At 73.3% G+C, this 56,142-nt stretch carries 54 protein-coding genes and 1 riboswitch; of the genes, 10 read left to right on the forward strand and 44 right to left on the reverse strand.

Annotation, left to right across the window (positions count from 1 at the left end):
• Positions 1-116: 116 nt before the first annotated feature.
• The 4 genes from gcvH to ACIP82_RS30780 all read right to left on the reverse strand — a co-directional run bounded on the left by gcvH (position 117) and on the right by ACIP82_RS30780 (position 1,921).
• Complete coding sequence (gcvH, locus tag ACIP82_RS30765) at positions 117-515, reverse strand: glycine cleavage system protein GcvH (protein WP_400658208.1); 399 nt, start codon at positions 513-515, stop codon at positions 117-119.
• A 102-nt stretch (positions 516-617) separates the two neighbouring features.
• Positions 618-968 (reverse strand): alpha/beta hydrolase fold domain-containing protein, encoded by a 351-nt coding sequence (locus ACIP82_RS30770; protein WP_400658267.1) that lies wholly within the window; start codon positions 966-968, stop codon positions 618-620.
• The gene (locus ACIP82_RS30775) at positions 965-1,453 is read right to left on the reverse strand and encodes a MarR family winged helix-turn-helix transcriptional regulator (protein ID WP_400658210.1); all 489 of its coding nucleotides are present in this window, start codon (positions 1,451-1,453) and stop codon (positions 965-967) included. Before ACIP82_RS30775 ends, ACIP82_RS30770 begins: the two co-directional genes overlap by 4 nt.
• A 105-nt stretch (positions 1,454-1,558) precedes the next feature.
• Entirely contained in the window at positions 1,559-1,921 is a 363-nt protein-coding gene (locus ACIP82_RS30780; protein ID WP_363610422.1) for a DUF6204 family protein, read from the reverse strand.
• A 256-nt stretch (positions 1,922-2,177) separates the two neighbouring features.
• Here ACIP82_RS30780 and ACIP82_RS30785 point away from each other — a divergent pair, with 256 nt between their 5' ends.
• Positions 2,178-2,441: a co-chaperone GroES gene (locus ACIP82_RS30785; protein WP_363610424.1), complete on the forward strand. Its 264-nt coding sequence runs from the start codon at positions 2,178-2,180 to the stop codon at positions 2,439-2,441.
• 185 nt (positions 2,442-2,626) lie between these two features.
• Positions 2,627-4,072, forward strand: coding sequence for an NADP-dependent phosphogluconate dehydrogenase (gndA, locus tag ACIP82_RS30790; RefSeq protein ID WP_363610426.1), 1,446 nt, complete (start codon positions 2,627-2,629; stop codon positions 4,070-4,072).
• A gap of 52 nt (positions 4,073-4,124) precedes the next feature.
• Here the strand turns inward: gndA and ACIP82_RS30795 are convergent, their stop codons facing one another.
• From ACIP82_RS30795 to def, 3 genes are all read right to left on the reverse strand, one after another.
• Positions 4,125-5,558: a transcription antitermination factor NusB gene (locus tag ACIP82_RS30795; RefSeq protein ID WP_363610428.1), complete on the reverse strand. Its 1,434-nt coding sequence runs from the start codon at positions 5,556-5,558 to the stop codon at positions 4,125-4,127.
• A gap of 91 nt (positions 5,559-5,649) precedes the next feature.
• Entirely contained in the window at positions 5,650-6,585 is a 936-nt protein-coding gene (gene fmt / locus ACIP82_RS30800) for a methionyl-tRNA formyltransferase (RefSeq protein ID WP_400658213.1), read from the reverse strand.
• Positions 6,586-6,630: 45 nt separating this feature from the next.
• Positions 6,631-7,176: a peptide deformylase gene (def, locus tag ACIP82_RS30805; protein WP_363610432.1), complete on the reverse strand. Its 546-nt coding sequence runs from the start codon at positions 7,174-7,176 to the stop codon at positions 6,631-6,633.
• Between the two features lie 266 nt (positions 7,177-7,442).
• Between def and ACIP82_RS30810 the strand changes: the two genes are divergently transcribed.
• The gene (locus tag ACIP82_RS30810) at positions 7,443-8,051 is read left to right on the forward strand and encodes a hypothetical protein (protein WP_363610434.1); all 609 of its coding nucleotides are present in this window, start codon (positions 7,443-7,445) and stop codon (positions 8,049-8,051) included.
• A gap of 111 nt (positions 8,052-8,162) precedes the next feature.
• Here ACIP82_RS30810 and ACIP82_RS30815 read toward each other — a convergent pair whose 3' ends face one another.
• From ACIP82_RS30815 to pyrR, 14 genes are all read right to left on the reverse strand, one after another.
• The gene (locus ACIP82_RS30815) at positions 8,163-10,256 is read right to left on the reverse strand and encodes a primosomal protein N' (RefSeq protein ID WP_400658216.1); all 2,094 of its coding nucleotides are present in this window, start codon (positions 10,254-10,256) and stop codon (positions 8,163-8,165) included.
• 111 nt (positions 10,257-10,367) lie between these two features.
• The gene (gene metK / locus ACIP82_RS30820) at positions 10,368-11,591 is read right to left on the reverse strand and encodes a methionine adenosyltransferase (protein ID WP_363610438.1); all 1,224 of its coding nucleotides are present in this window, start codon (positions 11,589-11,591) and stop codon (positions 10,368-10,370) included.
• Between the two features lie 150 nt (positions 11,592-11,741).
• Positions 11,742-12,995 (reverse strand): bifunctional phosphopantothenoylcysteine decarboxylase/phosphopantothenate--cysteine ligase CoaBC, encoded by a 1,254-nt coding sequence (coaBC, locus tag ACIP82_RS30825; RefSeq protein ID WP_400658218.1) that lies wholly within the window; start codon positions 12,993-12,995, stop codon positions 11,742-11,744.
• 191 nt (positions 12,996-13,186) lie between these two features.
• Positions 13,187-13,459, reverse strand: coding sequence for a DNA-directed RNA polymerase subunit omega (gene rpoZ / locus ACIP82_RS30830; RefSeq protein WP_363610442.1), 273 nt, complete (start codon positions 13,457-13,459; stop codon positions 13,187-13,189).
• 36 nt (positions 13,460-13,495) lie between these two features.
• Positions 13,496-14,053 carry a guanylate kinase gene (gmk, locus tag ACIP82_RS30835; RefSeq protein ID WP_363610444.1) on the reverse strand — a complete coding sequence of 186 codons (558 nt, stop codon included), beginning with the start codon at positions 14,051-14,053 and terminating at the stop codon, positions 13,496-13,498.
• 48 nt (positions 14,054-14,101) lie between these two features.
• Positions 14,102-14,428, reverse strand: coding sequence for an integration host factor, actinobacterial type (gene mihF / locus ACIP82_RS30840; protein WP_030056187.1), 327 nt, complete (start codon positions 14,426-14,428; stop codon positions 14,102-14,104).
• Positions 14,429-14,832: 404 nt separating this feature from the next.
• Positions 14,833-15,666 (reverse strand): orotidine-5'-phosphate decarboxylase, encoded by an 834-nt coding sequence (pyrF, locus tag ACIP82_RS30845; protein WP_363610446.1) that lies wholly within the window; start codon positions 15,664-15,666, stop codon positions 14,833-14,835.
• Positions 15,667-15,706: 40 nt separating this feature from the next.
• Entirely contained in the window at positions 15,707-16,807 is a 1,101-nt protein-coding gene (locus tag ACIP82_RS30850) for a quinone-dependent dihydroorotate dehydrogenase (protein ID WP_400658222.1), read from the reverse strand.
• 124 nt (positions 16,808-16,931) lie between these two features.
• Positions 16,932-20,243: a carbamoyl-phosphate synthase large subunit gene (carB, locus tag ACIP82_RS30855; protein ID WP_400658224.1), complete on the reverse strand. Its 3,312-nt coding sequence runs from the start codon at positions 20,241-20,243 to the stop codon at positions 16,932-16,934.
• Complete coding sequence (carA, locus tag ACIP82_RS30860; protein ID WP_363610452.1) at positions 20,236-21,423, reverse strand: glutamine-hydrolyzing carbamoyl-phosphate synthase small subunit; 1,188 nt, start codon at positions 21,421-21,423, stop codon at positions 20,236-20,238. The genes carB and carA overlap by 8 nt, the downstream gene beginning before the upstream one ends.
• A complete protein-coding gene (locus tag ACIP82_RS30865) occupies positions 21,420-21,986 on the reverse strand; it encodes a hypothetical protein (protein ID WP_363610454.1) in 567 nt (188 codons plus the stop codon). The genes carA and ACIP82_RS30865 overlap by 4 nt, the downstream gene beginning before the upstream one ends.
• On the reverse strand, positions 21,983-23,287 hold the full coding sequence (locus tag ACIP82_RS30870; RefSeq protein ID WP_400658269.1) for a dihydroorotase: 1,305 nt from the start codon (positions 23,285-23,287) through the stop codon (positions 21,983-21,985). Before ACIP82_RS30870 ends, ACIP82_RS30865 begins: the two co-directional genes overlap by 4 nt.
• A 26-nt stretch (positions 23,288-23,313) precedes the next feature.
• Positions 23,314-24,291 (reverse strand): aspartate carbamoyltransferase catalytic subunit, encoded by a 978-nt coding sequence (locus tag ACIP82_RS30875; protein WP_400658227.1) that lies wholly within the window; start codon positions 24,289-24,291, stop codon positions 23,314-23,316.
• 4 nt (positions 24,292-24,295) lie between these two features.
• A complete protein-coding gene (pyrR, locus tag ACIP82_RS30880; protein ID WP_363610458.1) occupies positions 24,296-24,919 on the reverse strand; it encodes a bifunctional pyr operon transcriptional regulator/uracil phosphoribosyltransferase PyrR in 624 nt (207 codons plus the stop codon).
• A gap of 329 nt (positions 24,920-25,248) precedes the next feature.
• Here pyrR and ACIP82_RS30885 point away from each other — a divergent pair, with 329 nt between their 5' ends.
• A complete protein-coding gene (locus ACIP82_RS30885) occupies positions 25,249-25,752 on the forward strand; it encodes a transcriptional regulator (RefSeq protein WP_045692870.1) in 504 nt (167 codons plus the stop codon).
• Between the two features lie 108 nt (positions 25,753-25,860).
• On the opposite strand, the gene ACIP82_RS30890 is transcribed toward ACIP82_RS30885, so the two are convergent.
• The 6 genes from ACIP82_RS30890 to ACIP82_RS30915 form a co-directional block, all read right to left on the reverse strand.
• Complete coding sequence (locus ACIP82_RS30890; protein ID WP_363610460.1) at positions 25,861-26,763, reverse strand: hypothetical protein; 903 nt, start codon at positions 26,761-26,763, stop codon at positions 25,861-25,863.
• A 152-nt stretch (positions 26,764-26,915) separates the two neighbouring features.
• Entirely contained in the window at positions 26,916-27,743 is an 828-nt protein-coding gene (locus ACIP82_RS30895) for a thioesterase family protein (RefSeq protein WP_363610462.1), read from the reverse strand.
• A 142-nt stretch (positions 27,744-27,885) separates the two neighbouring features.
• The gene (nusB, locus tag ACIP82_RS30900; protein ID WP_063346766.1) at positions 27,886-28,323 is read right to left on the reverse strand and encodes a transcription antitermination factor NusB; all 438 of its coding nucleotides are present in this window, start codon (positions 28,321-28,323) and stop codon (positions 27,886-27,888) included.
• 4 nt (positions 28,324-28,327) lie between these two features.
• Entirely contained in the window at positions 28,328-28,891 is a 564-nt protein-coding gene (gene efp / locus ACIP82_RS30905; protein WP_363610464.1) for an elongation factor P, read from the reverse strand.
• An 83-nt stretch (positions 28,892-28,974) separates the two neighbouring features.
• Entirely contained in the window at positions 28,975-30,081 is a 1,107-nt protein-coding gene (locus tag ACIP82_RS30910) for an aminopeptidase P family protein (protein WP_363610466.1), read from the reverse strand.
• Between the two features lie 83 nt (positions 30,082-30,164).
• Positions 30,165-31,340 (reverse strand): HoxN/HupN/NixA family nickel/cobalt transporter, encoded by a 1,176-nt coding sequence (locus ACIP82_RS30915; protein WP_363610468.1) that lies wholly within the window; start codon positions 31,338-31,340, stop codon positions 30,165-30,167.
• Positions 31,341-31,371: 31 nt separating this feature from the next.
• Positions 31,372-31,565, reverse strand: a riboswitch (cobalamin riboswitch).
• 81 nt (positions 31,566-31,646) lie between these two features.
• Between ACIP82_RS30915 and ACIP82_RS30920 the strand changes: the two genes are divergently transcribed.
• Together ACIP82_RS30920 and ACIP82_RS30925 are read left to right on the forward strand one after the other, a co-directional pair.
• Positions 31,647-32,030: a metalloregulator ArsR/SmtB family transcription factor gene (locus tag ACIP82_RS30920; RefSeq protein ID WP_363610470.1), complete on the forward strand. Its 384-nt coding sequence runs from the start codon at positions 31,647-31,649 to the stop codon at positions 32,028-32,030.
• Between the two features lie 62 nt (positions 32,031-32,092).
• On the forward strand, positions 32,093-33,790 hold the full coding sequence (locus ACIP82_RS30925; RefSeq protein WP_400658232.1) for a hypothetical protein: 1,698 nt from the start codon (positions 32,093-32,095) through the stop codon (positions 33,788-33,790).
• On the opposite strand, the gene ACIP82_RS30930 is transcribed toward ACIP82_RS30925, so the two are convergent.
• Positions 33,787-34,320, reverse strand: coding sequence for a YcxB family protein (locus tag ACIP82_RS30930; RefSeq protein WP_400658234.1), 534 nt, complete (start codon positions 34,318-34,320; stop codon positions 33,787-33,789). The two genes, ACIP82_RS30925 and ACIP82_RS30930, sit on opposite strands and share 4 nt — an antisense overlap.
• Positions 34,321-34,385: 65 nt before the next feature.
• Positions 34,386-35,984 carry an AMP-binding protein gene (locus tag ACIP82_RS30935; RefSeq protein WP_400658236.1) on the reverse strand — a complete coding sequence of 533 codons (1,599 nt, stop codon included), beginning with the start codon at positions 35,982-35,984 and terminating at the stop codon, positions 34,386-34,388.
• A 231-nt stretch (positions 35,985-36,215) separates the two neighbouring features.
• Here ACIP82_RS30935 and ACIP82_RS30940 point away from each other — a divergent pair, with 231 nt between their 5' ends.
• Complete coding sequence (locus tag ACIP82_RS30940) at positions 36,216-37,196, forward strand: LysR family transcriptional regulator (RefSeq protein ID WP_400658238.1); 981 nt, start codon at positions 36,216-36,218, stop codon at positions 37,194-37,196.
• A 7-nt stretch (positions 37,197-37,203) separates the two neighbouring features.
• Here the strand turns inward: ACIP82_RS30940 and ACIP82_RS30945 are convergent, their stop codons facing one another.
• The 9 genes from ACIP82_RS30945 to mltG (ACIP82_RS30985) form a co-directional block, all read right to left on the reverse strand.
• Positions 37,204-39,231 (reverse strand): regulator, encoded by a 2,028-nt coding sequence (locus ACIP82_RS30945; RefSeq protein WP_400658240.1) that lies wholly within the window; start codon positions 39,229-39,231, stop codon positions 37,204-37,206.
• 97 nt (positions 39,232-39,328) lie between these two features.
• Positions 39,329-40,138, reverse strand: a complete 810-nt coding sequence (locus ACIP82_RS30950) for an Fpg/Nei family DNA glycosylase (RefSeq protein ID WP_400658242.1) — start codon at positions 40,136-40,138, stop codon at positions 39,329-39,331.
• Between the two features lie 105 nt (positions 40,139-40,243).
• On the reverse strand, positions 40,244-41,173 hold the full coding sequence (locus ACIP82_RS30955) for an AAA family ATPase (protein WP_400658271.1): 930 nt from the start codon (positions 41,171-41,173) through the stop codon (positions 40,244-40,246).
• A gap of 85 nt (positions 41,174-41,258) precedes the next feature.
• Positions 41,259-41,699 carry a type II 3-dehydroquinate dehydratase gene (gene aroQ, locus ACIP82_RS30960; RefSeq protein WP_363610486.1) on the reverse strand — a complete coding sequence of 147 codons (441 nt, stop codon included), beginning with the start codon at positions 41,697-41,699 and terminating at the stop codon, positions 41,259-41,261.
• Positions 41,696-42,784: a 3-dehydroquinate synthase gene (aroB, locus tag ACIP82_RS30965; protein ID WP_363610488.1), complete on the reverse strand. Its 1,089-nt coding sequence runs from the start codon at positions 42,782-42,784 to the stop codon at positions 41,696-41,698. The genes aroQ and aroB overlap by 4 nt, the downstream gene beginning before the upstream one ends.
• Positions 42,777-43,316 carry a shikimate kinase gene (locus tag ACIP82_RS30970; RefSeq protein WP_363610490.1) on the reverse strand — a complete coding sequence of 180 codons (540 nt, stop codon included), beginning with the start codon at positions 43,314-43,316 and terminating at the stop codon, positions 42,777-42,779. Before ACIP82_RS30970 ends, aroB begins: the two co-directional genes overlap by 8 nt.
• On the reverse strand, positions 43,313-44,497 hold the full coding sequence (gene aroC / locus ACIP82_RS30975; protein ID WP_363610492.1) for a chorismate synthase: 1,185 nt from the start codon (positions 44,495-44,497) through the stop codon (positions 43,313-43,315). The genes ACIP82_RS30970 and aroC overlap by 4 nt, the downstream gene beginning before the upstream one ends.
• A gap of 324 nt (positions 44,498-44,821) precedes the next feature.
• Complete coding sequence (locus tag ACIP82_RS30980) at positions 44,822-45,652, reverse strand: shikimate dehydrogenase (RefSeq protein ID WP_400658246.1); 831 nt, start codon at positions 45,650-45,652, stop codon at positions 44,822-44,824.
• Positions 45,653-45,689: 37 nt separating this feature from the next.
• Positions 45,690-46,991, reverse strand: coding sequence for an endolytic transglycosylase MltG (mltG, locus tag ACIP82_RS30985; protein WP_363610496.1), 1,302 nt, complete (start codon positions 46,989-46,991; stop codon positions 45,690-45,692).
• On the opposite strand from mltG (ACIP82_RS30985), the gene ACIP82_RS30990 reads away from it, so the two are divergent.
• A complete protein-coding gene (locus ACIP82_RS30990) occupies positions 46,875-47,681 on the forward strand; it encodes a hypothetical protein (RefSeq protein ID WP_400658249.1) in 807 nt (268 codons plus the stop codon). The two genes, mltG (ACIP82_RS30985) and ACIP82_RS30990, sit on opposite strands and share 117 nt — an antisense overlap.
• Positions 47,682-47,828: 147 nt before the next feature.
• Here the strand turns inward: ACIP82_RS30990 and mltG (ACIP82_RS30995) are convergent, their stop codons facing one another.
• From mltG (ACIP82_RS30995) to ACIP82_RS31015, 5 genes are all read right to left on the reverse strand, one after another.
• Entirely contained in the window at positions 47,829-49,109 is a 1,281-nt protein-coding gene (mltG, locus tag ACIP82_RS30995; protein ID WP_400658251.1) for an endolytic transglycosylase MltG, read from the reverse strand.
• Positions 49,110-49,196: 87 nt separating this feature from the next.
• Positions 49,197-49,682, reverse strand: coding sequence for a Holliday junction resolvase RuvX (ruvX, locus tag ACIP82_RS31000; protein WP_400658253.1), 486 nt, complete (start codon positions 49,680-49,682; stop codon positions 49,197-49,199).
• Entirely contained in the window at positions 49,682-52,351 is a 2,670-nt protein-coding gene (gene alaS / locus ACIP82_RS31005; protein ID WP_400658255.1) for an alanine--tRNA ligase, read from the reverse strand. The genes ruvX and alaS overlap by 1 nt, the downstream gene beginning before the upstream one ends.
• The gene (locus ACIP82_RS31010) at positions 52,351-52,791 is read right to left on the reverse strand and encodes a DUF6167 family protein (protein ID WP_400658257.1); all 441 of its coding nucleotides are present in this window, start codon (positions 52,789-52,791) and stop codon (positions 52,351-52,353) included. Before ACIP82_RS31010 ends, alaS begins: the two co-directional genes overlap by 1 nt.
• Before the next feature lie 4 nt (positions 52,792-52,795).
• Positions 52,796-53,272 carry a DUF948 domain-containing protein gene (locus ACIP82_RS31015; RefSeq protein ID WP_363610508.1) on the reverse strand — a complete coding sequence of 159 codons (477 nt, stop codon included), beginning with the start codon at positions 53,270-53,272 and terminating at the stop codon, positions 52,796-52,798.
• A gap of 328 nt (positions 53,273-53,600) precedes the next feature.
• Between ACIP82_RS31015 and ACIP82_RS31020 the strand changes: the two genes are divergently transcribed.
• The gene (locus ACIP82_RS31020) at positions 53,601-54,956 is read left to right on the forward strand and encodes an ATP-binding protein (protein ID WP_400658260.1); all 1,356 of its coding nucleotides are present in this window, start codon (positions 53,601-53,603) and stop codon (positions 54,954-54,956) included.
• Positions 54,957-55,096: 140 nt separating this feature from the next.
• On the forward strand, positions 55,097-55,390 hold the full coding sequence (locus ACIP82_RS31025) for a tetratricopeptide repeat protein (protein ID WP_400658273.1): 294 nt from the start codon (positions 55,097-55,099) through the stop codon (positions 55,388-55,390).
• 88 nt (positions 55,391-55,478) lie between these two features.
• Here ACIP82_RS31025 and rpsD read toward each other — a convergent pair whose 3' ends face one another.
• Positions 55,479-56,093: a 30S ribosomal protein S4 gene (rpsD, locus tag ACIP82_RS31030; protein WP_063346792.1), complete on the reverse strand. Its 615-nt coding sequence runs from the start codon at positions 56,091-56,093 to the stop codon at positions 55,479-55,481.
• Positions 56,094-56,142 lie beyond the last annotated feature (49 nt).

Genomic DNA, 56,142 nt, shown 5'->3' on the forward strand with positions numbered 1-56,142 from the left:
GGGCGCGCCCCCGCGCCCCCCCCCCCCCCCCCCCCCCCCCCCCCCCCCCCCCCCCCCCCCGCCCCGCCCCCCGGGCCCCCCCCCCCCCCCCCCCCCGGTGCCGGGACCGCCGTCTGCTACCCGTCCGACTCCGCCTTGATGTAGTCGCCGTACTGCGCGGCCGTGAGAAGGTCGTCGAGCTGCTTGGGGGCGGACAGGGTGACGTCGACGATCCAGCCCTGGTCGTAGGGCTCCTCGTTGATCAGTTCCGGCGAGTCGTTGAGGCTCTCGTTGACGGCGGCGATCGTGCCGGACACCGGCGTGTAGACCTCGGAGACCGCCTTGACCGACTCGACGGTGCCGACCGGCTCCCCGGCATCGAGGGCGGCGCCCGATTCGGGCAGTTCGACGAAGACGACATCACCGAGCTGGCGCTGCGCGAAGGCCGTGAGGCCGACCCTGACCTTCCCGTTACCGGTGGACCGCACCCACTCGTGATCCCTGCTGTACTTGAGGTCCTTCGGAATGTCCGTCATGCCCGCCTCGCTTTCCTGGAAGCACTCTTGAGCCGCCGTCACCTCACGTGACCGCGCACCCACGGAGAGCCTGCTACAGATCCGCCGCCGCGTCCGGGAGGCTCACCCGACCCGCGACGTGCCACCCGCGCCCCGGCCGGCCGGTACGGCCTGCGGGTTCAGGGCCCGGTCGAGGGCCACCGTGCGGCAGGCGGTGATGCGGGCGCTGAGGTCCGCGTCGGGGGCCGGGAGTTCACTGGCGTGGATGCCGCCGGGGTAGACGTGCAGTTCGACCGGGACGCCGGCCCGTACGAGGCGGCCGGCGTAGGCGATGTCCTCGGTACGGAAGAGGTCGAGGTCGCCGACGTCCAGGTAGGTGGGCGGCAGCCCGCCGAGGTCCTCGGCGCCGGCCGGGGACGCGGCCGAGGGACGCGACCGCCCCGGGCCGGACTCGACCCCTCGGGCTGAACTCAGTTCCCGGGAAGCCGAGTCGGCGCGGCCGACCGGGCTCCCTCGCCCCGGCCGGGGAGGCCGAGGCCGCCGAGGCGGGTCGTCAGCTCGGACAGCACGGCCATGTCCGCCTCACCCCACGGGGGTGCGGCGAAGATCTCCTCGGCGACCTTCTCGGCCGTGGCGCGCATCTCCGCGAGCCGTTCACGACCGGTGTCGGTGAGCGCCGCGTACGCCACCCGGGCGTCGCGGGCGTCCGGCTCGCGCGTGACCAGCCCGATGCGCTCCAGCGGCGCCAGCCCCCGGGTCACGCCCGAGGCGGTCAGGCCGAGCGCCTCGGCGAGGTCCACCCGGCGCAGCCGGCCGCCGGGCGACCGGCCCAGGCGCAGCAGCAGCGTGAAGTCGGCCAGGCTCACCCCGTGCAGGCCCCCGAGGCTCGCGTCGAAGCGCTTCACCAGGGCGGTCTGCGCCCGCAGGAGCCGTAGGGCCGCGTCCAGCGCATCACTCATGTGCCACCTCCTTGACCGCTCGACCATAACAGCTGGTTGAGCAGTCAAGGAGTAGTGCAGTATCCGGTCATACGAGTCCGGCCGAATCCCCGCGAGCGCCCGGGGTCAGGCGTCCTTCCGCGCGGCGGCGCGGCGCTGCCGCTTGCCGAGGGGGGCCAGGGAGAGGTCCTCGGCCTGTGACCTGAGGTTCTTGAAGGCGTAGCCCCGTTCATCCAGCCAGGCCTTCGCTGCGGCCTCGGCGCGTTCGGTCGCCTCCAGGATGTCCTCCTCGGCCTCGCCGGAGTCCTGGAAGCGGAAGGTGAACGCGGGCCGCGCCGCGATGTCGTAGCTGAGGTGCCCCTCGGTGGTGCAGGCCGCGTGCAGCACGTCGTGCTCGGACGCGCGGGCCAGCAGCTCGGCGCGCTGCTCGGCGTCGAGCCCGTCGAAGGCACCGCGAACGGTGATCCGGAAGGTGCGAGTAGTGGTCATCCCCCGAGCCTGATCAGCGGGAGCGGTCCGCTTCCACCGCCTTTCACGCGGCACCGGGGCGCCCTCGACGGTCTGCCCGGCCGGCCTCCGGGGAACGCGTCCGCGCCCGCTCGCCGTCCGGGCCGACACCCGAAGGGCGCGCGGCGTACCGCCATGAGGCCGAAGCAGCCGGGGCGAAGCACGCGGGAACCGTGGACCATCGACCTGTGGGGCGCGCTGGGCCGCGCCGCCGTCTCCTATCCGAGAGGACCCTCCGATGCCAGACTTCCGGCCGAAGGACGATCACCTGATCGTCAAGCCGATCAGCGCGCCCGCCCTGCCCGACGCGGACACCCGCAAGGGCGAGGTGGTGGCGGTGGGACCGGGCAGGACCCTGGCGGGCGGCCGGCCGCACCCGGTGGACGTGAAGACCGGCGAAAAGATCATCTTCTCCCGGTTCTCCGGCTCGGAGGTCGAGGTGGACGGGGTGGTCTACGTGGAGCTTCCCGAGGACGAGATCCTCTCGGTGGCCGCCGAGTAGGCGGGCGCGACGGCCGTGCGGCACCGCTCCCGGCCCCGCCCGCACGGCAGCACCCCGAACCGCAGCGTCCCCGACGGCAGCACCCCGGATGCGGAATCCCGGAGCCGACGGCAGAGTGCCGCTTGGCACGCCCCGGGCGCGACCGCCGCCGCCCCACGGGCCCCTCACCCCCTTGGAGACCCCCTATGACCGAGCAGCCGCAGGCCCAGATCGGCGTCACCGGACTGGCCGTGATGGGGCGCAACCTCGCGCGGAACCTCGCCCGCCACGGCTACCGCGTCGCCGTCCACAACCGCACCCGGGCAAGGACCACCGCACTGGTGGAGCAGTACGGACACGAGGGCACGTTCGTCCCGGCCGACAGCACGGCCGGGTTCGTCGCGGCACTCGAACGCCCCCGCCGGATCGTGATCATGGTCAAGGCCGGCGAACCCACCGACGCCGTCATCGACGAGCTCCTCCCCCTGCTCGACGAAGGCGACGTGCTGGTGGACGGCGGCAACGCCCACTTCCTCGACACCCGCAGACGGGAGGCGGCCCTGCGGCAGCGCGGGCTCCACTTCGTCGGCACCGGGATCTCCGGCGGCGAGCAGGGCGCCCTGGAAGGACCGAGCATCATGCCCGGCGGCACCCCGGAGGCCTACCAGGTCCTGGGCCCGCTGCTGGAGGACATCGCCGCCGAGGTCGACGGAACCCCCTGCTGCACCCACGTCGGACCGGACGGCGCCGGCCACTTCGTCAAGATGGTCCACAACGGCATCGAGTACGCCGACATGCAGCTGATCGCCGAGGCCTACGACCTGCTGCGCCACGGCGGCGGCCTGCAGCCCGCCGAGATCGCCGAGGTCTTCCGGGCCTGGAACGGCGGCCGCCTGGAGTCGTACCTGATCGGGATCACCGCCGAGATCCTCGCCCACACCGACGCGGCGACCGGCCGGCCCTTCGTGGACATCGTGCTGGACCAGGCCGAGCAGAAGGGCACCGGCCGGTGGACGGTGCAGAGCGCGCTGGACCTGGGCGTCCCCGTGAACGGGATCGCCGAGGCGGTCTTCGCCCGGTCGCTGTCCGGCGGCGTGCCGCTCCGGCGGGCGGCGCACGACCTGCCCGGCCCGTCCGAGAGCTGGCTCGACAGCGCGGCGGCGGACCGCTTCGCCGACGACGTCGAACAGGCCCTGTACGCCTCCAAGATGGTGGCCTACGCCCAGGGCTTCCAGCAGATCCAGGCCGGCAGCGCCGAGTACGGCTGGCGGATCGACCCCGGCGCGATGGCCACCATCTGGCGCGGCGGGTGCATCATCAGGGCCCGCTTCCTGGACCGGATCAAGGCCGCCTACGACGAGGACAGGGAGCGCCCCACGCTCCTGACCGACGCCCACTTCCGGGAGTCGCTCGGCTCCGCGCAGTCCGCGTGGCGCCGGGTCGTCTCGACGTCGGCCCAACTGGGCGTTCCGGCACCCGGCTTCGCGACCGCGCTCGCCTACTACGACAGTCTGCGGGCCGAACGCCTCCCGGCCGCCCTCGTCCAGGGACAGCGGGACTTCTTCGGCGCGCACACCTACCGGCGGACCGACCGCGACGGTACGTTCCACACCCGCTGGGAGCAGGACGGACGTCCGGAGGAACAGCGCTGACCGAACGGCGTGAGCCCCCGGCGGCCGCCGGGGGCTCACGCCGCCGTCCGGGTCAGGCCGTGCGCCGCAGCAGGGCCAGGTACATCGCGTCGGTGCCGTGCAGGTGCGGCCAGAGCTGGATGTCCGGGCCGTCGCCCAGCGCCGGGACGCCGGGGAGCAGCGGGCGGGCGTCGATCCACTCGACCCGGCCGCCCTCGTCCCGGAGCACGTCGTCGACGACGGCCCGGGTCTCGGCCAGGTGCGGCGAGCAGGTCGCGTAGCCGACCACGCCGCCGACCCGGGTGGCGTCGACGGCCGAGCGCAGCAGGTCGCGCTGGAGCGGGCCGAAGGCGGCGATGTCCTGCGGGCGGCGGCGCCAGCGGGCCTCGGGGCGGCGGCGCAGCGCGCCGAGGCCGGAGCACGGGACGTCGACCAGGACCCGGTCGAAGCCGCCGGAGCGCCAGGCCGGGCGGGTGCCGTCGGCGGTGATCACGGTGTACGGGCCGGGGTTGCCCTCCAGCGCGCGGGCGACCAGCCGGGCCCGGTGCGGCTGCTTCTCGCTGGCCACCAGGGCGGCGCCGCGCCCGGCGGCCAGGGCGCCGAGCAGCGCGGCCTTGCCGCCGGGGCCGGCGCAGCCGTCCAGCCAGAGCCGGTCCGGTCCGTCCAGGGGGGCCGCCGCGAGGGCGAGCGCGACCAGCTGGCTGCCCTCGTCCTGGACGCCGGCCCGGTTCTCGCGCACCGCCTCCAGCGAGCCCGGGTCGCCGCCCTCGGCGAGCCGGAGCGCGACCGGGGACCAGCGGCCGGGTTCGGCCTCGGGCAGCGCTTCGGCCAGTTCGCCGACGGTGATCCGGCCGGGGCGGGCCACCAGGGTGACCTCGGGCCGCTCGTTGTCGGCGCGCAGCAGCTCCTCCATGGCGGTGCGGCCGGCGGCGTCGGGCTGCCAGCGGCCGAGCGAGTCCCAGAGCGCGGCGACCACCCAGCGGGGGTGGGAGTGCACGACGGCGAGGTGGTCCTCGGCGTCGTCGTCGTACGGCGGGGCGACCTGTCCGATCCACTCCGCCAGGTCGCGGGCGCTGATCCGGCGCAGGACGGCGTTGACGAACTTGGCCTTGCCGTCGCCGAGCACCACGCGGGCCAGTTCGACGGTGGCCGAGACGGCGGCGTGGCTGGGGATGCGGGTGGTGAGCAGCTGGTGGGCGCCGAGCGAGAGCACGTCCAGGACCGGCGGGTCCACCTTGCTGAGCGGGCGGTCGACGCAGGCGGCGATGATCGCGTCGTAGGTGCCCTGGAGCCGCAGGGTGCCGTAGACGAGTTCGGTGGCGAGGGCGGCGTCGCGGCGGTCCATGCCCTTCTGCTCGGCCTCGCGGAGCAGGGAGGGAAGGATCAGGTTGGCGTAGGCGTCGCGCTCGTCGACGGCGCGCAGGGCGCGGAAGGCGACGATCCGGGCCGGGTCCTTCTTCGGACGGCGGTGCGGGCGGGGGGCGCGCTTGGCGCTCGGTGTGGTCACAGGTGCCTCAAGGTGCTGCGGTGATTATCGGACGAACAGTCGAACAGTAACGCCAAACGTCGGGCCCTGGCCCCCGGCCTTCTCCGCTCCCTCAGACCTCGAAGCGCTCGCCGGACTCGATCCGGGTGCCCCGCGCCCAGTCCGCCGCCCGCATCGGCTTCTTGCCCTGCGGCTGGACCTCGCCCAGCTCGACCTCGTGGCTGCCGGTGCCGACCCGGATGCTCTTCTTGCCGACGGCCAGCTCCCCGGGTGCCAGCTCCGCGGCGTCCGTCAGCAGCTTCACCGGGCCGGAGACCTTCAGCCGCTCACCGCGGAAGAGCGTCCAGGCGCCGGGGGCGGGGGCGCAGCCGCGCACCAGGCGGTCGATCCGCAGCGCGGGGTGGTTCCAGTCGATCCGGGCGTCCTCGACGGTGATCTTCGGGGCGAGCGTGATGCCCTCGGCGGGCTGCGGGACGGCGTGCAGGGAGCCGTCCGCGATGCCGTCCATGGTGGCGGTGAGCAGACGGGCGCCGGAGTGGGAGAGCCTGGTGAGGAGTTCACCGCTGGTGTCGGTGGGGCGGACCTCCTCGGTGATCACACCGTAGACCGGGCCGGAGTCGAGGCCCTGCTCGATCAGGAAGGTGGACGCTCCGGTGACCTCGTCGCCCGCCAGCACGGCGTGCTGGACGGGGGCCGCGCCGCGCCAGGCGGGCAGCAGCGAGAAGTGCAGGTTGACCCAGCCGTGCTTGGGGATCTCCAGGGTGCCCGGGCGCAGCAGCGCGCCGTAGGCGACCACCGGGCAGCAGTCGGGGGCGAGTTCGGTGAGCCGGGCGACGAAGTCCGGGTCGCTGGGCTTCGCCGGCTTGAGGACCTCGATCCCGGCCTCCTCGGCGCGCTGGGCGACGGGGCTGGCGACCAGCTTGCGGCCGCGCCCGGCGGGGGCGTCGGGGCGGGTGACCACCGCGACGACCTCATGCCGGTCGGAGGCGAGCAGGGCGTCCAGGGCGGGAACGGCGACCTCGGGGGTGCCGGCGAACACGAGGCGCATCAAGTGCCTTTCTGGTGGGCGGAGTTCAGCAGCGGAAGCGGGGGTTCAGCGCGCGGCGCCGAAGGTGCCGTGCGGGGAGATCCTGACGACGGGGGCGGGTCCGTCGCCCCACTCCGTCTCACGGATCGCCTTCATCGCGGCCTTGCGCTGCTCGCGGTCGAGGCGGTCGATGAAGATGATCCCGTCGAGGTGGTCGGTCTCGTGCTGGATGCAGCGGGCGAGCAGCTGGGTGCCCTCGATGGTGACCGGGTCGCCGTGCATGTTGAAGCCCTTGGCGACCACGCCGTACGCGCGCTTGGTGTCGTAGCGCAGGCCGGGCAGCGAGAGGCAGCCCTCGGGGCCGTCCTGCTCCTCCTCGGTCAGCGACAGGTCGGGGTTGATCAGATGACCGGTGACGCCGCCCACGTGGTAGGTGAACACCCTGAGGGAGACGCCGAGTTGAGGGGCCGCCAGGCCGGCGCCGGGGGCGTCGAGCATGGTGTCGGTGAGATCCTGGACCAGCTTGCGCAGTTCCTTGTCGAACGTGGTCACCGGCTTCGCGGTGGCCCGCAGGACTGGGTCTCCGAAGATGCGGATCGGCTGGATCGCCACGGGGTACGGGCTCCTGTCCGTCGGGTTCGGGCTGCTCGCCACAGGCGGGTCACGGGGTGGGCCGGGGGCCGGCCACCGGCAAGTCTATGCAATCGTCCCGGGCCGTCCGGCGGCCGTGCTCGGCCCACCGGCATATCCCGAGTCCGTCCGGCTGCGTGACCCCGGCCCCCATTCGGGCGTTGGTCAAGTGAGATTGACCGGGGCCGGGCAGAACGGGACACCGCGACCCGGCCGAGCCGAACCGTACGGAAGGTGGCGCGTAAGCCATGGCTGAGCAGATCAACCACGACGCCCGGGCCCGGGCCAGCCTGCACCTGCTGGTGCGGGACATCGAGCGGGTGCGGCGGCAGGTCGACGCGCTGCGGACGCTCACCGCCCAGCTGGGCAACGTCTACCGCCCGCGCCGCCCGAGCACCTCGGCCGGGTTCGTGGTGTACGGGCGGGCGCCCGCACCGACGGTGCGCCTGGCGCAGGAGCTGCGGGAGAGCGTGGAGACGCTGGTGGCGGCGGCGGTCGAGTTCGACCGGGCGCTGGGCTTCTCCTGGGATTCGGTGGGCTCGGCCCTCGGGGTCACCAAGCAGGCGGTGCACCGGCGGTACGGGATGCGCCGGCCCACCAGCGAGCTGCTCGCCGCGGGCGGGGTGACGGCCTCCGGCGTCCCGGGGGTGCCGGGGCAGGGCCGGTCGGACCGCTCCGAGGAACTGCCGGCCGCCGCACCCGCCCCGAGCGGGCTGGCCACCACCGTCCCGGCGGCCCGCCAGGGCGGCCTGGACCGCAGCACGCTGGACCGGGCGGCCCTGGACCGGTCCGCGGCGGACCGGGGCGGACTGGACCGCGCCGGCGTGGACCGCGGCGGCATCCCGCTGCGCGGCTGACCAGGGCGGACATCGGGCGGCACGGTCGGGCTCACCCAACGGGCCCGGCCGTCCCCGCCCGCCCCGCCTCAGCCCGGCCCGGGCCCGGCCACCAGCCCGGCCGCCCTCGCCTCAGCCGATGTCCAGCGGATCGATCCGCACCTTCACCGCCTCCGGCGTCCGCAGCGCGATCCGCGCGATCTGCGCCGCCTTGAGCGCCGCCGCCAGCGCCGCCCCCTGTCCGGGCGGCACCCGCAGCAGCGCCCGCTCCTGCTCCTCCCCCCGCAGCTTCGGCACCGGCACCGGGCCCAGCACATCGGCGCCCTCCGGCAGCCGGACCAGGCCCAGCAGGTCGGCCACCGCCGCCGGACTGCCCGCCACCGAGGCCATCCGCGACACCGGCGGGAAGTGCAGCTGCGCCCGTTCGTCCCGCTCCAGCCCGGCGTGGCCCATCGGGTCCCAGCGGACCAGCGCCTGCACCGGCCGCGCGGTCGGCTCCGCGACCACCACCACCGTGCCGCCCTCGGTCGAGGGCCGGACCAGCGCGGCGGCCGCCAGCCAGAGCCGCAGGGTCTCCTCCCCGGCCCGCAGGTCCGGGCGGCCGAGCAGCGCCCAGCCGTCCAGCAGCAGCGCGGCCGCGTAGCCGTCCGCCCCTTCGACCACCGGCTCGGCGCCCGGGGTGGAGATCACCAGCGCCGGCTCCGCGGGGACGGTCGCCAGCACCGCGTCCCGTCCGGAGGTCCGGACCGGGATCCGGGGGAACGCCTTCCCCAGCTCCTCCGCCGTCCGCCGCGCACCGACCACCTGCGCCCGCAGCCGGAACGACCCGCACTCGGCGCAGTGCCAGTCGTTCTCCGCCTCCCCGCACCAGCCGCAGCGCAGCGGCGCGTCGGACGACGCGGCCTCCAGCGGGCCCTCGCAGTGCCGGCACCGGACCGGCGTGCGGCAGCGCCCGCACGCCAGCCGGGGCACGTACCCGCGCCTCGGCACCTGGATCAGGACCGGCCCGCCGCTCGCCAGCGCGTCCCGCGCGACCTCCCAGGCCACCGACGGCAGCCGGGCGGCCTGGGCGGCGGCGTCCCGGTGCTGGTCCTGGTCGGTGACGGTCCGGACCCGGGGCGCGACCTGCCGGACGGTCTCCCGGTCGGCCGCCAGCGGCCGGGCCCACCCGGTGCTGACCAGCTGCGCGCCCTCCACGGTCACCGTGTGCCCGCCCAGCAGCACGCCCGCGCCCTCCTCGGCCGCGCGCAGCAGCGCGACCTCCCGGACGTGCGGGTGCGGGGCGCGCGGATCGCTGTGGCTGCTGTCGCCGTCCGACCAGACGACCACCAGCCCGAGGTCGCGCACCGGCGCGAACATGGTGGCGCGGGTGCCGATGACGGCGTGCACCGAGCCGCGGCTCACCTCCAGCCAGCGCCGGTAGCGCTCCCGGGGCCCGAGATCGGCCACCAGGGTGGCGTGCTGCCCGGCGCCGAGCAGTTCGGTGAGCGCCCGGTCGACCCGGGCGGTGGTGCGCCCGTCCGGCAGGACGACCAGCGCGCCGCGCCCGCTCGCCAGGGTGGCGGCGACGGCGCGGGCGATCTCGTACGGCCAGCCGGGGCCGGGCAGCGCCGTCCAGACCGCGCGCGGCGCGCCGCCGCCGGCCAGCGCGGCGAGGAAGTCGGGCCCGGCGGGGTAGCGCTGCCAGCCACCGGGGGCGGGCGCGGCCGGCCGGGGCCTGGGCGGCGGGGAGGGCTCGGCCTCGGCCTTGGCGTGCCGGGGCGGGATCGCCAGCTGGAGGACGTCCGCCAGGGTCCCCGCGTAGCGGTCGGCGACGGTCCGGCAGAGCCGCAGCAGCTGCGGGGTGAGCACCGGCTCGGGCGAGAGCACCTGGGCGAGCGGCGCCAGCGGGCCGGGGAAGTCGCTTTCGGGCAGGCGCGCGACGATGAACCCGTCGTGCAGTTCCCCCCCCTCGCGCTGGCCCTTCACCACGCGCGCCCCGAAACGCACCCGCACCCGCGCGCCGGGCCGGGCGTCCTCCGCCATCGCGGCGGGCACCTCGTAGTCGAAGAACTTGTCGATGGTCAGCACGCCCTTGTCGACCACCACCCGGGCCACCGGCAGGTGCTCGGCGCGCTTGGCCCCGCGCCAGGTACGGGGCTTGGCCCGGCGCACCGTCTCCCGGATGAACGCGAGCTGCTCCGGAGCCCCCGCACCGCCCCCGCCGCTCTCCTCTTCGCTGCTCATCGCTCCAAGTACTACCAGGTCACACCGACATCGGGCACAACGCCGCAGGCGGCGGCCGTCCCGAGGGCTCGGGGCGGCCGCCGCCTGCGGTCGTGCGCGTGGGGAAGGGCGTCAGTCCTGGACGGCCTTCTTCAGCTGGTCGACCCGGTCGGTCCGCTCCCAGGTGAAGTCCGGCAGCTCACGGCCGAAGTGGCCGTACGCCGCGGTCTGCGCGTAGATCGGGCGCAGCAGGTCCAGGTCGCGGATGATCGCGGCCGGACGCAGGTCGAAGACGTCGGTGACGGCCTTCTGGATGGTGAGGACCGGGACGGTCTCGGTGCCGAAGGTCTCGACGAAGAGGCCGACCGGCTCGGCCTTGCCGATGGCGTAGGCGACCTGGACCTCGGCGCGGCGGGCGAGGCCGGCGGCGACGATGTTCTTGGCGACCCAGCGCATGGCGTAGGCGGCCGAGCGGTCGACCTTGGACGGGTCCTTGCCGGAGAAGGCACCGCCACCGTGGCGGGCGTAGCCGCCGTAGGTGTCGATGATGATCTTGCGGCCGGTGAGGCCGGCGTCGCCCATCGGGCCGCCGATCTCGAAGCGGCCGGTCGGGTTGACCAGCAGGCGGTAGCCCTCGGTCACCAGCTTGATGCCCTGCTCGGCCAGCGCCTTCAGCTCCGGCTCCACGACGAACTCGCGGATGTCCGGGGTGAGCAGCGACTCCAGGTCGATGTCGCTCGCGTGCTGCGAGGAGACGACCACGGTGTCCAGGCGGACGGCGCGGTCGCCGTCGTACTCGATGGTGACCTGGGTCTTGCCGTCCGGGCGCAGGTAGGGGATCGTCCCGTTCTTGCGGACCTCCGACAGGCGCTTGGACAGCCGGTGCGCCAGCGTGATCGGCAGCGGCATCAGCTCCGGCGTCTCGTCCGACGCGTAGCCGAACATCAGGCCCTGGTCACCCGCGCCCTGCTTGTCCAGGTCGTCGCCTTCGTCGCCGTGGGCGGACCCCTCGACCCGGGCCTCGTACGCGGTGTCGACGCCCTGCGCGATGTCGGGCGACTGGGCACCGATGGACACCGACACGCCACAGGAGGCGCCGTCGAAGCCCTTCTTGGAGCTGTCGTAACCGATCTCCAGGATCTTGTCCCGGACGAGCTGGGCGATCGGCGCGTACGCCTTGGTGGTCACCTCACCGGCCACGTGCACCTGGCCGGTGGTGATGAGCGTCTCCACGGCGACCCGGGACTTCGGGTCCTCACGAAGGAGAGCGTCAAGGATGGTGTCGCTGATCTGGTCAGCGATCTTGTCGGGGTGTCCCTCGGTCACGGATTCCGAGGTGAACAGGCGGCGAGACACAGCGCTCCCTGGGGTTGCAGCGGCTGCTGACTGAAGGCCCCCGGCGGACCGGGGACATCCGGAAAGACTTGATTCCTGGAGTGTAACGGTCGGCTACCGGCAACCGTCACTCCATTCCGGAAATCAAGACCGGACGATTGTCGGTTCAGATCACCGGGCGACCGGTTCCAGCCGCTTCGCGATCAGGTCCCAGACGACATCGGCGAGCGCCTCCTTGGGCCCCACCGGAACAACCGTCTCACTCCCGTCCGAGCCGAGCACCACGGCCTCGTTGACGTCCGTACCGAACGCCTTCCCGTTCCCCACCTCGTTGACCACCAGCAGGTCACAGCCCTTGCGTGCGAGCTTGGCGCGGCCGTTGGCGAGCACGTCGTCCGTCTCCGCCGCGAAACCCACGACCAGTTGACCCGAACGGGCACGGTGGGCCGACAGCTCCGCCAGGATGTCCGGGTTCCGGACGAGCGCGACCGGCGCCGGCTCGACCCCCTCGACCTTCTTGATCTTGCCGGTGGCGTACTCGGCGGGCCGGAAGTCGGCCACCGCGGCGGCCATGACCACGGCGTCCGCGTCCGCCGCCGCCTTCAGCGCGGCGTCCCGGAGCTCCAGCGCGGTCGAGACATGCACCACATCCGCCCCGGCCGGATCGGCCGGCTCGGCATTGGCCGAGATCAATGTCACGCGGGCGCCCCGCGCCGCGGCGGTCGCGGCGAGCGCGTAGCCCTGCTTGCCGGAGGAGCGGTTGCCGAGGAAGCGCACCGGGTCCAGCGGCTCGCGCGTCCCGCCGGCCGACACCACCACGTGCCGGCCCGCCAGGTCACCCGACGGTGCGCCCCGGCGCAGCACGGCCCGGCAGGCGTCGAAGATCGCGGACGGCTCGGGCAGCCGCCCCTTGCCGGTGTCCTTGCCGGTGAGCCGCCCGACCGCGGGCTCCAGCACGATGACACCGCGGCGGCGCAGGGTGGCGACGTTCTCCCGGGTGGCCGGGTGCTCCCACATCTCGGTGTGCATGGCGGGCGCCAGCACCACCGGACAGCGGGCGGTGAGCAGGGTGTTGGTGAGCAGGTCGTCGGCCAGCCCGTGGGCCGCCCTGGCCATCAGGTCGGCGGTGGCCGGGGCGACCACGACCAGGTCGGCCTGCTGGCCGATCCGCACGTGCGGCACCTCGTGGACCTTGTCCCAGGTCTCGGTGGCGGCCGGCCGGCCGGAGAGCGCGGCCCAGGTGGCCTCGCCGACGAAGTGCAGCGCGGCGGCGGTGGGCACCACGGTGACCTGGTGGCCGGACTCGGCGAAACGGCGCAGCAGTTCACAGGCCTTGTAGGCGGCGATGCCGCCGCTGACGCCGAGAACCACCCGCGGGGCCTGCGTGCCCGTCCGGTCCGTACTCGCGTCCGTGCTCGCGCTCATGCTCCCGTTTCCTCCTCCGGCCTGGTCAGAACGTGCTCACCCTACGGCCCCGTGACGATCACCCGCACTGTGGCGGAACGCACAGCCGCGCACGCACGCCGTCCGCCCAACACCCGGCCCCGGACAGGCCGAAGGGCCCGGCGGAAACGATTCCGCCGGGCCCTTCGGGCAAGAGAACAGGCAACGACCGCTCAGCGGGTCTCCGCCTCGACCGCCTCCGCGGTGAGCATGCCCGCGTTGATCTCGCGCAGCGCGATCGACAGCGGCTTCTCGTGCACGTGGGTGTCGACCAGCGGGCCGACGTACTCCAGCAGGCCCTCACCGAGCTGCGAGTAGTAGGCGTTGATCTGACGCGCGCGCTTGGCGGCGTAGATCACGAGGCTGTACTTGGAGTCGGTGGCCTCAAGCAGCTCGTCGATCGGCGGGTTGATGATGCCCTCGGGCGCGGTCATGGAAGAGGACACGCGAAAACCTTCCGAAAGGTGGAAAAGACAGACAGGTCAGGCTACACCGAGCAAGGCTAGCAGTTCGGCCGCTACCTGCTCGACGGAGGTGTTGACAAGGGTTGTGTCGAACTCCGACTCCGCGGCCAGCTCGACCCTGGCGGCCTCCAGCCGCTTCTCGATCACGTCCTGCGACTCGGTGCCCCGGCCGGTCAGCCGGCGGACCAGCTCGTCCCAGCTCGGCGGAGCCAGGAACACGAGCTGGGCCTCGGGCATCGACTCGCGCACCTGACGGGCGCCCTGCAGGTCGATCTCCAGCAGGACCGGCTCGCCGCGGTCCAGCTTCTCCAGCACCGCCGAGCGCGGGGTGCCGTAGCGGTTGCCCGCGAACACCGCCCACTCCAGCAACTCGCCGTTGGCGATCAGCTTGTCGAACTCGTCGTTGTCGACGAAGTGGTACTGGACCCCGTCCTGCTCGCCGGGCCTCGGGTGGCGGGTCGTCGCCGACACCGAGAGCCAGACCTCGGGGTACTGCTTCCTCATATGAGCGACGACCGTGCTCTTGCCGACCCCCGAGGGGCCGGAGAGCACGGTCAGCCGCGGACGCTCACTCATGCACCGATTATCCCGGATCGCGGACGATGCCGGGACCACGGGGCACGGTCAGGCGGCACCCCCGCCGAACTCCCGCTCCAGGGAGGCGATCTGGTTCGTACCGAGGCCGCGGACGCGACGGCTCTCGCTGATGCCGAGACGTTCCATGATCTGCTTGGCACGGACCTTTCCGACGCCCGGAAGGGACTCCAGCAGTGCGGAGACCTTCATCTTGCCGATCACGTCGTTGTCGGCCTTGCCGGCCTTGATCACCTCGTGCAGGGAGGCGCCGGAGTGCTTGAGCCGGTTCTTGACCTCGGCGCGCTCCCGGCGAGCCTCGGCGGCCTTGGCGAGCGCGGCGGTGCGCTGTTCAGGGGTAAGGGGCGGAAGAGCCACGCCGTTCACCTCAGGGTGTGGAAGGAAGGGATTGAGCTATGACTGGTGGTTCCCAGGACACCGGCCACAGGGGAACCGTACGGCTCTGACCTGCGAGAGCAACGGGAATCGCCGCTCTTCGATGACCTATCGCCGGACACTACCCGGATTGCGGCGCCGCGTCAGGAAAAGAACACGAAAAGTCCTGGTCAGCCAAGGCCGACCAGGACTTTCCGGGGCAAAATGACCGCGATTGCGGACCTTTGGCGGCACCGATGTGACGGCGCTCACGTCAAGTCGCCGGGCGTCACACCACCCGTCCGTGCCGTCGCAGCGCGCTACCGGCGCACCGCGAGGCCGTCCCACGCGACGCCGGCGGACCGGGCGGAGCCGAACCCGCCGCCGCCGCGCGCTACTTCGGCGCCCTACTTCACCGCGTCCGCGTACTCGCCGACGAAGCGCTCCGCCGCCGCCCGCAGGGCCGGCACCGACGGTCCGTGCCGGAGCACGTCCCGGCTGACGCTCGGCACCACGTTGCGCACCGAGGCGCCGAACACCCGCGGCAGATCCGCCATGGTCGCGCCCTGGGCGCCGATCCCGGGGGCCAGCAGCGGGCCGTTGATCGCCAGGTCCACGCCCGCGTCCGCCAGGGTCGCCCCGACCACCGCGCCGAACGAGCCCAGCGGCTCGGCACCGGCGTTCTCGGCGGCCAGCTGCCGCAGCACCGAGGCGGCCACCGAGGTGCCGTCCGCGCCGGTCGCGCGCTGCACCTCGGCACCCTCCGGGTTGGAGGTGAGCGCCAGCGCGAAGACGCCGGCGCCGTTCGCGGCCGCCAGGTCGAGCGCCGGGCGCAGCGAGCCGAAGCCCAGGTAGGGGCTGACGGTGACGGCGTCCGAGAAGAGCGGGCTGGTGGGCGCCAGGAAGGCCTCGGCGTACGCGGCCATGGTGGAGCCGATGTCACCGCGCTTGGCGTCCATCAGGACCAGCGCACCGGCCGCGCGGGCCTCCTCCACGGACTTCTCCAGGACCGCGACGCCCCGGCTGCCGAAGCGCTCGAAGAAGGCGGCCTGCGGCTTGAGCACGGCCACCCGGTCGGCCAGCGCCTCGACCACGGTGCGGCTGAAGGTCTCCAGGCCGGCGATGTCGTCGCCGAGCCCCCAGGCGGCGAGCAGGGAGGCGTGCGGGTCGATGCCGACGCAGAGCTGGCCGCGGGTGTCGAGGGCGTGGCGCAGGCGGGCGCCGAACGGGGCGAGGGTCATGACGTCCTTTCCGGAACGTTCGTGAGTTCGTGAGAGGGGGTCAGGAGGCCTTGGCGCTGCCGACGGCGGCGGCCAGGTCGCGGAAGCCGCCGGCCCGGACGCGGGCGGAGAGGCCCTTGTGGATGCGGCGGCACCAGAACGGACCCTCGTAGATGAAGGCGCTGTAGCCCTGGACCAGGTCGGCGCCGTGGATGATGCGCTGCCAGGCGTCCTCGGCGGTCTCGATGCCGCCGACCGAGACCAGCGTCAGCCGGCCCTCGGTCCGGGCGCGCAGGCGCTGCAGCACCTCCAGGGCGCGGGCCTTGAGCGGGGCGCCGGACAGGCCGCCCATGCCGATCTCCTCGATCCGGGCGGCGCTCTCGCGCAGGCCCTCGCGGCCGATGGTGGTGTTGGTGGCGATGATGCCGTCCAGGCCGAGCTCCAGGGCGAGGTCGGCGACCGCGTCGATGTCCTCGTCGGCCAGGTCGGGGGCGATCTTCACCAGCAGCGGCACATGGTGCGGGGTGGTGCGGTCCGCGGCCTCGCGGACGGCGGACAGCAGCGGGCCGAGGTGGGAGACGGCCTGGAGGTTGCGCAGCCCGGGGGTGTTCGGCGAGCTGACGTTGACCACCAGGTAGTCGGCGTACTTGGCGAGGCGCTCGGTGCTCTTGACGTAGTCGGCGATCGCGTCGGCCTCCTCGACCACCTTGGTCTTGCCGATGTTGATGCCGACCACGGGGGTGGAGCTGGTGTGCGGGCGGGCCGCGAGGCGGGCGGCGACCCGGGCCGAGCCCTGGTTGTTGAAGCCCATCCGGTTGATCAGCGCGCGGTCCTCGACCAGGCGGAAGAGCCGGGGCGCCGGGTTGCCGGGCTGGGGCTCGCCGGTGATGGTGCCGATCTCGACGTAGTCGAAGCCGAGCATCGACAGGCCGTCGATGCCGACGCCGTTCTTGTCGAAGCCGGCCGCCAGACCGAACGGGCCGGGCAGGTCGAGGCCGAGGGCGGTGGTGTGCAGGGCCCGGTCGCGCGGGGCGAGCACCAGGCGCACCAGGGTGCGCAGGCCGGGCACGGAGGAGGCCAGCCGGATCCAGAAGAAGGCGAGGTGGTGGGCCTTCTCGGGGTCCATCTTCTTGAAGACGAGATCGAACAGCAGCTTGTACATGGCAGCTCCCAACAGGAGGCGCGGGCGCGACGGGCGACGGCGGGCGCGGCGGACGGCGACGGACGAGGGGCGGGCATGGCAGTGGGGGGCACCAGGCGGTTCGGTGCCCCCCACTGCGGTGGTGCTACTTGGCGCGGCCGGCGTTGATCAGCTCGGCGTGCTCCTGGAGCGACATCACCCCGACCTCGTCGCGCAGCAGCGCGTCGATGCCCTGGACGGCGGCGCCCATGGCCTGGACGGTGGTCAGGCAGGGCACGGCGCGGGCGATGGCCGCGGTGCGGATCTCGTAGCCGTCGAGGCGGCCACCGGTGCCGTACGGCGTGTTGATGATGAGGTCGACCGCACCCTCGTGGATCAGCTGGACGATCGTCTTCTCGCCGTTCGGGCCCTCGCCCTCGCTGTGCTTGCGCACCACGGTGGCGGGGATGCCGCCGCGCTGCAGCACCTCGGCGGTGCCGGCGGTGGCGAGCAGCTCGAAGCCGAGGCCGACCAGCGCGCGGGCCGGGAAGACCAGGTTGCGCTTGTCGCGGTTGGCGACGGAGACGAAGACCTTGCCCTTGGTCGGGAGCGCGCCGTAGGCGCCGGCCTGCGACTTGGCGTACGCCGTGCCGAAGACCTTGTCGATGCCCATGACCTCGCCGGTGGAGCGCATCTCCGGGCCGAGCACGGTGTCCACGCCGCGGCCGTGGACGTCGCGGAAGCGGCTCCACGGCATCACGGCCTCCTTGACGGAGATCGGGCAGTCGGCCGGCAGGGTGCCGCCGTCGCCCTCGGCCGGGAGCAGGCCCTCGGCACGCAGCTGGGCGATGGTGGCGCCGAGCGAGATCCGGGCGGCGGCCTTGGCCAGCGGCACGGCCGTGGCCTTGGAGGTGAACGGCACGGTGCGGGAGGCGCGCGGGTTGGCCTCCAGCACGTAGAGGATGTCGCCGGAGAGGGCGAACTGGATGTTGATCAGACCGCGCACACCGACGCCGCGGGCGATCCCCTCGGTGGAGGCGCGCAGCCGCTTGATGTCGTAGCCGCCGAGGGTGATCGGGGGCAGGGCGCAGGCGGAGTCGCCGGAGTGGATGCCGGCCTCCTCGATGTGCTCCATGACGCCGCCGAGGTAGAGCTCGGTGCCGTCGTAGAGCGCGTCGACGTCGATCTCCACCGCGTCGTCGAGGAAGCGGTCGATCAGGACGGGGTGCTCGGAGATCAGGCCGGCGTGCCGCTCCAGGTAGGAGGCGAGCGAGGCCTCGTCGTAGACGATCTCCATGCCGCGGCCGCCGAGCACGTAGGACGGGCGGGCCAGGACCGGGTAGCCGATCTCGTCGGCGATCGACTTGGCCTCGTCGAAGGAGAAGGCGGTGCCGTGCTTGGGGGCCGGCAGGCCGGCGTCGCGCAGCACCCGGCCGAAGGCGCCGCGCTCCTCGGCGAGGTCGATCGCCTCGGGCTGGGTGCCGACGATCGGGACGCCGTTCTCCTTGAGCGCCTGGGCCAGGCCGAGCGGGGTCTGGCCGCCGAGCTGGACGATGACGCCGGCCAGCGGTCCGGCCTGCTGCTCGGCGTGGACGATCTCCAGCACGTCCTCCAGGGTGAGCGGCTCGAAGTAGAGCCGGTCGGAGGTGTCGTAGTCGGTGGAGACGGTCTCCGGGTTGCAGTTGACCATCACGGTCTCGTACCCGGCGTCGGCCAGCGCGAACGAGGCGTGGACGCAGGAGTAGTCGAACTCGATGCCCTGGCCGATGCGGTTGGGGCCGGAGCCGAGGATGATCACGGCGGGCTTGGTGCGCGGGGCGACCTCGTTCTCCTCGTCGTAGGACGAGTAGAAGTACGGGGTCCTGGCGGCGAACTCGGCGGCACAGGTGTCGACGGTCTTGAACACCGGGCGGATGCCGAGGGCGTGCCGGACCTCGCGGACCACGTCCGGCTTGAGGCCGCGGATCTCGCCGATCTGCTGGTCGGAGAAGCCGTGCCGCTTGGCGTGGCGCAGCAGCTCGGGGGTGAGCTCGCCCGCCCCGGCCAGCTCGGCGGCGATCTCGTCGAGCAGGAAGAGCTGGTCGACGAACCACGGGTCGATCCTGGTGGCCTCGAACACCTCCTCCTGGGTGGCGCCGGCCCGGATGGCCTCCATGACGGTGTTGATCCGGCCGTCGGTCGGCACGACGGCCTTCTCCAGCAGCGCGGCCTTGTCCCCGACCGGGCCGGTCCAGGTGAACTGGGAGCCCTTCTTCTCCAGCGAGCGCAGCGCCTTGTTGAGCGCCTCGGGGAAGTTGCGGCCCATGGCCATGGCCTCGCCGACGGACTTCATGGTGGTGGTCAGCGTGGCGTCGGCGCTCGGGAACTTCTCGAACGCGAACCGCGGGACCTTGACCACGACGTAGTCGAGGGCCGGCTCGAAGGAGGCCGGGGTCTGCTCGGTGATGTCGTTGGGGATCTCGTCCAGGGTGTAGCCGACGGCGAGCTTCGCGGCGATCTTGGCGATCGGGAAGCCGGTGGCCTTGGACGCCAGCGCGGAGGAGCGGGAGACGCGCGGGTTCATCTCGATGACGATGACCCGGCCGTCGTCCGGGTTGACGGCGAACTGGATGTTGCAGCCGCCGGTGTCGACGCCGACCTCGCGGATGACGGCGATGCCGATGTCGCGCAGGATCTGGTACTCGCGGTCGGTCAGCGTCATCGCCGGGGCGACGGTGATCGAGTCACCGGTGTGCACGCCCATCGGGTCGAAGTTCTCGATCGAGCAGACGACCACGACGTTGTCGTTCTTGTCGCGCATCAGCTCGAGCTCGTACTCCTTCCAGCCGAGGATGGACTCCTCCAGGAGCACCTCGGTGGTCGGCGAGAGGGTCAGGCCCTGGCCGGCGATGCGGCGCAGGTCCTCCTCGTTGTGGGCGAAGCCGGAGCCGGCGCCGCCCATGGTGAAGGAGGGCCGGACGACGACCGGGTAGCCGCCGAGGGTGTCGACCCCGGCCAGCACGTCGTCCATGGTGTGGCAGATGACCGAGCGGGCGGACTCGCCGTGGCCGATCTTGGCGTTGACGGCCTCGACGACGCCCTTGAAGAGCTCGCGGTCCTCACCCTTGTTGATCGCCACGACGTCGGCGCCGATCAGCTCGACGCCGTACTTCTCCAGCGTGCCGGCGGAGTGCAGGGAGATCGCGGTGTTGAGCGCGGTCTGCCCGCCGAGGGTGGGGAGCAGCGCGTCGGGGCGCTCCTTGGCGATGATCTTCTCGACGAACTCCGGGGTGATCGGCTCGACGTAGGTGGCGTCGGCGATCTCCGGGTCGGTCATGATCGTGGCCGGGTTGGAGTTGACCAGGATGACCCGCAGGCCCTCGGCCTTGAGCACCCGGCAGGCCTGCGTGCCCGAGTAGTCGAACTCGGCGGCCTGGCCGATCACGATCGGGCCGGACCCGATGACCAGGACGGACTTGATGTCAGTGCGCTTAGGCACGCTGGCCCTCCATGAGCTTCACGCTGTTGTCGTCGCCTCGCATGAGCTCGACGAACCGGTCGAAGAGGTAGGCCGCGTCGTGCGGGCCGGCCGCCGCTTCGGGGTGGTACTGCACGCTGAAGGCGGGCACGTCGAGCGCCTGGAGGCCCTCGACCACGTCGTCGTTGAGGCAGACGTGGGAGACCTCGACCCGGCCGTACGGGGTGTCGCTCACCTTGTCCAGCGGTGCGTTCACGGCGAAGCCGTGGTTGTGCGCGGTGACCTCGACCTTGCCGGTGGTGCGGTCCTGCACCGGCTGGTTGATGCCGCGGTGGCCGTACTTGAGCTTGTAGGTGCCGAAGCCCAGCGCGCGGCCGAGGATCTGGTTGCCGAAGCAGATGCCGAAGAACGGGGTCCTGCGCTCCAGCACCCCCTGCGCGACGGCGACCTGGTGGTCGGCGGTGGCCGGGTCGCCCGGGCCGTTGGAGAAGAACACGCCGTCCGGGTTGACGGCGTAGATGTCCTCGATGGTCGAGTTGGCCGGCAGCACGTGCACCTCGATGCCGCGCTCGGCCATCCGCTGCGGGGTCATCGCCTTGATGCCGAGGTCCAGCGCGGCCACGGTGAACTTCTTCTCACCGATGGCGGGCACCACGTACGGCTCGGTGGTGGCGACCTCGGCGCACAGGTCGGCGCCCTTCATCTCGGGCGCCTGCTGCACCTTGGCCAGCAGGGTGGTGTCGTCCTCCAGCGCCGTGCCGGAGAAGATTCCGCAGCGCATGGCGCCGCGCTCGCGCAGGTGGCGGGTGAGCGCCCGGGTGTCGATGCCGCTGATGCCGACGACGCCCTGGTTGTGCAGTTCCTCGTCCAGCGAGCGGCGCGAGCGCCAGTTGGACGGGACGCGGGCGGGGTCGCGCACGACGTAGCCGGCGACCCAGATCTGCCTGGACTCGTCGTCCTCGTCGTTCCAGCCGGTGTTGCCGATCTGCGGGGCGGTCATCACGACCACCTGGCGGTGGTACGACGGGTCGGTCAGGGTCTCCTGGTAACCGGACATGCCGGTGTTGAAGACCGCCTCGCCGAAGGTCTCGCCGAGGGCGCCGTAGGCCTGGCCGCGGAAGGTCCGGCCGTCCTCCAGGACGAGCACGGCGGGGACTCGTTCCCGCCGTTGGCGCTGCGTGGTGGGGGCAGGTGCGGTCATGTGGCGGCCTCTTCCGTCTTCGTCTTCGTACGTGTTGCGATGCGAGCGATCGCCTCGACCCAGGCGGCGTGCTCGTCGGGGTGGTCGGCCCGGAAGCCGGAGTCCAGTGCGGTGCCGTCGAGCGTCCAGGTGACGACGAGCAGTCCGGACGGGACGACCTTGCCGGCGATCCCGGAGTCCGTCCGGGCCCCGGTCAGGTTGGCGGCCGGGATCCAGAGGTCGACGTCACCGGGCCGCCGGACCAGCAGCCCGTCCTCGCCGAGGGTCAGGTCGGCGCGGCTGCGGGTGCCCAGGCCGTGCGCGACGACCCGGTCCAGCCAGTTCCCGGCGGTGGTGGTGCCGTGGTACCGGCCGCTGGTCTCCAGGATGGTCCGGCCCGCGCCGGCCGGCACGGCGGGCAGTGCGGGGAGGCCGGACTGGAGCGTGCGGCGCCAGTTCCAGCCCTGGCGCATCAGCCAGTAGACCAGGCCGATCACGATCAGCAGGCCGACGGCCCAGCCGATGTACCCGGGCCAGTTGGTGACCTTGGCCTGCTCCTGGGCGAGCGGGGCGAAGGGGGTCACGCCAGCCCGCCCTGCACGGCCAGCTCGCCGGCCAGCACGGTGGCGGTGCCCCGCAGGAAGGTGGCGTGCACCCGTCCGGGCAGGTCCAGGCCCCGGTAGGGGGTGTTGCGGCTGCGGGTGGCGAAGCTGTCGGGGTTCACGGCACCACGGTACGCGGGATCGAACAGCACCAGGTTGGCCGGTTCACCGACCGAGACCGGACGCCCGTGTCCGGTGAGACGGCCGATCCGGGCCGGGCGGTGCGACATCCGGTCGGCGACGCCCTCCCAGTTCAGCAGGCCGGTGTCGACCATGGTCTGCTGGACGACCGACAGCGCGGTCTCCAGGCCGACCATGCCCATCGCGGCGACGGCCCACTCGCAGTCCTTGTCCTCGGCCGGGTGCGGCGCGTGGTCGGTGGCGACGGCGTCGATGGTGCCGTCCGCGAGCGCCTTGCGCAGCGCCTGCACGTCGGCCTCGGTGCGCAGCGGCGGGTTCACCTTGTAGACCGGGTCGTAGGAGCGGACCAGCTCGTCGGTGAGCAGCAGGTGGTGCGGGGTGACCTCGGCGGTGACGTCCCAGCCCTTGGCCTTGGCCCAGCGGATGATCTCCACCGAGCCCGCCGTGGAGACGTGGCAGACGTGCAGGCGGGAGCCGACGTGCGCGGCGAGCAGCACGTCGCGGGCGATGATCGCCTCCTCGGCGACGGCCGGCCAGCCGCCGAGCCCGAGCTCGCCGGAGACCTGGCCCTCGTTCATCTGGGCGCCCTCGGTGAGCCGCGGCTCCTGGGCGTGCTGGGCGACGACCCCGTCGAAGGCCTTCACGTACTCCAGGGCGCGGCGCATGATCACCGCGTCGTCCACGCACTTGCCGTCGTCGGAGAAGACCCGCACGCCCGCGGCGGAGTCGTGCATCGCGCCCAGCTCGGCGAGCTTCTTGCCCTCCAGGCCGACGGTGACGGCGCCGACCGGCTGCACGTCGCAGTAGCCGGACTCCTGGCCGAGCCGCCAGACCTGCTCGACCACGCCGGCGGTGTCGGCCACCGGGAAGGTGTTGGCCATCGCGTGCACGGCGGTGAAGCCGCCCTTGGCGGCGGCCTGGGTGCCGGTGAGGACGGTCTCGGCGTCCTCCCGGCCGGGCTCGCGCAGGTGGGTGTGCAGGTCGACCAGGCCGGGCAGCGCGATCAGGCCGGTGGCGTCGATCTCGATGTCCGCCTCGACGGTGAGGGCGGTGCCGATCTCGCGGACGACGCCGTCGGCGAGGTAGAGGTCCTGCGGGGCGCCGCCGAGGATCTGGGCGTTGCGGATCAGGTAGGTGACCATGCTGTCGGTTCGCTCGCTTCGCTCGTTCACTGGGCGGTCTCGCTGGAGTCGTTACGGGGGGCGTCGGAGAGGGTGGCTCCGCCGAGGAGCAGGTAGAGGACGGCCATCCGGACGGAGACGCCGTTGGCGACCTGCTCGACCACGGTGCAGCGCGGCGAGTCGGCGACCTCGGCGGTGATCTCCATGCCGCGGACCATCGGGCCGGGGTGCAGCACGACGGCGTGCTCGGGCAGCTGCGCCATCCGGATGCCGTCCAGGCCGTAGCGGCGGCTGTACTCGCGCTCGGTCGGGAAGAACGCGGCGTTCATCCGCTCGCGCTGCACCCGGAGCATCATCAGCGCGCCCGTCTTGGGGAGCACCCGCTCCAGGTCGTAGCTGACCTCGCAGGGCCAGTTCTCGATGCCGATCGGCAGCAGCGTCGGCGGGGCGACGAAGGTGACCTGGGCGCCGAGGGTGGTGAGCAGGTGGACGTTGGAGCGGGCGACCCGGCTGTGCAGGATGTCGCCGACGATGGTCACCCGCCGGCCCGCGAGGTCCTGCCCGAGGCCCGGGTTGAGGTGGCGGCGGATGGTGAAGGCGTCGAGCAGCGCCTGGGTGGGGTGCTCGTGGGTGCCGTCACCGGCGTTGATGACGCTGCCGTGCAGCCAGTCGGACTGGGCGAGCCGGGCGGGCGCGCCGGAGGCGTGGTGGCGGATGACGACCGCGTCGGCGCCCATCGCCTGCAGGGTGAGCGCGGTGTCCTTGAGGCTCTCGCCCTTGGAGACGGAGGAGCCCTTGGCGGAGAAGTTGATGACGTCGGCGGAGAGCCGCTTCTCGGCGACCTCGAAGGAGGTCTTGGTGCGGGTGGAGTCCTCGAAGAAGAGGTTGACGACGGTGCGGCCGCGGAGCGTGGGCAGCTTCTTGACGGCTCGTCCGGAGAGCTGGGCCAGCTCCTCGGCGGTGTCCAGGATGAGCAGCGCGTCGTCGCGGGTGAGGTCGGCGGCGGAGACGAGGTGGCGCTTCACGCGGTTACTCCGGGAGGTGCGGTTCGGACGGCTGGGAGGCCAGGGCCTGCGAGGAGCGGGACGCGTAGTCGCGGTCGCCGACCAGGACGGCGTCCACGCCGTCGGTGTCGGCGAGGCGGACCTGGACGGCCTCGCGCAGCGAGGTGGGGAGGTTCTTGCCCACGTAGTCGGCCCGGATGGGCAGCTCGCGGTGGCCGCGGTCGACCAGGACGGCGAGCTGGACGGCGCGCGGGCGGCCGATGTCGTTGAGCGCGTCGAGCGCGGCGCGGATGGTGCGGCCGGAGAAGAGCACGTCGTCGACGAGGATGACGAGCTTGCCGTCGATGCCGTCGGCCGGGATCTCGGTGTGCTCCAGGGCACGGGCGGGCTTCAGCCGCAGGTCGTCCCGGTACATGGTGATGTCCAGGGTGCCGAGCGGAATCTCGCGGCCGGTGATCTGGGCCAGCCTGGCGTGCAGGCGGCGGGCGAGATGGACGCCCCTGGTGTGGATGCCGAGCAGGACGACGTCCTCCGCGCCCTTGGCGCGCTCGACGATCTCATGCGCTATCCGGGTGATCACCCGGGTGATGTCCGTACCGTCCAGCACCTGGTGCGGCGGACGCGGCGTCGTTTCGTGGTCTGCGGTCATGCCGAAGCGGACCTCCTTCCCCGCCTCACGGGACGGGCCTTAAAGGATGTCTGGGATCGCCCCCGCCGATGCGGCGTGGGCTTCGGTCATCCTACCAGCGCGCCCTCCGGCAAACAGACGTCCATCATTCCGCTTCATCGGGTTAACGCGCCGGACGCATCACCGATGCGGACCATTCGCACGACTGCCCCATTCGGCTTGACGCAACTACCTCACTCTACGTAACCTCACAGTGAGTTACGAGACGGACGTCGGACCCACCGGTAACGGCGTCGGCAATCGCCCGTGACCCACCACTGAACGCGAAGCAATCTCGTCCGGGGAGATCAATGTCCAGCGACTACGCGAAGCAACTCGGAGGCAAGCTCCGAGCGATCCGCACTCAGCAGGGTCTCTCCCTGCACGGTGTCGAGGAGAAGTCCCAGGGGCGCTGGAAGGCAGTCGTCGTCGGCTCGTACGAGCGCGGCGACCGTGCGGTCACCGTGCAGCGGCTGGCCGAGCTGGCGGAGTTCTACGGCGTCCCGGTGCAGGAGCTCCTGCCCGGCGGTACGCCCGGTGGTGCGGCCGAACCGCCGCCACGCCTGGTGCTGGACCTGGAGCGACTGACCCAGGTGCCCTCCGAGAAGGCCGGTCCGCTGCAGCGGTACGCGGCGACCATCCAGAGCCAGCGCGGCGACTACAACGGCAAGGTGCTGTCGATCCGCCAGGACGATCTGCGCACCCTGGCCGTGATCTACGACCAGTCGCCGTCGATCCTCACCGAGCAGCTGATCTCGTGGGGCGTGCTGAACCCCGACGCGCGCCGTGCGGTGCGTGAGGAGGAGGCGGGCTAAGTCCCGCCGCACCGGCTCCCACCAGCGGAGACGGTGAATGCGCCAGGGCGCGGCACCCGGATTCACGGGTGCCGCGCCGTCGTGCGTCCGGACGGCGCGCGCCGGGATTCAGCAGACCGTGTCCAGCCGGTAGCCCGGCTCCGCCGCCACCCCGTCCAGCCGCACCGGGCCGGCCGCCGGCGCCCAGTCCTGCCCGCCGCTGGCCCAGGCCCACGCCGAGGGCCGGTACTCCCCGCAGGCCTCCGCCGAGCCCTGCGAGCCGTGCAGCACCGCCAGCCCCGGCAGCTCCCTGGCCAGGCCCGTGCAGAGCACCGCGCAGAGCAGGTCGAGGTCCTCGTCGTTGATCCGCACCACGCCGTCCTCCCACTGCAGCACCCGGGCCGCGGCGGTCAGCCGCCCGCCCGGCGCGTCCACGGCGAGGCGCAGCTCGTACACGCCGGGGCCGGCGCCGACCAGCATCCGGCGGAAGACCTCGGCCCCGCGCTGGTAGGCCTCACGGACCCCGCGGCCCCGCTCGTCGTAGAGCCCGCCGTCGAGCAGCAGGTCGGCGTGGCGCAGCGTCAGCCCGTTCTCCCGGGCCCGGGCCAGCCGCGGGACGAAGTCCCCGGCCAGCTCCTCGCCCTGGTAGGCCAGGAGCTGGGTCTGCAGCGGCGGGTTGACCAGGTAGCGGTCCCGGGCGGCCGGCTCGACCGGGTCGAGCCCGTGCAGCAGGCAGAACTCCTCGAAGTCCTGCGGGTGGAACATCCGGGCCCGGACGGTCTCGAACCGGCGGCGTGCCTCGGCCAGCAGTTCGGCGGTCTCCCGCAGGTAGCACGCGTAGTCGGGGGCGTCGGACAGCCGCCAGGCGCGGGCCCGCTCGAAGTCGGCGGCGCTGGTCAGGACACCGATCACAAAGGCCTGCTCGCCTGCGTCGGCCCGGCGACGCCCGTGCGGCGACCGCAGCCGGGGGCGGAGGCCGCCGCCGCCGGCGGTGCAGTCGGTGATGCGGCGGGTGCGGCCGTTGCGGCTCATCGGTGGCTCCTGGGGCGTCCTGGACGGGTGACGGTCAGCGGCGGGCGTGCCGCTGACCGTTGTCCTCCCCCGCCCCGCGCGCCGCACACGTACGGCGTGTCACAGGACTGTAACCGACCGTGAGGCGCGGTTTGGGGCGTCCGCCCCGGGCCTCACGCCGGGCGCGGCACCCGGGCCAGCTGGCGGGACTGGGCGACCAGGCGGCCGGACTCGTCCCAGACCTCGGCGTCCTCCTCGAAGTAGCCGCCGGCCAGGTTGCGGGTCGCGTGGGTGACCCGCAGCCAGCCGGGCACCGGCCTGGCCCGCAGGTGGACGGTCAGCTCGACGGTGGGCGCCCAGCCGGGCAGGCCGAGGTCGAAGGTGACCGGCGGCAGGGCGTCGGCGACCAGCAGGAGCAGCAGCGGGTCGGGCTCGCGGCCGTCGGCGAGCTTGAACCAGCCCTGGATCCGGCCGGTGCCGGACGGCTGCCCGAGCGCCCAGCCGACGGTGGCCGGGTCCAGCCGCAGGTCGAAGCGGTCCAGCAGGGCGGCCTGCCGGACCAGCTCCTTCGGGGCGTGCTCCATGCCGATGCACCGGTCCGGCGGGGGCAGCTGCGGCGGCCGGGCGGTGGTGCGCACCTCGCCGTCGGCGGTGGCGAGGTCGCCGTGGCTGGCGACCACCCGCAGCCGCTCGACGCCGTCCTGGCTGAGCGAGGCGGTGCCGGTGGAGAGGCCGCGGCCGGTGCGGAGCACCTCGGTGCGGACGGTGGCCGGGCCGGGGTGGGAGGCGGAGAGGTAGTAGCCGCTGATCGAGACGGGGTCGGTGTGCTCGCCGTGCTCCAGCGCGAGGGCGTGGCCGGCCATCGCGAGCAGCAGTCCGCCGTTGACGCCGCCGCCGATCTGCCAGCCGGCGCCCAGCTCACCGTCGTAGCGGCCGGGCTCGTCCGGGTGCCGGGTCAGGGCGATGCCCTGGTCGAACTCGCTGCGGGTCGCCGTGGTCATGGGGGTGGCCTGCCCTTCACTGCGGGGTTACCGATGAGTAGCCCCAACATACGCCACCCGTCCGGAACGCACGACGGCCGCCGGACCGTTTCCGGTCCGGCGGCCGTGCGTCGGGGTGTGCCCAGGGTTCGTCGGACGATCCCTAGCGGCGGATGCTCGGCTTGAGCTCCAGGAAGCGGGCGAGCAGACCGTTGACGAACGCCGGGGAGTCGTCCGTGGAGAACTCCTTGGCGATCTCCACGGCCTCGTCCAGGACGACCGCGTCCGGGACGCCGTCCTCCCAGATCAGCTCGTACGCGCCGAGCCGCAGGACGTTGCGGTCCACGATCGGCATCCGGTCGAGCGTCCAGCCCACCGCGTACTGCGAGATCAGGTCGTCGATCCGGCGGGCGTGCTGAACGTAGCCCTCGATCAGCTCCATGGTGTACTCGCCGACCTGCGGGGTGCCCTCGTCAGGCTTGGGCTCCCGGGCGCGGGCCACCCAGTCGGCGAGGACGCGCTGCGGGTCCACCCCGCGGTGGTCGGCCTCGAAGAGGATCTGGAAGGCCCGGGTACGGGCCTTGCTGCGTGCGGCCGACACGGACTTACTTCACCCGGCCGAGGTAGCTGCCGTCGCGGGTGTCGACCTTGATCTTCTCGCCGGTCACGATGAACAGCGGCACCGCGATCTCGGCGCCGGTCTCCAGGGTGGCCGGCTTGGAGCCGCCGGTCGAGCGGTCGCCCTGGACGCCCGGCTCGGTGTGGGAGATCACGAGCTCGACCGAGGCCGGGAGCTCGATGTACAGCGGGGAGCCCTCGTACATGGCCACCAGGGCGTCGAAGCCCTCCAGCAGGTACTTGGCGGCGTCGCCGACGACGGCGGGCTCGATCGTCACCTGGTCGTAGGTGTCCGTGTCCATGAACACGAAGTTCTCGCCGTCCTTGTACGAGAACTGCATGCCGCGCTTGTCGACGTTGGCGGTCTCGACCTTGGTGCCGGCGTTGAAGGTCTTGTCGACGACCTTGCCGGTCAGGACCTCCTTGAGCTTGGTGCGCACGAAGGCCGGGCCCTTGCCGGGCTTGACATGCTGGAACTCGACGACGGACCAGAGCTTGCCGCCCTCCAGCTTGAGGACCATGCCGTTCTTGAGATCGTTCGTGGAAGCCACGGGCGCACTAACTCCTGGATATAGCTGTCAAGGAACCAAGGGTTGCGTCCTGCCGCCCGCAGCAGCCGCCGGGCGGCCGCGGGTCACAGGGCGAGGAGCTCCTTGGTGGTGATGGTGAGCAGCTCGGGCCCGCCCTCTTCGAGGGGGCGCACCACGAGCGTGTCCTCGATCCGGACACCGCCCTTACCCGGGAGGTGGACTCCCGGGCCGACGGTGACCGGCACGCGGCTGTCCAGTTTACCCATGTCCGACGGGCCCAGGCGCGGCGCCTCCCGGATCTCCAGCCCGATGCCGTGCCCGACCGGGTGCGGGGAGGGCTCGGTGTGCCCGGCCGCCTGGAGGATCGCCCGGGCCGCCTGGTCGGGTACGCACTGCTCGACGCCCGGCCCGAGCGCCTCCCGTCCGGCCCGTTGGGCCCGGAACACCAGCCGGTGCAGCTCGACCTGCCAGGGCGCGGGGGCGGCGCCGATCACGAAGGTCCGGGCGGTGGAGACGCCGTAGCCCCGGTACTGGGCGCCGAGCACGACGGTGAGGAAATCGCCCTCCTCCACCCGGCGGTCGGTGGGCTGGTGGGCCTGCTGGCCGGAGTGGCTGCCGGTGCCGACCGAGACCGGGAAGGCCGCCCGGTCCGCACCGTGGTCGATCATCCGGCGCTCCAGCTCCATCGCCAGGTGCCGTTCGGTGCGGCCGACCAGGATCGACTCCAGCAGTTCGCCGAGCGCCTGGTCGGCGATCTCGGCGGCGATCCGCAGGTCGGCGATCTCGTGCTCGTCCTTGACCACCCGCAGCCGCTCGACCACCGGTCCGAGGCCCGCCAGTCTGACCCCCTCGGCGAGGCCCGCCACCGACCGGTGCCGGGTGACCGTCAGGTCGTGCTCCTCCACCGCCAGGTCGTCCACGCCGAGCCGCCCGGCGGCCGCGGCGGCGGCCAGCGCGGTGTCCTCCCCCGCCGCGACCGGGACCTGGGTGAGGTCCTCGCCGAGCAGGTGCTCCCCGGTGTCGTCCGGCGGCAGGTCGTCCGGCAGCGCCAGCAGCGCCCGCTCCCGGGTGAGCAGCAGCGTCGCCCCGCAGGGCGCGCACCCGGTCAGATAGCGCACGTTCGCCGGCCTGGTGATCAGCGCCGCGTCGGCCCCGGTCGCACCGCAGTGCTCCCTCAGCCGCTCCCGCCGACCCGCGTACGCATCAGCCATGCGTCGAGCCTACGGAGCGCCGCCCCGATCCGCCCGTCGGGCGGGCCCGACCGGGCCGGGGCCGGGGCCGGGCCGCGCCCGGCTCAGGCCTTGGCCTCCGTGGCCTCCGTGGTCTCGGCGGCCTCCCCGGCCGGCGTCGGCCGGGCACCCGCGTGCTGGGTCTGCGGGGACCAGCGCCGCTCCACCCCGGCCAGCCGCCAGTAGGCGATCGCCGCGACCCAGACCACCACGAACAGGCCGACGATCACATAGCCGACGTTGTCCAGCGAGAGGTCGGCGATCCACCCGCTGACCGGGTCGGTGAGGTCCAGCTTCTCGTGCAGCACCCCGACCAGCTCGATGGTGCCGATGATGAACGCCACCGCGATCGACAGCCCAGTGATGGTCAGGTTGTAGTACACCTTGCGCACCGGATTGGCGAACGCCCACTGGTACGCGAAATTCATGAACGTCCCGTCCAGCGTGTCGAACAGGCTCATCCCCGCCGCGAACAGCAGCGGCAGGCAGATGATCGCGTACCAGGGCAGACCGGCCGCCGCGCCGGAGCCGGCCATCACCATCAGGGTCACCTCGGTCGCGGTGTCGAAGCCGAGGCCGAGCACCATGCCCACCGGGAACATCTGGCCGGGCCGGGTGATCGAGCGGGTCGCCCGGTTCAGCACCCGGGCGAGGAAGCCGCGCGCGTTGAGGTGCTCCTCCAGCTCAGCCTCGTCGTACCGGCCGGCCCGCATCGACCGGAACACCTTCAGGATGCCGAGCAGGGCGGCCAGGTTGAGCGCGCCGATCAGGTAGAGGAAGGCACCGGAGGCGGTGGTGCCGACCACGCCCAGCCACTTGTGGGTGGTGGAGTCGTCGTCCATCAGCGTGTTGGCCAGCTGCGCCCCGCCCGCCACCAGGGCGGCCATCAGCACCACCATCGAGGAGTGCCCGAGCGCGAACCAGAAGCCCACGGAGACCGGCCGCTTGCCGTCCGCCATCAGCTTGCGGGTGGTGTTGTCGATCACCGCGATGTGGTCGGCGTCGAAGGCGTGCCGCATGCCGAGGGTGTAGGCGGTGATCCCCAGGCCCACACCGAAGACCTGGGTGCCGACCGTGTACTCGTGCGGTGCCACCAGGAATATGAGCGTCCCGAACGCCGCCACGTGCATGGCCAGGATCACCCCCATCAGCCCGGCCGTGCGGATGGTGTCCTGGCGTTTCCAACGGAAAGTGGGCAACACCGGCGGTGTCGCCGGGGTGGCGGTTTCGGGCAGGGTCATCTTCGGATCACGCTCCAGCACCTCGTGGAATGGCTTCGTGAGATGCCGTGGCCGGTCTCCTGGCTTACGGGGCTTCCGTACCCGCCTTCCCAGGCGCGCGAGGCGCCCAGTGGCGTCGTGGGTACGGACGACTCCCCCCGATCACAGTGGCGAGGGCCGCTCCGGACTGGGATCCCTGAGGATCCGTCACCGGTATTCCCGAGCACCACGGCGGGGAACACCGTAGGGCCCGTGGGACACCCTTGCAAGGCTGCGCACCTGCGCAGGTGTTCAGAATCACAGGACGCGGACTGCAAGAATGGGGCCATGCATCTCGTACCGGCCGACCGCGCGGGCCACCGCACCATCGACGGACACCGGGTCTGCGAGGCCATCGCCGCGATCGGCGACACCGCGCACGTCCGGTCCTGGGCCGAGCGGTTCTCGCTGCTCGCCGACCCCGGGCGGCTCGCCCTGCTGCTCGCCCTGCACCGGGCAGGCCCGCTCGCCGTCACCGACCTCGCGGTCGCCACCGGCATGCGTGACCCGGCCGTCTCCCAGGCCCTGCGCCTGCTGCGCACGGCCGGCGTGGTCAGCGGCGACAAGGACGGCCGCGTGGTGCGCTACCGGCTCGTGGACGACGGCATGCGCCCCCTGCTGGACTCGTGTGCCGCCGCCGAGCACCACGAGCCCTCCGCGGCCGCCGGCTGACCGTCCCTCGGGGACAGCCGGACAACCGCCCCCGGCCAGGGGCGGTTCAGTACGATCTTCGTGTGCCGTTCCGCCCGCAGGCCCGCGCCTGGCCCGATGACGACCGCTGGGACACCCGGCCCGTCAGGGCCCGCGTGCTGGCGGTCGCCCGCACCCTCACCTCCGCCACCCGGGTACTGGACGTGCTCACCCTGCTGCGCGGCCAGGACGGCATCCACCTCTACCTCACCGTCAACCCCGGCTCCGCGTTCGCCACCGGGCTCGACGGCTTCCTCGCCGGCCTCACCGGCATCACCGTGCTGGACTGGCGCGAGGCCACCCGGCGGCGGTTCGACCTCGCGGTCGCCTGCGCGGTGCACCGCTCGATGGCCCGGCTGAAAGCCCCGCTGATCGTGCTGCCGCACGGTGCCGGCTACAACCGCCTGGTCACCCAGTCCACCGGCGACACCGTCTCCGCCGCCGGCCTCTCCCGCCGCGAACTCACCCACTGGGGGCGGGTGTTCCCCGCGGTGATCGGCCTCTCCCACGAGGAGCAGCTCGACCGGCTGCGGATCTCCTGCCCCGAGGCCCTGCCCCGCGCACGCGTGGTCGGCGACCCGTGCTTCGACCGGATGCTGCGCAGCCTGGACGGCCGGGACGGGTACCGCGCCGCGCTGGGCGCCGTGGACGGCCGCCGCCTCGTCGTCGTCAACTCGACCTGGAGCGAGCACTCCCTGTTCGGACGCCACCCCGACCTGCCGCTGCGTCTGGTCGGCCGGCTCCCCGCCGACGAGTACACCGTCGCCGTCGTCCTGCACCCCAACATCTGGGCCCGGCACGACCCCGCGGCGCTGCTCGCCACCGCCGAACGGTCCGGACTGCGGCTCGTCCCGCCCGACCAGGGCTGGCAGGCCGCCCTCGTCGCGGCCGACTGCCTGATCGGCGACCACGGCTCGGTCTCCTTCTACGGCGCCGCCCTGGAACGCCACACCCTGCTCGTCGCCACCGGCGCCGACGAACTCGACCCCCGCTCCCCCACCTACGCCTTCGGCCAGGCCGCGCCGCCGCTCGACCCCGACGGCGACCTGCTCACCCAGCTGGAACAGGCCCTGGCGAAGCCGGACCGGGCCGCGCTGCGCCCGATCACCGACCGCTCGCTCGGCCGGCAGGGCCAGTCCGCCCGGCTGCTGCGCCCGCTGCTCTACTCCTATCTGCGGCAGGTGGACGAACCGGACGACGAACCTCGCCAGCCGCCGTACCCGCGACCGGTCCCGCTGCCCACGGCCCTGCCCGGCCCGACGGCGTACGACGTCGAAGGGGAGCGCCGGGGCACCGAGGTCCGCCTGCGGCGCTACCCGGTCGGCCCGGACCACCGCGAGGCCCGGGGCAGCTACGCGGTCAGCGCCGAGGAGCCGACGCTCGCGCTGCGTCACAGCGCCGAGGTGATGGCCCGTACCGAAGTCCGCGCCGAACTGCCCGCCGAGCGCTGGCTCGCCGACACCGCGGCCCAACTGCCCGGCCTCGGCGTGGCCGTGGCCGCTCTCGGCAAGGCCCGCCATCTGCTGCGGCTCCGCGGCGGCCTGCTGCTGGAGGCCCACGCCGAACGCCCCTGGGGTGCGGCCACACCGCACCTCGACCCCCTCCTGCTCGGCGCCGCCGTCGCCCTCTGGCTCGCCGACGGCGGCGACCCGGCCGACCTGCCGGAACACGGCCTCACCGTCCGCACCGGCGACCGCCGCACCCGGGTCGCGTTCACCCGCCGCCCGGGTCAGAACAGCTAGGGCTTCCCGGCCCTGGACAGGTGCCGGTCCAGGACGGCGCGGAGCCGGTCGACGTCGGTGCCCTCGGCGATGCCCCGCTTGGGCAGCAGCGTGAGGCAGGAAGCGTTCCGGTCACCGCTCAGCAGGACGAAGAGCCGGGGCGTCTCGACGAAGCGCGGCGCGGCCTGCCAGGTGAGGGTGCTCGACGACTGCTCGGTGCTGACGGTGACGCCGGAGTCGTCGACGACGGCCCGGTACTCCCCCTTGCCCTCCGTCAGGCGGTGGAACTGCCGCGCCTGGAGCCACGGCAGGGCGAGCAGAAGCAGGGTGACGAGGAGCATCACGACGAGTGAGGAGCTGATGCCCTCGCCCGACGTCACGGACAGGACGGAGCCGACCACCGCGCACACCGCCGCCACGGTCAGCAGCCAACGGGTCCGCCGGCCCGTGGCGGAGATCTTCGCCCGGGCGGTCAGCGCCTCCCGGAAATCCTCCGCGGTCGGTCGGTACGACAGCTCCAGCCGCGTCCCGGTCCGCTGGTCCTCACCCATGTGTACGTCCTTCTCCTTGATCGGCACCGGATGCTAGCGCGCCCTCCCTTCGACCCGCCGACCATTTATCCCTGGTCCGGTTGTCCGTGGTCCGGGCCGAGCGTGGCCCGCAGCAGCTTCCGGTCGGGCTTGCCCGCCTCGGTCAGCGGCAGCCGGTCGAGGACGTGCACGGCGGCGGGCGCGTACATCGAGCCCAGCCGTTCGGTGACGAACCCCCGGACCAGCTCCCGGTCCAGCCGGTGGCCGGCCGCCGGGACGACGGCCGCCTGGAGCTCCTCGCCCCCGTCCGCCCGCCGTGTCCCGAACGCCGCGCACTGGGCGACGGCGGGGTGGGCGAGCAGCACCTGCTCCACCTCCGCCGGGTAGACGTGGCCTCCCACCACGATGACCATCTCCTTCAGCCGGTCGACGAGGTGGAGGAAGCCGTCGCCGTCGAGGTGCCCCACGTCCCCGGTGCTGATCCAGCCGTCCCGCAGCACCTGCGCGGTGAGGTCGGGCCTGCGCCAGTAGCCGCTCATGAGCATGGGCGTCCGGACGTGGATCTCCCCGTTGCGGCCGGTGGGCAGCACCGCGCCCCGCGGGTCGCGGATCTCGATCTCGACGCCCTCCTGCGCCCGGCCGACCGTGATCCGGCCGTCCGGCCCGGTCACCCCGTGCTCGTGCGGCAGGACCTCGGTGATGTTGCCGGCCTCGGTCTGGCCGTACCAGCCGTACAGGACTGGGCCGAGGAGCTCCGCCGCCCGGTGCAGCCGCTCGGCGGAGGCGGGGGTGCCGCCGTAGAAGACCCGGCGCAGGGCGGACAGGTCCGCGGTGGCCAGGGCCGGGTGGTCCAGGAGTTCGTACAGCAGCGGCGGCAGGAGCCAGAGGTCGGTGATCCGCTCCCGTTCGAGGGCGGTGATGACGTCGAGCGGGTCGAAGCCGGACCGCAGCACGACGGTGCCCCCGGCGAGCAGCGTGGCGTCGGCGACGATTCCGGCCATATGGGCGAGGGCGGTGCAGGCGAGGAAGCGGGGCGGCGGGGAGGGCGCGAGGCGGGCGGCGTGCGAGACCAGCAGCCGGCCGTACGGGCCGTGTGCCATCCGGATGCCCTTGGGGATGCCGGTGGTGCCGCCGGTGAAGCGGATGCACCAGTCGTCCTCGGCCTGCGCGGCGCCCTTCGGCCCGGCGGTGGTCCCGGTGGCCGTCCCGGTCCGGCCCGGGCGGAGCGCCGAACCCGCCACCGCCGCCGGGTGCCAGTCGGTGGGGGCGGAGTCCAGCGTGAGCACGGCCGGTACCCGGACCAGCGCGAGCAGCGCCTCGCCCGCCGTCCGCAGGTCCGGGTCGACGAGCAGCGCGGCGGTACCGACGCTGTCCACGATGGCCGCCTGTGTCCCGGGGGCCGAGCCGAGGCCGAGCGAGACGACCCGGGCGCCGAGGAGATTGGCCGCATACCGCGCGACCAGCGCCTCGGGGCGGTCGCCGACGAGCAGCGAGACGGTGCTGCCGCGGCGCACGCCGTGCTCCGCCAGGGCGGCGGCACTGAGCAGGACGGCTTCGTGGAGCTCCCCGGCCGGGACCGCGCGCCCCTCGGCGGTGATCAGCGCGGTGTGCTCGGGGGAGCGACGGAGGGCGTCGAGGATGCGTTCGACGTAACTCTCGTACGGCGGTGCCGGGTTCTCGGACACGGCGGGGGCCTCCTTCGGCAGGGCGTCCGGCGCGGGCGGGGTGCGGGTCGGTCCGTGGTGCGGGTCGGTCCGTAGTGCGGGTCGGTCCGTGGTGGAGTCGGGACACCGGCCGGTCGCGGCGGCCCCTCCTGGAGGCTATGGGTGCCCGGCTCGCCGGATCCAAGACCTGATGCGGCATAAGATGATGTCCTGCGGGTTATGAGGAACGGCCCGACCCGGGGGGGGCGGCGGATGGACCTGCTGGCGCTGCGCTGTTTCCAGGTCGTAGCGCGCCACGAGCACGTCAGCCGGGCGGCCGAGGAACTGCGCGTCGCCCAGCCCTCGGTGAGCCGGATGATCGCCCGGCTGGAGACCGAGCTGGGTGTTCCGCTCTTCGACCGCAGGGGCCGCCGGATCCACCTCAACCGCCACGGCGCGGCCTTCCTCCGGCGGGTCGACCGGGCACTGCGCGAACTCGACGACGGCCGAAGGGAGTTGGCGGATGCCGCAGATGGCGCCGGCGGCACCGTGACGGTGGCCACCGAGACCCTGCTGACCCTCGCCGGGGTGCTCGCCCGCTTCCGGACGGCTCACCCGGACGTCGAGGTCCGGCTGCGCCAGTCCGCCGCCGATGTGATGGTCCGTCAGCTCCGCGACCGCGAGGTGGACCTCTGTTTCGCCTCCCAGCCGCTGGCGGGACCCGCCCTGAGCTCCGTGGTCCTGCTGCGCGAGGAGGTGCTGCTGGCGGTGCCCGTCGGCCACCGGCTGGCGGGGCGGGAGCAGGTCGCGGTGACCGAGCTGGACGGCGAACTGTTCGTCACCCCGCGCCCGGGCCACTGGCAGCGGGTGCTCGCCGACCGGCTCTTCGCCGAGGCGGGTGTGCGGCCGGTGGTCGCCTGCGAGGGCGACGAGCCGGGCGCCGTACTGGAGCTGGTCGCGGCCGGCCTGGGGGCCGCGCTGCTGCCCGCGATGGCGCGCGGCTCGGGCCCCCGGGGCTCCGTCGCCTGGGTACGGCTGGCGGCCCCCGGCTGCCGGCGGGAGCTGCGGCTGGTCCGCGACGGCGACTCCTACCGCACCGAGGCCGCCCGCCGGTTCGGCGAGTTCGCCGCGCGGCACTTCCGGCGGACCGCCCACGACGGCGCCCACGGCTCCGACTCCCCCGGCCGGACCGGCGCCGGGGCCGAGCGGGGCGACGCCCCACCCCCCGCAGGCCCTCCGACCGGCCGGCCGTAGCCCTGGGTCAGAACGCCTGGGCTTCGCCCCGAAGCCGCCGCAGCCGGGCCCGGCTGCGGTCGGCCAGCCCGGTGTCACCGAGTTCGTCCGCCAGCTCGACGAGCAGCGTGTGCGCCTCGCCCTCCTTGGCCGCCTGGCCCAGGGCGAAGGCCCGGTCGGCGCTCTCGCCCGCGTGGACGACGGCCCGGTCCAGCCGGCCCAGGGCCCGGTGGGCGCGGGCCCGGACGAGCGACAGCCGCATCAGCATCGGGGAGTCCGCCGTCCGCCCGGCCGTCGCGGTCGCCTCGTCGAGAACGGCCAGCGCCTGTTCGGGGCGGCCCGCCGCGATCAGTGCCTGCCCGAGGTGGTAGCTCTGCACCACCACCCCGTGCGGGTCGCCCTCGTTGGCCTCCCGGGCCAGGGTGAACAGCTCCACCGCCCGCTCCGGACGGCCGTCGGCGAGGCAGAGCAGCCCGTCGGTCTCACGGACCAGGCCGGCCAGCCGCGGCTCGTCCACCAGCGGGAGCAGTGCGGACGCCGCGGCCAACTGCTCGGCCGCGCGCGGGTACTCCTTGCGCCCGTGGTAGGCCCGGGCGAGCTGGTTGCGCATCCGGATCCCGGCGTCCGGGCGGTTGTCCCACTGGGCCGCCTCGACGCCCAGCAGGTGGGACTCGGTCCAGTCGTCGTAGAGCCCGCGGCCGTGGTACAGCGGCCAGAGCGACTCGCAGAGCCGCCACACCTCGCCGTGCCAGCGCTGTTCCGCGGCCGCGCGGACCGCGCCGAGCAGATTGGCCCGTTCGGCCTGGAGCCACTCCATCGCCTCGGCGCGTGAGGCGAAGCCGGGCAGCTCCGCGCCACCGGGCTCCTGGAGCCGCAGCCGGTCACCGAGCACGGCCCGGTCCGCCAGCGCGGCCCGGCCGCGGTAGTACGCCACGATCCCGCGCAGCAGTTCCGCCCGGCCGGGCTGCCGGCGGGCACGGTCGCGGGCGTGCAGCCGGACGAGGTCGTGGGTGCGGAAGCGCTCCTCCGGGCCGTCGTCCACCACCTCGTCCAGCAGGTGGGCGGCGAGCAGGTCGGCGAGACCGTCCGGCACTCGTTCGAGGCCGACCGCCTCGGCCACTTCGACGGAGACGTGCGGACCCGGGACGGTCCCGATCAGGTGGTAGAGGTCCCGGGTATGGCCGGCCAGCCGGAGGTAGACCGCGTCCAGGACGTCGCCGATCGCGCCCTCGTCACTGCCGAGTGATGCCAATCTCCGCTCCTTGTCCGCGAGTTCCGCCACCACCCGGTCCACCCGGAGCCCACTGCGGTCGAGCAGCTGGGAGCCGACCGCGTTCAGCGCGAGCGGCAGGCCGCCGCAGAGCTCGACCAGGTCCTCCAGCTCCCGGTCGGTGCCCCGGCCCGGGCCGAGCCAGCCCCGGACCAGCTCGGTGCCGGCCGTCGTGCTGAGCGGGTCGAGCCGCAGCACCTCGGCGCCGTCCAGCGCGAGCCCGGGCAGCCGCCGCCGGCCCGCGACGACCACCAGCCCGGTGGACGGCAGCAGGGTGCGGACCTCGGCGGCGTGGTCGACGTTGTCCAGGAACACCAGGACCCGGCGGTCGGCGGTGACCGTCCGGAACAGCGCGGCCCGTTCGGGCAGCGTCTCCGGTACCTGGTGCGGCTCCAGCCCGAAGCCGCGCAGGAAACCGGCCAGGATCTCGCCGAGGTCCACCCCGCCCAGGTGGCGGTGGGCGGCGAGGTCGGCGTAGAGCTGGCCGTCCGGGAAGTGCTCGGCGTGGCCGGCCGCGAACTGGGCGACCAGCTCCGTCTTCCCGACGCCGCCGAGGCCGGTGAAGGCGATCACGACCGGCCGGGAGCCGTCGAGATGGCCGAGCGCCGCGGTGAGCGCGGCGAGCTCCTTCGCCCGGTTGACGAAGGTCCGGCGGGGCTTCCTGACCTGCTGCGGCGCCCCGAGCGGCGGCCGCGCCCCGTGCACGTGCACCTCGACGTTCCGGCCCTGCACCACATTGCCGTACACCGTGCCCGACACGGTGTTGGCCTTCTCGTAGCCCTCCACCTGCCCGCTCCCTCCGACCGGCCCGGCCCCAGCCTACGGGCTGGCAGGCCGGCCGGCCGTCGGTTCGCCCGCACCCCTCCCCCGGCGGCCGGGACGACTACACCTGCTGGCAGGCCGGGCACCAGAAGAGGTTCCGGGCGGCGTGCTCCTCCGTCCGGACCTCCGTACCGCAGACCAGGCAGGGCATGGCGGCACGGCGGTACACGTAGACCTCGCCGCCGTGGTCGTCCACGCGCGGGGGGCGGCCCATCGCCTCGGGCGTGTGCTCGGGGCGGACGGTGTCGATCCGGCCCGCGCCGACGCCCTCGTGCATCAGGGCCACGAGGTCGGCCCAGATCGCGTCCCACTCGGCACGGGAGAGGTCGCGCCCGGCCCGGTGCGGGCTGATGCCCAGCCGGAACAGCACCTCGGCGCGGTAGACGTTGCCGACGCCGGCCAGCACCTTCTGGTCCATCAGCAGCGCGGCGACCGTCGTCCGGCTGGCGGATATCCGCCGCCAGGCCGGCTCCGGGTCGGCGTCGGCGCGCAGCGGGTCGGGCCCGAGCCTGGCCGCGACGGCGGCCTTCTCGGCCCCGGTGATCAGCGCGCAGGTGTTGGGACCGCGCAGGTCGGCGTAGGCGTCGTCGTTCTCCATCCGCAGCCGGACCAGGCCCACCGGCTCGGGCGCGGGGCCCTCCCCGAAGGTGAATCCGCCGTAGAGGCCGAGGTGGATGTGCACCCAGGCACCCTCCTCGAAGCCGAGGAAGAGGTGCTTGCCGACGGCCTGCGCCTCGGCGAGCGGTTGGCCGTCGATCAGTGCGGCGCCGTCGGCGAACCGGCCCTGCGGGCTGGAGACCCGGACCGGGCGGGCGCCGAAGGCCTTGGCGTTCTCGGCGGCGAGACGGTGGATGATGTGGCCTTCCGGCACGGGCGTCAGCTCCCCCGGGTGGTTCAGCAGGATGGGCCCATCATCGCAGCCGGCACCGACACTCCGGCCGGGCCGCAGGTCACGTCCCCCGCTCCCGCCCGCGCCTCAGCGGACCGGGATGCCCATCAGCCGGGCCAGGATCACCCGGTCCAGCTCGGCGGCGGTGGCGGCGACGTCCAGGTGGGAGTTGTCGATGATCGGCAGCCCGGAGTTGTACCAGCCGGCCATCCGTCCGTGGATCCGGGCCACCTCCTCGTCGCCCAGCCGCCGGTTGCCGCTGCGCCGGGCGTTGCGGGTGAGCACCGAGTCGAGGCTGGGCAGCAGCACGACCGGGATCATGCCGGGGCCGATGTGCCGCTTCCAGCCGCCGAGCCCGATCGCCGGGCGGTCGGGGAAGACGGCGTCGTCGATGATGCAGGAGATGCCGTTGGCCAGGTAGTTGCGGCAGGCGAAGCCGCAGGTCCGCCGGGCCAGCCGGTACTGCGCCTCGGAGGCGTTGTTCCAGCCGGACTGCGGGTTGGCGAAGCCGGACTGCACCCACTCGCGGACGTCGTCGAGGCTGATGTGCGCGGTGGGCGTGGGGCGCCGCTCGGCCCAGTGCCGGGCGACGGTGGTCTTGCCGGCGCCGGCCGGGCCGATCAGCAGCACCGCGATCGGGCCGGCGGGCGCGTGCCGCTGCGGCGGGTGGGCCGGGAGCTGCACGGGCGATCCGGAGGGCAGCAGGAAGTGCCCGGTCGCACCGGTCGGCACCGGCGCGGGGCCAGGCGCCCGCGCGGGGGCCGGGGCGGGAGCCGCGGCGGCGGGCGCGGGCGGGGCGGGGGGCGGCACCGGCGCGCCCTGCGGAACGGTGGGCGGGCCGCCGTGCGGGAGCGCCCCGGCGGGCCGCGGCCCGTCCGGCGGCCCGGGCCGGGATCCGGTCCGGGGCGGGTTCTGGGGAGCCGGCAGGGGCCCGGCGGCGGCGGTGCCGGGGTACGGCGGGGCCGGCGGAGCGACGGGACGCGGGGGGACCTGTCCACCCCCGGAGTACTGCGTCACGGTCACCTCCCGACTTCTTTCAGCGGGGACATTACACGGCGGCCCGGCGGCGGGCACAGTCCGCCGCCGGGCCGCTGACCAGGCGTCAGCCCGTGGTGAGCTGTCCGGCGAGGGCCCGCAGGGCCAGCTCGTACGAGCCGAGGCCGAATCCGGCGATGGTGCCGGAGGCGACCGCGGCGATCACCGAGGTGTGCCGGAAGGTCTCCCGTGCGTACGGGTTGGAGATGTGCACCTCGATCAGCGGGGCGGTCCGCTGGGCGGCGGCGTCGCGCATCGCGTACGAGTAGTGGGTGAAGGCGCCCGGGTTGATCACCACGGGGACCCGGCCGTCGGCCGCCTCGTGCAGCCACTCCACCATCTGCTGCTCGGAGTTGGTCTCGTGCACCTCGACCTCGAAGCCGAACTCCTTGCCCAGCGCGGTGCAGCGCTCGACCAGCCCGGCGTAGGAGGTGGCACCGTAGACGTCCGGCTCGCGGCTGCCGAGCCGGCCGAGGTTGGGGCCGTTGAGCACCAGCACCCGGGTCACGAGGAGACCTCCGCGTAGGCGGCGACCAGCAGGGAGGGGTCGGGGCCCTCCAGGACGGAGGTCTTGCCCAGACCGTCCAGGACGATGAAGCGCAGCAGGTCGCCGCGCGACTTCTTGTCGATCTTCATGGCGTCCAGCAGCTTCGGCCAGGCATCCGCGCGGTAGCTCAGCGGCAGGCCGACCGAGGCCAGCACCGTCCGGTGCCGGTCGGCCGTCTCGTCGTCCAGCCGTCCGGCCAGGCGGCCGAGTTCGGCGGCGAAGACCATGCCGATGGAGATCGCGGCGCCGTGCCGCCACTTGTACCGCTCGTTGCGCTCGATGGCGTGGCCGAGGGTGTGGCCGTAGTTGAGGATCTCCCGCAGGCCGGACTCCTTGAGGTCCCCGGAGACCACGTCGGCCTTGACCTGGATGGCGCGCCGGATCAGCTCGACGGTGTGCGGCCCGGCCGGCGTCCTGGCGCCCTCCGGGTCGGCCTCGATCAGGTCGAGGATGGCCGGGTCGGCGATGAAACCGCACTTGACGACCTCGGCGAGGCCGGAGACGTAGTCGTGCTTCGGCACCGTCTCCAGGGTGTCGAGGTCCGCCAGCACGCCGACCGGCGGGTGGAAGGCCCCGACCATGTTCTTGCCCTCGGCGATGTTGATGCCGGTCTTGCCGCCGACGGCCGCGTCGACCATGCCGAGCAACGTGGTGGGCATCGAGATCCAGCGGACCCCGCGCAGCCAGGTGGCGGCGACGAAGCCGGCCAGGTCGGTGGTGGCGCCGCCACCGAGGCCGACCACGACGTCACTGCGGGTGAAGCCGGTCTGGCCGAGCACCGACCAGCAGTAGGCGGCCACCTCGGCGCTCTTCGCGTCCTCGGCGTTGGGCACCTGGAGGACGATCGCCTCGTAGCCCTCGCCGAGCAGGTCCTCGCGAACGGCGTCGGCGGTGCTGGTCAGCGCCTCCGGGTGGATGATCGCGACCCGCTTGGCCCGGGTGCCGATCAGCGGCGCCAGCTCGCCGAGCAGCTGGTGCCCGATCAGCACGTCGTACGGGTCGTGGCCGGCGCTGCCGCCGACGTGAATCCTGACGATGTCAGTCATGGGGGGTCTTCAGCTCCAGTGCTTCCAGTACGGCGGCCACGACCTGCTCGGGCGTGCGGCCGGCGGTGTCGACGACGGCGGTGGCCACCTCCAGGTAGAGGGGGCGGCGGGCGTCCATCAGCTCGCGCCAGCGGGCCCGGGGGTTGACGGCCAGCAGCGGACGGGGGGCGTCCAGGCCGACCCGCTTGACCGCGTCGGCCAGCGGGACCTCCAGGAAGACCACCGGCAGGTCGCGCAGCAGCGCGCGGGTGGCCTCGGCCATCACCGCGCCGCCGCCGAGCGCCAGCACACCTCCGTGGGCCTCGGCGGCGGCGCGCACGGCGCGTGCCTCCAGCTCGCGGAAGTGCGGCTCGCCCTCGTCGATGAAGATCTCCGGGATGGGCTTGCCGGCCAGCCGCTCGATGTCGGTGTCGGTGTCCCGGAAGCCGACGCCGAGGCGCTCGGCGAGCGCCCGCCCGACCGTGGACTTGCCACTGCCGGGCGGGCCGACCAGCACGACGACCGGGGAATCCGCCGGACGCTCAGCGGTCATCGGACGATCAGGTTGTCGAGGTAGCTCTGCACGTTGCGGCGGGTCTCGGAGACGTGGTCGCCACCGAACTTCTCGTTCACCGCGTCGGCCAGCACCAGGGCGACCATCGCCTCGGCGACGATGCCCGCGGCCGGCACGGCACAGACGTCGGAACGCTGGTGGTGGGCCTTGGCGGGCTCACCGGTCCGCACGTCCAGGGTCTGCAGGGCGCGCGGAACGGTCGCGATCGGCTTCATCGCGGCACGCACCCGCAGCAGCTCGCCGGTGGACAGGCCGCCCTCGGTGCCGCCGGAGCGGCCGGAGGTGCGCTTGACGCCCTCGGCGGTCGGCACGATCTCGTCGTGCGCCTGCGAGCCGGGGACGCGAGCCAGCTCGAAGCCGTCGCCGACCTCGACGCCCTTGATCGCCTGGATGCCCATCAGCGCGGCGGCCAGCCGCGCGTCCAGACGGCGGTCCCAGTGCACGTGCGAGCCCAGGCCCACCGGCACCCCGTACGCCAGCACCTCGACCACACCGCCGAGGGTGTCGCCGTCCTTGTGGGCCTGGTCGATCTCCGCGACCATCGCCTTCGACGCGTCGGCGTCCAGGCAGCGCACCGGGTCGGCGTCCAGCCGCGCCTCGTCCGAGGGCAGCGGCAGCACCCCGGCCGGGGCCTTGGCCGCGGCCAGCTCCACGACGTGGCTGACGATCTCGATGCCGCAGGTCTCCTTGAGGTACGCGCGGGCGACGGCGCCCAGCGCGACCCGGGCGGCCGTCTCACGGGCGCTGGCGCGCTCCAGGATCGGGCGGGCCTCGTCGAGCGAGTACTTCTGCATCCCGGCGAGGTCGGCGTGGCCGGGCCGCGGGCGGGTCAGCGCCTCGTTGCGGGCCAGGCCCGCCAGCACCTCGGGGTCGACCGGGTCGGCCGACATGACCTGCTCCCACTTCGGCCACTCGGTGTTGCCGACCATGACCGCCACCGGGCTGCCCATGGTCTCCCCGTGCCGGACCCCACCGAGGAACGTCACCTCGTCCTGCTCGAACTTCATCCGGGCGCCGCGACCGTAGCCGAGCCGGCGGCGCGCCAGCGCGTCGGCGACCACGGCCGTGGTGACCGGCACACCGGCCGGCAGGCCCTCCAGCGTCGCGACGAGTGCGGGGCCGTGCGACTCCCCCGCCGTCAGCCAGCGCAACGTACCCAACGGAGCTCCTTCATCAGCGGACCGGTCACGGACCTACCGCGACCCGCCCGGGCGTGCCTTGTCCCTGAATCCTTTCATGCCCCGGGCCGAGCCGGGCGCAGAGTCCGCGTGACGGACGGCGCCCGGCCGACGGGCGGACGCGGACACGGCGTGACCAGCGGGGAACAGGAAGGAGAGCGGGAAAGGGAGCAGGAAGTCGGCGGGCCCGACCTCCTGCCCCGCGGGCGGCGGCCACGCGACCCGGCACGTCATGCCGGGATGACACGACGCGTGAACCGGGCACCGAACGCCGGACCGGCACAACGCGCCACCGTCCGAAGCGCCTCAGCGGACCGCGAGAGCCGCCTCGCCCGCCGCGCGGATGGCCGCCAGCGGGCCCGGCGTACGACCGGTGAACTGCTCGTTCTGCAGCACCGCCTGATGGACCAGCAGGTCCAGACCGCCCAGCACCGTCGCACCGCGCTCCGCACAGGCGGCGGCCAGCGCCGTCGGCCAGGGGTGGTAGAGCACGTCGAACAGCGCCCCGGGGTCCGCCGGCAGCCGCTCGGCGAACCCGTCGGTGGCCCCGACCGGGGTGGTGGAGACGGTGAGCGGGTGCGCCAGCGCCTCGGCGCCGCGCTCCCAGTCGGCCGTCCGCACGGCGACACCCAGCCGCTCGCCCAGCTCGGCCACCTCCCGCGCCCGCTCCGCGCTGCGCACGTACACCGTCACCTCGCCGGTGCAGATCTGGGCGAGCGCCGCCAGCGCCGAGGAGGCCGTCGCCCCGGCTCCGAGCACCGCCGCGCCCGGCACCTCGGTGATCCCCCGCTCGCGCAGCGCGTTCACCAGCCCGGGGACGTCGGTGTTGTCCCCGGTCCGCCGCCCGTCGGCGGTGAACACCACCGTGTTCACCGCCTCCACCGAACGCGCCGTCGCGCTCACCTCGTCGAGCAGCGGGATGACCGCCCGCTTCAGCGGCATGGTGAGCGACAGGCCCGCCCACTCGGCCTCGTCCAGCCCGGCGACGAAGGCGGGCAGCCCCGCCTCGTCCACCTCGAACCGGTCGTAGCGCCAGCCGTCCAGCCCGAGCGCCGCGAAGGCGGCCCGGTGCAGGTCCGGCGAGAGCGAGTGGGCGATCGGCGAGCCCAGTACGGCGGCCCGGTGCTTGCTGGTCACGTTGGTTCTCCGAAACGGCGGTACGGCGGGGCGGCCACTACTTCGTGGTGCAGTGGCCGCGATCCTTGTCGAAGCCCTGGCCGGCCGCCGTGCAGTACTGCTCCACGTTGGCCAGGTGCTCCTTGTAGGTGTCCGAGAAGAGGGTCTTGATCGGGGACATCGCGATGAAGAACAGCCACTTGCCGTCCGCCGGGTTCAGCACCGCCTTGATGGCGTCGTCACCGGGGTTGGAGATCGGCGTCGGCGGCAGCCCCGCGTTGAGGTAGGTGTTGTACTTGTTGGACGCGTCGTCCATGTCCTTCCTGGTGAGGTCCTTGCGACCGAGCGAGTACTGCAGCGTGGTGTCCATACCGAGGCGGTGCTGGGTCTCGGTCTGGTTGGCCAGACGGTTCTGGATGGTCTTGGCCATCTTGCCGAAGTCCTCCGGGTTGTTGCCCTCGGCCTGGAGGATGCTGGCCTCGATGACCACCTCGTAGCCGGACTTGAGACCGATCTTGGAGGCCTCCGCGTCCAGGCCCGCATAGCGGTCGACGGCGTTCTTGACCATCTGCTTGAGCAGGTCCTCGGGCTTCATGCCCTCCGAGATCGAGTAGCGGGCCGGCCAGAGGAAGCCCTCGATGTTGCCGTTGGCGTACGGGGGCAGGCCGAGGCTGCCGATCTGGGCCTTGGCGACGTCGGCCGTGGTGCCCTTGGGCAGCTTCAGCTTGTCGTCGATCTTGACGTAGGTGGCGGCGGCCGTCAGCCCCTCCCGGATGATCAGCTTCTCGCCACCGTTCTCCTCCACCAGGTTCGCGACGGCGGCCTCGCCCGACATCTCACGGGGGAGGGAGTACGTCCCGGGCTGGATGGAGATGCACTTCGGGTTCTTCTCGCACGCGTTGGTGAAGGCCTTGACGCTCTTGACCACGCCGGCCTGCTTCAGCGCGAGACCCATCTGGGCCCCTACGGCGCCCTTCTTGATCTCCACCTGGACGGTGCCGGTGCCCTCACCGGCGAAGTCCGGGGGCGGCCCGAAGTGGTCCTGGTAGAAGCCGTAGCCCCACCAGCCGGCGCCGGCGAAACCGCCGAGCAGCACCAGGGCGACCACCAGGCAGGCCCCGCCGTTGCGACGGCCGGACTTCTTGCCCTTCTCCTTGCGCTTCTTCTGGGCCTCGCGGGAGCTGTCCTCCTCGCCGAGGAAGGTGTCCCGGTCCTCGTCGCCGTCCTCGTGGTAACCGCCTTCGTGGCCGTCCCACTCGTCCTCGGCGGCCTCGGGAACGGCCTCGGCCGGAGCCGCGCCCGACTCCAGCGCGGCGGCCTCCGCCTCCCAGTCGATACCGTCCGGGCCCGGTCCGGCCACGGGCTCGGCCCGTCGCCGGGACGCCCGCCGCCCGCCCTGCGGCGGCTCGTCGGACTCCGGCGCCCCCGGCTGCCCGCCCTGCTGCGGCACCTGCTGCTGAACGGGCGGCTGCACACCCTGCTGGGGCATCGCCTGCTGCGGTACGCCCTGCTGCTGCTCGCCGGGCTGGGGCATCCCCTGCTGCGGATACTGCCCCTGCGGCACGCCCTGCTGCTGGAACGCCTGGAAGTTCTGCTGCTCGCCGGGCAGACCCTGCTGCCCCTGCTGCTGCGGATAGCCCTGCTGCGGATACCCCTGCTGCTGGCCCTGGTACCCCTGCTGGCCGGGGAAGCCCTGTCCGCCCTGGTCCTGCTGCTGCGGATACCCCTGCTGGCCGCCCCCGTACTGCGGCTGCCCCTGCTGGAACTGCTGCACAGGCTGCTGCCCGTACTGCTGCGGCGGCTGCTGCCCGCCACCCGGGTAACCCTGCTGCGGGTAGCCCTGCTGCTGCGCCTGCTGCGGGTAGCCCTGCTGCGGCTGGCCCTGCTGGCCGGCACCGTACTGCTGGCCCTGCGGAACCTGCTGGGGATGCTGCTGCCACTGGCCGTCCTGCTGGCCGGGGACCGGCTGCTGGCCACCGTACCCCGGCTCCCCGGGGTGCCACGGCTCGGAGCCCTGGGGGCCGTAGCCCCGACCCAGATCGGTCATTGATCCCCTTACACCGACGGAGACGGCCGGAGGATCGGACCGGCCGTCCGGGACGGCGTCCCGGCTGTTCTCGAACCGGCGTGCTAGCGCATCGCCTGGAGGGAGACGTTACCGTACCGCAGACCGGCCCCCGGCAGGACAGACGTCCCGTCAGTGCCCCGCCGCACCCCCGGCCCCACCCTCCGGCGCGCCCGGCGACGCCCCGCTCGGATCACCGGTTCCCGTCCCCGCCGGCGCACTCCCCGAGGTGCTCGCCGAAGCGCTCGGCTTCGCCGTCTGGAGGGCGTTGAACTCCGCCACATTGCGCTGCTGCACCTCGAAGCTGTCGGTGAAACGGGTGTCCCCCGGCTTCACGGTGACGAAGTACAGCCAGTCCCCCTGCGCCGGATCGACGGCCGCCATGATCGCCTGGCGGCCCGGGTTGGAGATCGGCGTCGGCGGCAGCCCGGGGTGCTGGTAGGTGTTGTACGGGGAGTCCAGTCTGGTGTCGGTGACGGTGGTGTTCAGCGTCGACCGGCCGAGCGCGTAGTTGATCGTCGAGTCCAGCTGCAGCGGCATGTTCTTGGCCAGCCGGTTGTAGATGACCCGGGCCACCTTGGCCATGTCCTCGGTGTTGTCGGCCTCGCCCTGGACCATGCTGGCGATCGTCACCAGCCCGTACAGGCTCTGCCCGAGGTTCTGCGCGACGACGCCGGCATCGTCCCTGGCGAACTCCTTGCCGGCCCGCTCCACCATCTGTTTCAGCAGGTCGACCGCGGTGGTGCCCTCGGTGACGCTGTAGGTCGCGGGGAACAGATACCCCTCGACGCTGCCCTTGGTGAAGTCCGGCAGGCCCAGCTCGGCGGCCTGCTCCTGGGCGGCGCGCTGGGTGGTGCCGTCGGGCAGGTCGAGCCTCTTGTCGATCGCCGCGTAGATCTGGTTGCCGCGCCAGCCCTCGGGGATGGTCAGGCCGTTGGCGTTGGCCGGGTCGATCAGGACGGCGAGCGCCGCGGCCGCCGACATCCGCTGCCGCAGGGTGTAGGTGCCGGGCTGGATCCGCCCGGCGGCGGCCGCGCTGCCCTTCGCCGCCCGGGTGAAGGCGAGCGAGCTGGCCACCACGCCGTTGTGCACCAGGGCGGAGGCGATCTGGCTCAGGCCCGCGCCCTCGGGCACCGAGACCTGGACGCTGCCCGAACCGGCGCCCGCGTAGTCGGCGGCGGCCGGCGGATTCTGCTGGCCCTTCCACCAGGTGTACCCGACCAGCCCGGCCCCGCCGAAGACGGCCACCAGGGCGAGCGCGGTCAGCCCGCAGGCCAGCCCGTTACGCCAACGGTGTGGATCCGGCGCATCGGGTTGCGGACGGGGCGCGCCCGGCGGACGGCCCTCCGGTTCCAGGACCGGCGCACCGAGGTGGCCGGGCGTGAGCCCGGGCGTGAAGTCCTGATCGGTCATGGCGCCCCCTCGGCTGTCCCGGAACGGATGAGGGCCCGTGCGGACGCGTCCGCACGGGCCCCTCTCCGGGACGTTAGAACAGGGGGGTCAGTGGACCGCCTCGACGCTCTCACCCGGCGGGCGACCGCTCACCCGTTCGGACTCAAGGGCGGTCTGCAGGATCACCACCGCGGCGGCCTGGTCGACCACCGAGCGCCCCTTCTTGGCCTTCACGCCGGAGGCCCGCAGGCCGTGGGTCGCCGTGACGGTCGACATCCGCTCGTCCACCAGCCGGACCGGCACCGGGTAGAGCCGGTTGGCCAGCCGGACCGCGTACGCGCGGACCTTCTCCGCCGCCGGACCCTCCCTGCCGTTGAGCGAGCGCGGAAGGCCGACGATCACCTCCACCGCCTCGTACTCCTCGACGATGGCGGCGATCCGGGCCTGCGACTTGACCCCGGCGGGGACGGTCTCCACGGGTGTGGCGAGCACCCCGTCGGGGTCGCAGGACGCGACCCCGATCCGGGCGTCACCGACGTCGACGGCGATCCGCCGCCCCCGCCGGAAGGGCCGTTCCTGCTCTTCTCCGACCATCAGGAGGCGCGCTCCGCGACCAGGCCGCGCACCGCGGCGATGGCCTCGGCCACCGCGCCCGGGTTGGAGCCGCCGCCCTGGGCGACGTCGTCCTTGCCGCCACCGCCGCCGCCGAGGGTCTTGGCCGCGACCCGGACCAGCTCACCGGCCTTGATGCCGCGGCCGCGGGCGTCCTCGTTGGTGGCGATCACGGTCAGCGGGCGGTCGTTCGCCACGGTGAACGCGGCGACCACGGCCGGGCGCGAGCCGAGCCGGCCGCGCACGTCCAGGACCAGCTTGCGCAGCTCGTCCGCGCCGGTGCCGTCGGCGACCTTGGCGGCGACCACGGCGATCCCCTGCACGTCCTCGGCCGAGTCGGCCAGGCCGGCCGCGGCGGCGAGGACCTTCTCCGCGCGGAAGCGCTCGATCTCCTTCTCGGCGTCCTTGAGCTTGGCGAGCATGCCCGAGATCTTCTCCGGCAGCTCCTCCGGGCGGCCCTTGACCAGCTCGGTCAGCTGGGCGACGACCGTGTGCTCACGGGCCAGGAACTTGTACGCGTCCACGCCGACCAGCGCCTCGACACGGCGCACGCCGGAGCCGATCGAGGACTCGCCGAGCAGCTTCACCAGGCCCAGCTGGGCGGTGTTGCCGACGTGCGTGCCACCGCAGAGTTCCTTGGAGAAGTCCCCGATGGTGACGACCCGGACCTCGTCACCGTACTTCTCGCCGAACATCGCGATGGCGCCGGCCTTACGGGCCTGGTCCATCGTCATGACCTCGGCGGTGACGTCCAGCTCACGGGTGAGCACGTCGTTGATCTTCTGCTCGACGTCGACCAGGACGCTGCCGGGCACGGCGGCGGGTGAGCCGAAGTCGAAGCGGAAGCGGCCGGGGGCGTTCTCGGAGCCGGCCTGGGCGGCCGTCGGGCCGAGCGCGTCACGCAGCGCCTGGTGGGTCAGGTGGGTGGCCGAGTGGGCGCGGGCGATCGCCCGGCGGCGCTCGATGTCGATGGTGGCGTACGCCGAGGCGCCGAGCACGACCTCGCCGAACAGCACACCGCCGGAGTGCACGCTCACGCCCGGGACGGGCTGCTGCACGTCGCGGATCTCCACCACCGCGCCGGAGTCCAGCCGGATCCGGCCGTGGTCGGCGAGCTGGCCGCCGCCCTCGGCGTAGAACGGGGTGCGGTCGAGGATGATCTCGACCTCGTCGCCCTCGCTCGCGGCCGGCGCCGGGGAGCCGTTCACCAGCAGGCCGACCACGGTGGCCTCGCCCTCGGTGAGGCTGTAGCCGGTGAAGACGCTGGCGCCGGACCTGTCGGCGACCTCTCGGTACGCGGCGACGTCGGCGTGGCCCATCTTCTTGGCCTTGGCGTCCGCCTTGGCGCGGTCCCGCTGCTCCTGCATCAGCCGGCGGAAGCCGGACTCGTCCACCTGGAGGCCCTGCTCCTCGGCCATCTCCAGGGTGAGGTCGATCGGGAAGCCGTAGGTGTCGTGCAGCTTGAACGCCTGCTCGCCGGAGAGCACCGCGCCGCCGGTCTGCCGGGTCTCGGTGACCGCGGCGTCCAGCAGGTTGGTGCCGGCCTTCAGGGTCTGCAGGAAGGCGGTCTCCTCGGCGGCGACCACCGTCTCGATCCGCTTGCGCTCGGCCTCCAGCTCCGGGTACTGCGGGGCCATCGCCTTGATGGTGATGTCCGTGAGCTCCCTGGCCACCACGCCGTTGGCGCCCAGCAGGCGCATGTTGCGGATGGCGCGGCGCAGGATGCGGCGCAGCACGTAGCCGCGGCCCTCGTTGCCGGGGGTGACGCCGTCGCCGACCAGCATGACCGCGGTGCGGATGTGGTCGGTGACCACGCGCAGCGAGATGTCGGACTTGTGGTCGGCACCGTAGGTGTGGCCGGTCAGCTCGGCGGCGCGGTCGAGGATCAGCCGGCTGGTGTCGATCTCGAAGAGGTTGTCGACGCCCTGCAGGATGGCGGCGAGGCGCTCCAGGCCGAGGCCGGTGTCGATGTTCTTGCTCGGCAGGTCGCCGAGGATCTCGAAGCCGTCCTTGCCGTCACCGTGGCCGCGCTCGTACTGCATGAAGACCAGGTTCCAGATCTCCAGGTAGCGCTCGCCGTTGACGGCCGGGCCGCCCTCCTCGCCGTACGCGGGGCCGCGGTCGTAGTTGATCTCCGAGCACGGGCCGCAGGGGCCGGGGACGCCCATCGACCAGAAGTTGTCCTTCATGCCGAGGCGCTGGATCCGCTCGGAGGGCACGCCGATGACGTCCCGCCAGATCTGCTCGGCCTCGTCGTCGTCCTGGTAGACGGTGATCCAGAGCTTCTCCTTCTCCAGGCCGTAGCCACCCTCCGCGACGGGAGAGGTGAGCAGCTCCCAGGCGAACGTGATGGCTCCTTCCTTGAAGTAGTCCCCGAAGGAGAAGTTGCCGCACATCTGGAAGAACGAGCCGTGCCGGGTGGTCTTGCCGACCTCCTCGATGTCCAGGGTGCGCACGCACTTCTGCACGCTGGTGGCGCGCGAGAACTGCGGCTTGACCTCGCCCAGGAAGTACGGCTTGAAGGGCACCATGCCGGCGTTGACCAGCAGCAGGGTGGGGTCGTCGGCGACCAGGGACGCCGACGGAACGACGGTGTGGCCGCGCTCCTCGAAGAAGCGCAGCCAGCGGCGGCGGATCTCTGCCGACTCCATTAGTGGTCCTTCCGGTTCGGGATGCCGTCCCGCGGCGGCAGCGCGCGGCGGGACGTGTTGTCGATGGCTGGGGTGGCGCGGGCGCCGTTGGACACAGTGCGGGCACTGCTGGGCGGAGGCAGGGCGGCGGCCGGGCTGCCGGGCGCCGCCGAGATAGCTCGGTACTGCGGCTCGCCTCTGAGGACCCGGCGGCGCCGGGGCTCGACGACGGCGGTGCCGTCCAGTCCGAGGTCCTCGCGCAGCTGCTCCTCGCGCTCGGCCATTCCGGCCTTGACGTCCAGGGCGAACCGCTTCGCCGCGTCGCCCAGGTGCAACGCACCGCGCGCGGCGGTGCCGGAGAGGCTGTCCGGGGTGAGCCGGTGCACGGCCTCGTTGGCCTTGTTCATGGCCCAGACGGTGGCGCCGGCGCCGACCGCCATCCAGAAGATGCGTCGCACCATGCCGTCAGCCCCTCACCGCGCGCCGGACCCTGGCCAGCAGGCCGCCCTTGGGCGCGGTCGCCGCGCGCACCTCGGCCCGGATCAGCCGGGCCAGCTCCTCGCGCTCGCCCGGCTGGGCGGGCAGCGTCAGGGTGCCGTTCTGCTTGGCGACGGCCTTGCGGACGCCGTAACTGAAGGCCGCGACCTTGACCAGCGGCCCGCCCAGGGTGGCCGCGACGGTGGAGGAGAGCGCGTTGGCGTTGGCGGCGGCGTCCTGCACATTGGCGGTGATCTCGTCCACCCGCTCCAGCTGCTCGTTGGCGCTGCGCACGGCGGCGCCGGCGTCGCTCAGCAGCGGCACGGCCTGTTCGGTCACGGCGGAGACCAGGACGGTGGCCTCCTTCAGTACGCGCGAGAGCCGCACCAGGACGACGGCGAGCAGGGTGACCAGGACCGCCCAGAACACGGCGACGAGCAACCCGGCCAGCTCTCCCACGGACACCTTGCGCGCTCCCTCGCCTTGCTGTTCTCCAAAGGGAACCCTATCGCGCCCATGCCCGGTTTCCGGACCGGGTTGTCGCCCCGGGGCGTCCCTGCGGATCCGGTCGGGTGTGCGAAGCCCGCGCGTAACCTACCGACCGGTCACCTCGTTCTGTCGGGCGGACCGTCGCCCGCACGGCCCGACGCACGTCCGGACCGCGAGGGTCCGGGCCCGGACACGGGAGCAGTTCTTGGCCGACGACTCGACAACCCAGTCCCCGGGCACGACGGCGCGGCGGCCGGAGCACGGCCCGCGCCTTGAGCTCCGCACGCAGCAGGAACGTTTGCTCTTGTCCCGGCTGTCCGTCTTCCCCGGCGACTTCGATCCGGAGGCCGCCAAGTACGTCTGCGCGGGCGACGGCATCGAGCCGGACGAGATGGCCGACCTGCTCGCCGGACTGGCCGGCAGGTCGGTCGTCCTGCGGGTGGGGGCGCCGCCCGGCAGCCGGGCCGGCGGCGGCAGCGCCCTCGGCGCCCGCTTCCGGCTGCCCGACCCGCTGCGCGAGTACGGCGGGCACCGGCTGCGCGCCACCGGCGAGAAGCACCGGCTGCTCCGCCGCCACCGCGACTGGTACCTGGGCGTGGCCACCTGGGGCGAGGTCGAGTGGTCCGGGCCGCACCAGGCGGAGACCGCCGAGCGGACCGGGACCGCCCACCCCGACCTCCGTACGGCGCTGGAGTTCTGCCTCGCCGAGCCCGGCGAGGAGCAGAGCGCGCTGCGACTGGCGGGCGCCCTCTGGTTCTACTGGGCCGGCTGCGGCCACCCCGGCGAGGGCCGGCGCTGGCTCGACCGCGCGCTGGCGCTGGCCCCCGAACCGACCGAGGCCCGCGCCAAGGCGCTCTGGGTGACCGGCTACCTGGCCACCCTCCAGGGCGATCCGGCCTCCGCCCGGCCCGTGCTGGAGGAGTGCCGCCGTCAGGCCCTGGCCACCGGTGACGACCGGGCGCTCGCCCACGCGCTCCACCGGCAGGGCTGCGCGGCCCTGATCGGCGACGAACCGGCCCTGGCCACCGGACTGTTCGAGGAGGCGCTCCGGCGCTACCGGGCGATCGGCGAGCTGGACAGCACCGTCCTGATGGCCATGGTCGAGCTGGGCCTGGCCCGGCTGTTCCAGGGCGACCGGCCCGGCGGCGCGTTCTGGCTGGGCCGGGTCCGCGAGCTGTGCGAGCGGCACGGCGAGCGGTGGGCGTACGCGTGGGGGCTCTACGCGCTGGCGTACGCGCACTGGCTGGACGGCGACATACGGCTGGCCCGCGTCCGGGCCAGGGAGAGCGTCCGGCTCAGCCACCGGCTCCACGACCTGCCCGGCATCGCGCTGGCGATCGACGTGCTGGCGCTGCTGGAGACCGAGCCCACCGGTCCGGACCGGCCGGGCGACCTGCGCGAGGCCCGGGTGCTGCAGGGCGCCGCGCACCGGATCTGGCGGGCGGTGGGCAGGCCGTTCTTCGGCTCGCGCGGCTTCGGCGACCCCCATCGCATCTGCGAACGGCGGGCCGGGGCCGGGCTGACCGGGCGGGAGTCCGCCGGCTTCTTCGGCCGCGGCGCCCGGCTCGGCCTGGACGCGGCGGTCCGCCGGGCGCTCGGCGGCCACGGTGACGCGGAGGACCGGCCGGGCGGACGGCCCGGCGAACGACCGATGGAATAGTTGAAGATTGTCCATTGCTGGAGGGGGCAGCACCACCGCGAGAAACCGGTGAAGCCCCAGGCGCGGAGGACGCCGAAGGGCATCGACCGGCACCGAAAGGAGCGACCGTGGCCACCTACAGCGCCGCCGACGAGTACCGCATGGCGAAGTTCTCCTTCGACTCCAAGACGTACTCCGACGCCGCCCGCCTCCTGGAGGCGGTCCTGGCCCAGGAGCCGGCCAACCTCTCCGTCCGGCTGCTGCTGGCCCGCAGCTACTACCACTCCGCCCAGCTGTCCCGGGCCGAGGCCGAACTGCGCCGCGTCCTGGACGCCGACCCCGCCGAGGACTACGCCCGGCTGATGCTCGGCCGCACCCTGGAGCGCCAGGGCCGCGCCGAGGAGGCCCGCCCGCACCTGCGGCTGGCCGCCGCGATGGCCGGCGGGGAGCTGTGACGGCAGAGCCGTGAAAAGGGGCGAGCCCCCGCCGCCTCGAGAGGCGACGGGGGCTCGCTGGGGTACACCGGGGTGCACCGCCCGCGGGTCAGCGCGAGTAGTACTCGACCACCAGCTGCTCGTCACAGATCACCGGGACCTCCTTGCGCTGCGGCGCACGGTCCAGGCGGAAGGCCAGGGCCTTCAGGTTGACCTCGAGGTACTTCGGGGTCTGGCCCTCGCCCGCGTAGCCACCCTCACGGGCGACCTGGAACGGGACCTTCTCCTTGCTGCGCTCGCGAACGGTCACGACGAAGCCCGGCTTCATCTGGTACGACGGCTTGTTGACCTTGCCGCCGTTGACCTCGATGTGGCCGTGGACGACCATCTGGCGGGCCTGGTAGATGGTGCGGGCAATGCCCGAACGCAGCACCAGGGAGTCCAGACGGGTCTCCAGCTCGGCGACGAGCGCCTCACCGGTCTTGCCCTCGGCCTTCTTCGCGCGGTCGAACGCGCGCGCCATCTGCTTCTCGCTCAGGTCGTACTGGGCGCGCAGACGCTGCTTCTCGAGCAGACGGACCTTGTAGTCCGAGTTCTGCTTGCGACCACGGCCGTGCTGGCCGGGCGGGTACGGGCGGGCCTCGAAGTACTTGACGGACTTCGGGGTCAGCGGCACGCCGAGCGCACGCGCGATCTTGACCTTGGGACGCTTCTGGTTCGCCATGAACCAAACCTTCCTTGCTTATGAATACGGCTTCACCAGGTGTTGACGG

Source organism: Kitasatospora sp. NPDC088548 (genome assembly GCF_044753005.1).
In the GTDB taxonomy this organism is placed as follows: Bacteria; Actinomycetota; Actinomycetes; order Streptomycetales; family Streptomycetaceae; genus Kitasatospora.

Bases quoted from the DNA above. Each gene is read 5' to 3' on its own strand.
- gcvH (WP_400658208.1), bottom strand. From the start codon at position 515: ATGACGGACATTCCGAAGGACCTCAAGTACAGCAGGGATCACGAGTGG.
- ACIP82_RS30775 (WP_400658210.1), bottom strand. From the start codon at position 1,453: ATGAGTGATGCGCTGGACGCGGCCCTACGGCTCCTGCGGGCGCAGACC.
- ACIP82_RS30780 (WP_363610422.1), bottom strand. From the start codon at position 1,921: ATGACCACTACTCGCACCTTCCGGATCACCGTTCGCGGTGCCTTCGAC.
- ACIP82_RS30785 (WP_363610424.1), top strand. From the start codon at position 2,178: ATGCCAGACTTCCGGCCGAAGGACGATCACCTGATCGTCAAGCCGATC.
- gndA (WP_363610426.1), top strand. From the start codon at position 2,627: ATGACCGAGCAGCCGCAGGCCCAGATCGGCGTCACCGGACTGGCCGTG.
- fmt (WP_400658213.1), bottom strand. From the start codon at position 6,585: ATGCGCCTCGTGTTCGCCGGCACCCCCGAGGTCGCCGTTCCCGCCCTG.
- ACIP82_RS30810 (WP_363610434.1), top strand. From the start codon at position 7,443: ATGGCTGAGCAGATCAACCACGACGCCCGGGCCCGGGCCAGCCTGCAC.
- ACIP82_RS30815 (WP_400658216.1), bottom strand. From the start codon at position 10,256: ATGAGCAGCGAAGAGGAGAGCGGCGGGGGCGGTGCGGGGGCTCCGGAG.
- coaBC (WP_400658218.1), bottom strand. From the start codon at position 12,995: ATGAGCGCGAGCACGGACGCGAGTACGGACCGGACGGGCACGCAGGCC.
- gmk (WP_363610444.1), bottom strand. From the start codon at position 14,053: ATGAGTGAGCGTCCGCGGCTGACCGTGCTCTCCGGCCCCTCGGGGGTC.
- pyrF (WP_363610446.1), bottom strand. From the start codon at position 15,666: ATGACCCTCGCCCCGTTCGGCGCCCGCCTGCGCCACGCCCTCGACACC.
- ACIP82_RS30850 (WP_400658222.1), bottom strand. From the start codon at position 16,807: ATGTACAAGCTGCTGTTCGATCTCGTCTTCAAGAAGATGGACCCCGAG.
- carA (WP_363610452.1), bottom strand. From the start codon at position 21,423: ATGACCGCACCTGCCCCCACCACGCAGCGCCAACGGCGGGAACGAGTC.
- ACIP82_RS30870 (WP_400658269.1), bottom strand. From the start codon at position 23,287: ATGGTCACCTACCTGATCCGCAACGCCCAGATCCTCGGCGGCGCCCCG.
- pyrR (WP_363610458.1), bottom strand. From the start codon at position 24,919: ATGACCGCAGACCACGAAACGACGCCGCGTCCGCCGCACCAGGTGCTG.
- ACIP82_RS30885 (WP_045692870.1), top strand. From the start codon at position 25,249: ATGTCCAGCGACTACGCGAAGCAACTCGGAGGCAAGCTCCGAGCGATC.
- ACIP82_RS30890 (WP_363610460.1), bottom strand. From the start codon at position 26,763: ATGAGCCGCAACGGCCGCACCCGCCGCATCACCGACTGCACCGCCGGC.
- ACIP82_RS30895 (WP_363610462.1), bottom strand. From the start codon at position 27,743: ATGACCACGGCGACCCGCAGCGAGTTCGACCAGGGCATCGCCCTGACC.
- ACIP82_RS30910 (WP_363610466.1), bottom strand. From the start codon at position 30,081: ATGGCTGATGCGTACGCGGGTCGGCGGGAGCGGCTGAGGGAGCACTGC.
- ACIP82_RS30915 (WP_363610468.1), bottom strand. From the start codon at position 31,340: ATGACCCTGCCCGAAACCGCCACCCCGGCGACACCGCCGGTGTTGCCC.
- ACIP82_RS30920 (WP_363610470.1), top strand. From the start codon at position 31,647: ATGCATCTCGTACCGGCCGACCGCGCGGGCCACCGCACCATCGACGGA.
- ACIP82_RS30930 (WP_400658234.1), bottom strand. From the start codon at position 34,320: ATGGGTGAGGACCAGCGGACCGGGACGCGGCTGGAGCTGTCGTACCGA.
- ACIP82_RS30940 (WP_400658238.1), top strand. From the start codon at position 36,216: ATGGACCTGCTGGCGCTGCGCTGTTTCCAGGTCGTAGCGCGCCACGAG.
- aroB (WP_363610488.1), bottom strand. From the start codon at position 42,784: ATGACTGACATCGTCAGGATTCACGTCGGCGGCAGCGCCGGCCACGAC.
- ACIP82_RS30970 (WP_363610490.1), bottom strand. From the start codon at position 43,316: ATGACCGCTGAGCGTCCGGCGGATTCCCCGGTCGTCGTGCTGGTCGGC.
- mltG (WP_400658251.1), bottom strand. From the start codon at position 49,109: ATGACCGATCAGGACTTCACGCCCGGGCTCACGCCCGGCCACCTCGGT.
- ruvX (WP_400658253.1), bottom strand. From the start codon at position 49,682: ATGGTCGGAGAAGAGCAGGAACGGCCCTTCCGGCGGGGGCGGCGGATC.
- alaS (WP_400658255.1), bottom strand. From the start codon at position 52,351: ATGGAGTCGGCAGAGATCCGCCGCCGCTGGCTGCGCTTCTTCGAGGAG.
- ACIP82_RS31010 (WP_400658257.1), bottom strand. From the start codon at position 52,791: ATGGTGCGACGCATCTTCTGGATGGCGGTCGGCGCCGGCGCCACCGTC.
- ACIP82_RS31025 (WP_400658273.1), top strand. From the start codon at position 55,097: ATGGCGAAGTTCTCCTTCGACTCCAAGACGTACTCCGACGCCGCCCGC.
- rpsD (WP_063346792.1), bottom strand. From the start codon at position 56,093: ATGGCGAACCAGAAGCGTCCCAAGGTCAAGATCGCGCGTGCGCTCGGC.